This is a genomic window from Janthinobacterium sp. B9-8, from assembly GCF_000969645.2.
Classification (GTDB): Bacteria; Pseudomonadota; Gammaproteobacteria; order Burkholderiales; family Chitinibacteraceae; genus Iodobacter.
Map to the genome: position 1 here is coordinate 2015934 of NZ_CP014222.1, position 50987 is coordinate 2066920.

Here is a 50987-nt window from a genome sequence, read left to right on the forward strand (position 1 = left end):
AATTCGAAGGGAAAACCGTTAAAAGCGGAATTGCTGTTGACTGCGAGAAGCAAGTTATTAGCGATGACTACGCATCAAGTCGTCCACTGCAATTCAACAAGCCACGGCTCGCGCTTGAAGTTGAATCAATCAAAGCACTTTGCAATTAAACTTACATAACAACCCGCACATCGGACAGAAAATAATAAACTCAACGTAAGATTTTATGCTGCCTATATTGGTGAAGCGCTGCGTGCAGTCGTCGTAAAATCACCATTTATAGTCAAAGGAACTTACAATGAGTCACTTCCTATTTATTGTTGATATGCCGCCTGAGAGGCCGGGCTCAGCAAATAATCCGCCAATGAATACTGCTGCTAGTTGGCCGTCATTCGAAATTCGAGCTAATGAAATTGCCCTGCCAAATCAAGACTCAACAAGACTATGTCGAAACGTTTGGCTGCTTGATGCAGAAAAAACATTGCCAATTCTATTGAATCTATCTTCTTTAGCTAAGAAGCATGAACTTAGCTATTCGGCACATTTAATTGATGGCGATATAACTCAGTTGGTCGACGAACAAAACATATGCGATGTTTTATAATGAAGCCCGTTTTGTTAGAGGAGTAGAGGCTACTGCCCGCCCACCTTTGGAATCGGATCGGTTAGAAAATTGCGAGGCTTTGACGAGGGCTGTTGCGCAGTAGTCAAGCTTTCCCTCAGGGCGTTGATCTCTTTTTTAACGCCTTGCACTTCTTGAAGCTTCTTAACGTACGCAGGGTTTTTATCGCTTTTATTCATGATATTTTCCAGCTCTCGCATCACGATTTTTAAATCCTCCTGCCGCGTCGTAATTGCTCGGAAGATTTCATCCCTACGATAATCACGTTTACTACCGACACCATCAGGACTTTGATCAAACTTGGCCTGCCCATCCTTTGTTTCGGCCTCTTTCGCATTTGTATTGGCATTTTGCTGCTTCACACCCAGCTCTGATTTGCCAAGTTCACCCGCTTTACCTGTCAGTACATTCTCGCCACCCGCATAGAATCCATCGCCTTTTTGTGCGCGATTCCAAGCTGCAAGCGATTCGATAGCGCGTGGGTCTTTACTTTGAATGGCGGCCTGTAAAATGCCATTGGTCATGCGTTGCTCATCGCCCTTCTGCACGCCACCATACTGATCGGGATTAAGCGTGCGCAACACCGCATCGCCATAGATTTCTTTAGCCTTTCCAATTCGTTGCGCAGCAGCCTCATCAGGCACTTGCGACTCAATGTAGCTATTTTCCGCATCAGCAGGCACGCCCCCTTCCGTAGGTGGCCCCCTAAAGTCACGCCCACCACTTAGCGTCTGCAGCGTCCGTGTCGGCATTTTTCCTGTCGTCACGCTATCTAAATACTCTTTTACCTGTGGTACGGTCATGCCGCTACTCGCCGCAATCTGCAAGTAGTCTTCGTCACTTGTTGGCAATACAGCGCCTTTGCCCCCACGCCCACCACCGCCTTGCTTCGCCTCTAGACGTTGCTCCAGCATTTTGAGGTTATTATCGTTTTTAGCCTCTGACATTTGGCGCTGAAAATCGAGTTTCGCCTGCAAATACTCGTCCTTCTCTTTCCAGCTCTGCTCCGCCTTGGCCGACGCCGCTAGATAACCCGCGCCACCCGTTGCCGCCCCTACAATCGTTTCAAGGATTCCAGCCATTACATCACCTCTTCTTGAGTTTCAGGCGCGCTTTGCTTATCAATCACACGGGTTTTAAACAGTGCCACGGCGCATGGCAAAACAGCCTTGGCGTAGGCGGCAAGCTGCTCTTGCGGCAAGGCTTCAATCTTTACGCAAAACTCGGCCACCAATTGTGAAACCATAGGTAGCGCTAGGCTAATGCTCTTGGGGTCGCTAGCCTCGCCTGTTTTCTGGATTTGATCCAAAGCACCCATCACCAGATTAACCACCAGCTCGCCGCCCTCATCCTCATCTAACTTGCCATCGGCCATCAACTTTTGCGCCACGGCCTCCTGCATCTGAGGATTAAAAATAATCTTGCCCGCGTCTTGAGCAATCCGCACATGCTGTGGTTGCTGTGCTTGCTGTGCCTGTGTTGGTGCTGTTTGCATTGGCGCGGCTGTTGGCGCTTGCGCTTGTTGTGCGTCGGTTAAAATGCCCATTATTTAAAGCCTCCGGCCGTACCCAATTTAATACCCTCGGGAATGCGACGTGCTTCTTGCACGCGATCCCACGACTCCTTATCCATTGCTCGTTTTGCATCAATTAATTGCTCTTGCTGCTTTCCCTGCAAATAAGCCTGCCCACCACCCGCAACAATTGAAGCAAGCAAGCCTTTGGTCGATGAATCCATGCCAGAATAAGCAGTCCCCACTGCTTTTGCGCCATCCCAAAGCGAGCCAAACACCTTACCAGCCACATCAGTCACTCCGCCAAATGTTGAAGCCAACGAATCAGCGCCTTGAAACTGCGTATAGTCATAATCAGTAGAGCCCGAATCAACCGTAAACTCACTTGGCAAAATATCGCTAGAGCCAGAATCGCTCCAATTAATATCTGAAAAATCAAAATCATCCATGACCTACCCTTTATGAGAATTGGCTGTAATTAGCCATGGCCGTTTGAATTGGCGATATAACTTGTTTCGGCGCAACTGCATTGTTTAAGCCGGTTCGCCCTGTGTTTCCCGTATTGCCTGTATTTCCAAGCAATGCTTTTGATAGCGAGCCATCAGCATAATCTGTATTGCCACCCTGACCGCCTGTTGAATAACCTCCGCCGTCGGCATTACTTGGCGCTGCGCTGGCGGCACTTCTAGCCAGTACCCCGCCAACCTTTGAGCCTACGACGCTGCCTAGTTTGCTACTGATTGGACTGCCGCCCAAATAACCGCCCACAAGAGAGCCAAGCACGCCCCCACCAGTGCGTGCAGCGCCAGATTCATCGCCCATTGCAAGGCTGGTGCCCGCACTAGCAGCCGCTCCAGCCCAGGGTCCGGCCACCGCATTTACGGCCATTCCCGCTAGACTCGGTGCACTGCCTTTGATGCTATCAAAGCCACGGCTGTAGGCTTTTTGACCAATATCGCCAAGTTGCAAGGCAAGCCCAATCGCAGGATTGGAAAAACTAACCGCCGTTTCGCCTGCGCTTAAAATGGCCGAGCTAAGTGGCCCTGTTGCAAGTGCATCAAGAGAGCCGACGACACTTGCTCGATCCGAGTAATTGTATCCAAGTTGCGACAAAGACTTCGACGCGTCATGATCAGACATACTAAACATGGACGACATTGTCTGAGCGGTGTCATGCGCATTTGCAACGGCTGTATCGCCCCCTTTATTGCCTTGATCTACCCCCAGCGCAGCAGCAAGGGATTGCCCCGGCGATGAATTACTTCCCGCCGTATTCCCACCACCATTACTGCTCGAGTTATTGCCTTGATTGCCCGGACCATTACCATAACCATGCGCACTATCACCCGCACCGCGACCCCCTCCGCCCGTAGGTCCGCTTGATTGTGCGCCACCACCGCCACCCGTTCCATCGCCACCTTGCGCGCCATTCCCATAATTACCCGCCATAATTAACCCCCGGCAACAGGTGTAAGACTATTCGGCGCAAGCTTTAACTTAAACTCGCCCGTACCGTCTTCATTACCGAAGTACAGCTTGTTAATCATTTTCACGGAGTTGGCCTTATCCGGCCCCGTCCCTTCTAGGATTTGAGTCATCATCGCGGCGTAGTTGCTAAAGCTAGCGTTATTCAGTACCGCGCTGGCGTTCTGCATCGTCCATGACAGCTGATCCCGATTGAGATTATTCTGCGCAAAGAACTGATCGTTCTGTTTGGTTAACGTTTGAGTGAACTCATTGGCCCGCGCCGCCCTGTCCTTATCTGCCTGCCCGCCCGAAAAGAGCTGCTGCTTCTCAAGCTGCGCAGCCGATGCATCAATATTTTTCTGCAATAGGCCCGTGGCCTGATTGCGGTCAAGCTGGCTCTCACCACGTGCAAACTGCTGCTGGTTGTCCTGCAAAAAGCGCTGATTTTCAATATTCTTCTGTAGCAAGCCCGTGGCTTGATCTCGATCTAGCGCACCTTGGTGTTTCTGAAACTCGAATTGATTGCCCTGTAAACCAAACTGATTCTGATACCCCTGATTAGCTGCTGCCGTGCTGCTGTAGGTATTGGCATCAGCCTGTGCCACCGGCAACATCACAGACAAAGCACCCTGTTCACCGGATTGCGCGGCCATGCCGCTATTGCCCAGCCCGCGCTCGGCGGCTGTTTCCATGGCATTGGTTCTTGCCTGGGTAACCAAAGGCGAGCCACGCGCCGACAAAGTCGCCAAATTCTTTGACGTCAGCTCATTGTCTTGCACTGCACGAGTAATAGGCCCCGTGTAAACCGGCGCAGGGGGTGGCGCTGGCGCAGAAAATGCAGAGGAAGACGGCGCTGCAGTTATCCCTCTCGTCTGATATTCGGGGTCATAGGCCGCAGCTTGTTCATGGGTATATGTTCCCGCTGCTACCGCATTTCGCAGGTCTTGTACGCTCATAGCAACACCCCACGCTTAACCGCTTCGGCACGCTCGGTACTCAAGCAACGAATGCCCACTAGATAGTCAATGATCTGCTGGGTACTCGCCAAACCCAGATCAACTTCAGTTAAGCGAGGATCATCCAGAATCTTGTACGCGTCTTGCAGTATCCGATCCTCCACTCGCGCGTCCTCAATCGCCAGTCGCTCCTGCACGGTAAAACAAAGCTTGAATTGGATCGGGGTGAGTTTTGGAGGGGTGGCAGGTGTAGGTGTTACTGTTACACGCGAAAAAGCACGGCCATCATACCGATCACCCTCCGTCACGGCGTGCTTGAGTGGCAAGGCAACGACAGACTGCAAGCCGGTCATTTCCTCTTTGTCACTCATCGCAATATGCGCAACCACACCATCGCGGATATAAGCGTATTGGGTCATGGCAAGCTCCTAGATAAATTCAAATGCGATATGGCCGCACGATGGATCAGAGAATAAATTGGAGGCTTGATTTGCCATGGGCATACCCGCGCCAAACAGCAGTACATCGCCTTCCACTACGTCCACCATAAAGCGCACTACGCCTTCGCCACCGCCACCGGCGTTTGTCGTACCGTTACCACCTGCGCCAGCGCCAAAACCAATCGCACGCCCCTGTACATTGGGCCGCGCCATGATTGAGCCGCCACCTGCGGGGGTACTGGTCGCACCTGCACCACCACTACCACCGGCAAACTTAACTCCGTAACTTTGCGGTGTAATTTCCCACGCCATCGGCACAGCACCGCCGCCAAAAACAGCCGCACCTGTGATACCAACAGCCGCATTGCCACTACCTAAGCTCACTCCGGTCAGGTAGCCCATGCCGCCAATACCTACCCCGTTATTAATGGAGCTATCACCACAACTTGCGCTAGTAGTGCAGCCACCAAAGCGCGTATTTAGCCCGCCCCCTAGCGTAAGCAATTCCATATAATCACTTTGCCGGATCACGCGAAGATTGCCACCATCGCCTGATGTGGAGGGACTCAGAAAAAACTGGACAGTAATATCGGGGAAAATATTGTAAGTTGCCGAGCCCTCGACGGCGGCAATCACTCCAGATGGATGGTCGGACACAAGATTAAAGCTCGAACTAGCAGCGTTTAATGTCCACACCAAGCCATCGACACTCCAAAACAGCCCTCCTGTAGCCAAAGCGACAAAATGCCCTGTGCGCGAGGCAAAGCAAATTCTTTGTATTGCGGTAGTTAGCCCTGTTAGCGTTACCGCCGTCCAAGTAATGCCGTCAGTCGTCGTAGAAGTTTTGTTGCCGAAGGCAATAACACGGGCATTACCAAACAACAGCGTGCTACCGCTCGTTAGGCCTGATGTACGTTGCGTGTACGTGCCATTGATGGTACTCGATGTGTAGATGGTTCCATCGGTGCAGAGAATAATGTACAGACCAAACGCATAAATAACGGAGCCAACCTGATGCACGTTAACGGCATCTACCGTTACCTTGGGCCAGCCCGCAGGATTGACTGAGTCGGCCGCCGTTTGGTAAAAGAATGCCGTTTTATCGCCCGCACTGGATGAGGCGGCTAAAAAGTAACCGTTGGCATAGTGCATACTCGCAAGCGTGCTGGCATAAGCTGCGGAATTGGTAAATGCCGAACCATTCCATGATGAAATAACGCTTGCAGTGCCAGATAGCGAAGCAATACGCATGCTGGTAGGAGACGCTGTTTCGCACGCGGCTGGGGCCATTGCCATCAATCTAGCGTTAGCAGATCCAGACGTGACAGGTACGTTGCTTTGCGCCCAATTAAGGCCGCCGTCTAGGGTTATATATGGTGAATAACTGGCATTGTATCCCCACGCCACCGCTACCCCGTTATCAGCGACCAGTAGCCCGATGCCAACTGCTGTCGCATTAAAGACAGTACCGCCAGTCACTAATGATTGACCTACTTTCCGTCCAACAGGATCGATCATTGCTGCTGGAGTAGTAGAGCCGGATGAGTTCATAGAAAATACATAGTTGCCTAGGGGGCTGGCTGCAATGATAGAGGTATTGGGCAGCCCGTTTGCTAGCGGAATCCCAGCAGCAGGCCGACCGCCTGCAGCTACACCGGTAATCAGGCACTTGGTCGCACCTTTTGGCACAATCACACGGCCCGTCAAAGACTTAGGCACAACCTTGGCCAGCACTTGCCCCGAACTGGATACACCGACATTAGCTGCGGCTTGCTTATCAATTGCGCGCATAATTAAGCCACCTCTTCAAAGCAAGAAACTCGCGCCGCAACGTTCGCAACACTTGAAAATAAAACCACTCGTTCACCTGCGCTCATGGGTTCCCCTGTTAGCTTGTAAATCGCCCCCGCTTTGAGTAACAAATCAGGCTCTACACGATCCGCATCCGCTGGGCTGGCGCTGGTACTGATGTACACGCGCAAAGTCGTATCCACTACGCCGTAATTCACCACATTAATATTTGCCGTGCGCACATTACCGCCTGCGACTACACCGGTATCCTGAAAAGACGCTGCGGGTAAATTTCCCGACCAAACCAAGCCTGATGCCATGATGGACCTCTATAAACTTGCAAAATAAAAACGACTGGCACGGCCAGAAAACGTGCTCGCAAATAACACGCCGTCGGCAGTCGGATTAACCAGTAGCGCTTTATTGGCATTGCCCGCAAAAGCCGGAAAGCCAGCCGCTGCGCCAATAGAAGCCGCAGTCACAAGAGCACTTGCCGCCGCACCCTGAGCAATCCCCGCGCTTGTTGCCGCATTAGTCGCCTGTGTCGTAGCAATCACCGCCTGTGCGGTCGCCCCTGTTTCGGCTGCTTGTGCCGCCACCTTGGCAGCGGTCGCCGCAGCAACAGAAGCCGCAATCCCGCTCGCCCCCGAAAAATCCTCCTCAACCGCTTCGAAACCGGTCTTGATCGCGCTCAACAGCGCGGTCGCATCAGTCGTGGTAATCAAGGCGTCCGGCAGATAGGTTGTCGTCCAATTGAAATATGTACTCATCGCACAGGCCCTTTTTCTGAGAGATAGAATGTGGCAGCAGAGAGCGTAAATGCTTCATCCACGGCGCTTTCATGCACGATAAACAGGTTTAAATTTTCCCCAATGCCGCGCATGGGAATGGAAGCCGTGGGGTATAGCCCAGCGGAATAGCGGGATTGGTCATACTGGGCGGTGTCATACGTTCCACCTCCGCCGCCATGGGAGTTCATTTCGTGATCAGCGCTGACCGCTGCGCCATAATCAAACTCAACGCGCGTATGAAAATTCAAAGGAGCGCTAGCCTGCATTTCCAGCTCTAGGCGATGGGCACGCATCCGCCGCCCTCTTTTGCCCAGCACGTAAGCCAGCCGAATCACAGACTGAATCGCCGCGCCCGCAAAACTCGTTCCACTGTCCAGTATGGCTACACGCCCATTATCAAAGCCGCCTAAGATCAGCTCGCTACCCAGTACGTCTCGCCATGATCCAGCCGTTGCCAATTGATCGGGGTAAATGTGCCGCATGGCGACCACCGAGCCATTGCTCTGCACGGTAAAAATCAGCGTGGTTTTATCGTTCATCACTAAACGAAGCTGGCCCTTGCTCCGCGCCGGATAGGAGAACAGCACGTTCTGGCTATTAATCAGCTTTTTGACCTTGCGTGACATTGCAGAGCTGGCAAAGTCGCCGTATTGCTGAACCGCTCCGATGCTTTGTAGGCCTTCCGCGCAGGCGTACAGCAATCCGCCTTTTACTTCGCAGGCGGTATCAAATAAAGCACCGTTGGATTGCGTAAGGGTTTTGAGTTGAAACGTCAATGACGTTGCGCCATACAGCAACAAGACACGATCATCACAGCCAATCGCCATGACTTCGCCCTTGAATGAATTCAAAGAAGTAATTTCTGCACCGGTCGATAGCTGATCTGCCCCGAGCGCCACCACGAATGAAAGAGGATTGCCAATAGCACTGTGTTGGAGCGAGCCACCATTGAACGCAAGCCATAGATAGTTGCTATGCGCTTCAATTTGCTTGGGCGTATTCACTGGCATTAACGAAGGGATTTGCGCGAACACAGTGCCGTCAAACTCAAACGCAGGGTTCTTGCCATCACAGCCATAAATCCGCTGCGTGCCCGCTGCCCCACCAAAGTTGTTAGCTAAGAGCTGATACTTGCCGTCCGGCTGTAGTACCGGCACGACCGCCAAACTTGCCGCCTTAGCGCAAACGGTCGCCCCAACTTTGATGTTTTCCGCGTTTTGCCATGTGCCGGTGATATTAGATACCACTAGCGCCCCGACCATCGGCGCAGGTACGCCTGACCAATCGCCGTCTGTGGTGCAAACCCGCTTAACCAAAGCAGTTGCACCAGAAATTGCACCAGTAATGGTGTCGCCTTCTTTGATCTTGAACGTGCCGGTATTGAATTGAATCGCCGCATTCAACGTAACCAATGCCCAACTTGAAACGCCGGATTGATACAGCTTGCAGCTCAGTCCATCCGTAGCATTGCGGAACGCGTACACCAACCCGTTAAGATAAAAAACACCTCGAATCGGGCCAGAGCCAGGTACAACCGCAGGGGTTAGCGAGCCATCAAACCACGCGTAACCGTCAGCCCGTCGATAACCACCATCTACCGCCTCGTAGTTACGGCAGTGGATCGCTTCGCCCGCTTTGACCAAAATGGCGGAATCGGCAAGATTCAAGCCCTCGCGCATGGGAAACGTTACCGGCGTCCAACTCATGCCATGCTCCAGCCGCTGGCCCGTTCAATGGCATCTAGCTCGGTGCGCATCATTCGACGAATCAAATCATCGTATTGCCGCTGCGCTTTTTGCTCCAGAATGCCCGCCTCTTCGCGCCCCGCATAAAGGATCACCGCCCGCCAAACAATCGCCATGTGATAGCTGTCTGGAATGGTCGGCACATGCAAATTACTGGACAAGAGTTGCGGTGGTTTCCAGCCTAGTAAACGCACCGGCAAGTCAGCCGTCGCTAAGGCATTAAAACGTACCGTGCGCCCGTCACCGGACAAAGTGGCAATACCGGGTGAGCCCAAAACAGGCAGCGGATAAGCGCTTAGAAAATCACCGTAATTAGCCCAGTCAATTGCTCCGCCATTCACCCAGCCATGCGACTGATCAATTTCGAGCATGTCCGACGCGGCAACTGCTACTTCATTTTGTCCAGACAGCAAAGTCAGTGCCAAATCAGCCCGCAAGAAATTCCAGCGCTCGGCATTCTGAATATCCAGCCATGCCTGCTGCACCCACGTCACGACGTCCAAAATAATGCCGGTCTGGCTATCAACCGCAGTCATGCCATCGCCCTGCATGCCAATTTCCCGCCATGTGCGCTGGCAAAGCTGAAGGTAAGTCATTAAGCAGGCCGTGCGCTATGGCTGTACTGCGGCGCTTCAAACGACTCGATACCGTCTTTTTTCTGTATGTACTTCATCTGTACGGCGTTTTTAAGCGCTTCATAAATCGGATAGGCAACATGCACGTCCATGCCGCGAGGGATTTGATACATCACAAAATTCACCCCAACTGGCACAGCTCGGTCGTCGGTCTCCGTAGATGGGCAGTTCACAATCATCACCTTTTCATCGGGGAATTCGAGGCTACCCACCACTACAACCGATGATTTCAATTCACTTTTTGTCGCCATTTTGTCGTACTCCAGACGTAAAAAAGCCCCACCGAACGATGGGGCTTAGGTCAAGCCGTTAAACTCACAGCAGGGTAATGGCGTGCTCGAGACGGGTCATCCAAGTGTTATTGGCGATCCAAGAAGCAAAATACTGCTTCCAGCCCACGGTACCTTTCTGCCCCAATGGATTGGCTACAGAGATATTGGCCGCATCGCTAATCAACAGCTTTTCTGCGCTATAACCGCCCAATGTGGTACGGCCAAAGCAGTCTTGCGCCAGTACGATCATCGGATACACGTCAGCAGAAGTGCCGGAGGTGGATTTCATCGCACCCTTAGCGCCGCCTGCATCGGCCCAAATCGGTACAAGTGGAGAGGCGCAAAAGCGAAACTCGCCGATAGAACCAATCTCGCAGGGCAGCAGCTCGGTCGTGCCGACATACTGCTCAGGCGATTTCCAGCCGGAGATCTGCTCAAGATCAGCCTGTGCATCCGTATGACAAATCACCACCCAGCAAGGCTTAATTGCCACCGTGGTTTGATTGGCTGTGGATTTCACAAACTCGGTAATGGTCTTGGCACGCTGACGACGCAAGAATTGATTAATCCCGCGAAGCTTGCCAATGGTGGGAACGGTATTCACTGCATTGCGAGCGGAGCCATTGGCATACACCACGCTAGTGCCGCCGCGAATCACGCCCATCACGATCAGCTCTACGGTTTCTGCGCGTTGCTCGCCGCATAACTTGGTCGCATCCTTCAGGACAGGACATTCAATCAGGTCCAGTACCTTGTCGGTGATTTCGACGAAAGCGCCGTACTGCGCTGTAGTGACGTTGACGTCTTCATACGTCATCGCCTGACCTGTTGGCGCGACACCCTCAGTTAAAGGGGTGGTCGCGGCAGGCAGCGGCACAGGGCGCAAATACTTGACTTGATCGCCACGATTTTTGGGGAGCGTGCGCTCCATGCCCATTTTCGCTACGCATAAAATGGGTTCTGCATATTTCAATTGCTGGGCATCGAAGTGCGCTCGCACTGCATTGCTCAGACCGGACATGCTGGTAGTTGCCATTGCTAGATCCTTTTAAGTTCTTTCTGATATGCAGTGTCGTAATCGTCGGGGTCGGACTTTTGCCCAGACGTGCCGCGACTAATGCCGACTGCATTGGTGAGTTGGGTTTTCTTGCTGGCTGCGAGGGCGGCACGAGTGGCGGCGGCAGCTTCTTGCTTGGCGGCTTGCGCGGCCTTGAATTCGGTGATGAAGCGGCCTTGAGCGGCGGCATCAAATGGGTTAGCTTGTGCGTAAAACAGTTTTTCGGGATGGGTCTGCATATACGCGCCAAACTCGGGCGAGTTATCGACCTGTTCCCAGTCAGGGTGAACCGCTGACAAATCCCGCTGCCAGGCTTGCTTAGTGGCGTCAAACTGTGCAACCTCGCGCTCTTGCTGGCTTTGCTGGTTTGTTGCGGTGACTTGACTTAACTGCTCATCAAAATGCTGTAGCGTTTGCCTGATCGCCTTGGCGGCGTCCGGGGCAAAATCGTTAAGCTGATCCACGGCGGCCAAGGCGGCGGTAGCATCATGCTTAGGCACTGCTTCTTGCTTGGGTTGCGCCAACTGACGCTGCAGGGCGGCAACGCGGCCCGCGTCGGATCTGGCTTGGTGAAGAATCTTGTCGCGCTCTGCCGCTAGTACAGCTAAACGCGCTTTCAATTGCTCAACCGTTTCTGGCTCAGCCCCCTGCGGCTCGGTGGCGGCAGGTGCGGCTTCAACTTCTTCGGTTTTAGCGGGTACATCGTCTACTTCGGGGCTTGCTTCTGCCTTCTCCGGCGCAGCAGGCGGCTGGTCATCTTTCAATGCAGCGGCAAATGCGGCGTTGTATTCCGCCTCAGCAGCGTCTACGTCGTTTTGCGGCTCTTGATTGATTGTTTCTTCAGACATGCTTGCAACTCCTTCGGGCATAAAAAAAGCCACCGGCGAGGGTGGCTTTGATGTGACGGGCTTGCGCCGGTCGGTTTAGGAACTAGGTTTGATACGGGTTTGGCGGGTCTTTGATCGTGAGTACTGGATTCATTACGAATTCAATCACGCCACGCAGTGCTGCAATTCCGCCACGCAGCTCAGCAGCCAGCAGTGCATCACGCTGATGGGTCAGCGCTTCCTTTGCTGCATCAATCTGCGCTTCAAGTAGCGCTTGTGTATTTCGCCATTCAAGGGACTCGGCATTAATCATTAAATGCCGCTCCCTTGGGTGATTTTGGTTTGAATCTCAGCATTAAAGCGGCGGTTTTCGGCGTCGATCTTGATTGCGTTCATGCGCTCCATGCTCTGTATTTTCTGGAAAACACCCTGCTGGTCTGTATTCATCTTGGCTACCTGCAGGGCTTCATGAGAAACGATGCGCTCATGCTCGCGTTGGGCATTGATTTGATCGGATTGCAGTCCCGAACTGGCATCCATCGCTCTGACTTGCAGTTCATTTCTCTTGAGTTGGATCTGGCTCTGAGCAAGGATTTGCTCAAATGTTTGCTTCTGCTTGGCAAGCTCTAGCCTCTGTTCCTCGATTTGCACCTTGGCTTGTTCGAGCTGTAGCTTCATCTGCTCAGTACTCGGTGCTTGCTGGCCTTGTTGCTTGGTTTCTTCCGCCAGCTCGTCCTCAGTTTTGATCACGCCATCGGCATTAATCTGCATAGAGGCAACAAGCTTGCGATAAAGCTCAGGGAATTTAGTTAGCGGTGCTAATACCGGCGAGCCTTGAGCTAGCTGTAGTACCTCAATCAGCCCGCTAGTTTGCTGTTCACGCACCAGTAGCGAGCTAGATCCCAGCGCCACGATGTCGTAATCGCCTTTCACGCTGTCATCGTTATGGAATTGCATGTTGTATTGGTAAATCGACTTGATCACGGGGCGGGTAATGCAGTCATCAATCTGACGGACTAAGCGTCTAAGCGGCGTAGAGGCTGAATTCATCAGCATCGCCGTACCGGTCGCGGTCTGCGTAACTTGCGGCTCTTGCCCTGTTTGCATCAGCATCGGCAGACCCGTTTCGTCTTCCATCATCTGCTGCGCGAGCTTGAAAATCTCAATCAGATCGCCAATACGCGTCGGAATTTCAACAGAAGAAAACGCAGTCCGAACATCCACTACTGATTTCTTGAGCAGCCATTCTTTACCGGGGCGAATCTCGTAGCGCCCGTCCTGCGGTGTAATCGCACTTTGATCGATAATGATTTGAGGTAATACGCTAAAAGCCGCGTTATCCCAGAGCATGCGTAATGCGCTATTGGCGGCTCGTTGCGAGTTTTCGCAGTCATCAGGCAGGCCAAAGCCCCATATAGAATCAGGGTCAACAGACCAGTTAAAGCAGTTGTATGGCAAGGCCTCGTCGTCGTGCGGGTATTCAACGGCTTTTAAAACGATTTCGTCGCAAAACCACACAATGACCCGCTTCTCTTGTAACGGATCGGCCTCGACCGGATCATTCCCGCATAACGCCGCAGCCGCATCTAATGGTAATGAGCCGTGGAATTCCCATACGTTGTATAGAGTCTTATCAATATCAGCCTGATCGTCGGACACTGCGCGATTTTGCTGATACTGATCAGATCTAAAGCCCGGCTCGCGCTTCAATAGCTCACGAACCGCATTAGGATCAAATCCCGGCGTTTTTGCCAGCTCGCGCAAATCCTTGCGCGTCATCGGATGGCGTTCAAACGTGGAGTCGCAATCCTCGATGCGCTTTGCGCCTGTCGTCGGGTAGAAATTCCATGGATCTACCCAGTTAACCGATGGCGAAAAATCCTGCGATACATCGATCACGAATTCCATCACGCCATGAGCAACCTCTCGCTGCACATACCGGCGTTTTTCACGGTTCACAACCACAGGGCTTTTCATGATCCCTATGCCCAGCCGTACCGCACTGGCAATCGCCTGACGCATAACCGAGTTGTAGTTGGCCTGCGTTAACTGATCGTCCATCAGCGTCTGCATTTTCAGCGCACTAGCCATGGCCGTGGCTAGAAGTTGCGGTGCTTTCGCTTGAAACTCAGGGGGTAGGTCTGGCAGAGGCGTCGGCTTTATTGACCAATTGCGGTCATCCGTCGGCAGGACCATTTCAGCCAGCCGCGACTCAGCAAAATTACAAAGCTTCTTCGTTCCCTTGTAAAACGCCTTGCTCTTATTAGGGGCTAACTGGTTTTCTGTAACAGAGTCGTACTTGCCCTTATACGCTAGCGTCGCTGCATGCCAGCGCTTTTCTACCGCCGCTCTTTTACTGCAACGCTCATCAACATCTTTTTGCAGCGTCATCGCCAGCAATGCAATATCAGGGCGTGCCGATACCTCCCCGATGATGGGATCTTGCACAGCTTGATCGTTCATGCGTTTAGTAGCCTATTTGAGTGTCGCCGTAGCGCTGGTGTTGGTACTGCATAGGTACGGGCTTAGTAATGGCAATTTCTCGGCCTGTCGTCACAAAGTAGCGAGTGGTATCCATCAAGTGATCGTTTTTCTTAACGATTTTTCCTTTTTCATCGCGTCGGTACATACGATATTCGGCAAGCCAGTTCTGCATTGATTTGAAGACTTTGAGCTGCCCTGCAGAAAACATAGTCCAAGTCGCATAAAGCCCCGTCTCAATACCGTTGTCTGCATTTTCCAAATTCAAGCCCAAGTCGGTATACATCTGCATCAACTGCTCGCCGTCTTTCTGTCCCCGGCCTCTTGCAGCCGGGTCAATCGTGCCCGGTATCCAATCGCCACGGTCCTGAATAGATCTGGCATGAACAACCGGCTCGGCCTCACCACGGTAATGCTCGCTATATAGATATACAGTGCGAGAAGATGGATCAATCGCCCCCCACACCACCGCCGTCCTTTTCCAGCCCACATCCATGGCGTAGGCGCGGGGCCAATGATCAGGAATCTGAAAATCATCAACCGTGATATCTTCTTCTGGGATAGGGTAAATTGCCCCTGCCCCCAGCGATGGAACGCCCTTCGACCGCGCAGCTCGCTGATGTGGCATATAAGAAGCAAACAACATCGCCTTGGTCTGCTCGTCCAAGTGCGGCACATCATCCCAAGTCGCCATCACTACAAAGCGGCTAGCCACCTCGTCGGTCTGTTCTTTAATGTCCCCGCCTGGCAAGAACATCAACACAACGTCTGACAGCCCAGATAGCGGCGTAAACGTGAGCATTAACAAGCCCCGCGTTGTCGCTACGCGAGTTAAACACTCGTCGTAAACCTCTTGCGGCGGCTCTTCATCCAGCCAAATAAAGTCTTGCTCGGTCCCTTGGAACGACTTACGCCCCTGATCGAATGACTTAAAACCTAGCTTAGAGACGCCACCCGATACATGCCTTACTTCTACAATTTCAACGCCATCCGGCACGCCGGGCTGCGGCACAATGCGCACAATATGATTTAACGGGATCATGCCCGTACCGCGTGCTGATTTTGGCCCTAAAAGCTTCTCAGCCAGAATGTCGCGGACTGTTTGCCGCGTATCTCCTGCTGCCCAGCCTTTTGTGGCCCGATCAAACCGCTTTCCTTCCCACCAGTCAGGATAAAGTCCCGTGAGGTGGAGCATGACCTCATAAGCCCCGACCCCCTCGGTTTTGCCTACCCGATTAGCAGCCATCATCAAGCGCTGCTGGTAATTCAACCCAGCCGCAAAGAAGCCCATGTGCTTCTTATACGCAAAACGGCTACACAGCCCCTCGTCGGGGTAATACGTTTTCCATTTATTCGTTGCTACGCGTCGTGCTTTTTCTGCTAGTAGTGCGAGCAGCTTAGTTTTTTGGGAGGTATTGAGCGAGTTTTGCATCAAGCTCATCCTCTGTTAAATCCTCAAGTGGGTCTTTAGGCGCTTCTGGCTTATCTAGGCTGAATGCCTCACGCCCCAGCGATACAATGGTCTTCCATGAATCCGTAAGCTTTTTCAGCGTATCAACGCGAGCAGGCAAGGCCACAGCGGCTTCCATTCTCAATCTGCGCCGGTCGCCTTCATCCTCAGCAGTGACAATGACAATCTCGTCGATCATCATCTGCTCGTTCTCGGTCGCGTCTGTGAGTTGATTTGCCATGGTCTTAGCGAGCAATTGCAGCCTGGCAATCTCAGTGCGATGCCCAAGAACCAGTGCCACCGCCGTGCTCGCCGCTTCTTCGACAATTTCCCGCTCTGTCGCGTGGCTTTTCGTGAGCATGGGCGCTCTGGCCAGCTTAGCTTTCACCGCTACATCAACGCGTGCGCTTAAATCTTTTTCCCAGCCATCGCGCTTAGCTCGCTTGCGAATTGCACCTTCCGTGACATCGCACTGCGCCGCAAGCGCGTGATTACTGAGCTTGCCCGCGCGATAGAGACGTTCAATCCGCTCCCAATCCGTTACTTTCTTAGGTTCAGTCACAGTACTTTCACGCCAGAAATAGGCATTGCATACAGCGTGGCGCGGATATCGTCGGCCAGATCAGTAATAGAAATGGCTTTCGTGTAGATACCCACAAAGCGCTTCACGCACACCCGCAGCCCGAAATGCTCTTCCGATAACTCCGGCGCGACAGTAATCTCGCCATTCTCAACAAACACCGCAAAATTGTTACAAATTGGGCGCAACTTTTTAGATGCTTTCTTGATCGGCTTTCTATTTAGAAAACCATTAATTAACGCTAGCGCCTCTTTAGCGCACTCAGTGCAGTCGAGCACAGTAAATTCATACATTTCAGTAGCAGCATTTACAGGCATAGATCACCTCCTTTGAGGTGGCGCTTTCGCGCAATACAAAAAGCCCGTCTCGGTGAAGAGTACGGGCTGAATCTGGCTAAATTGGGCGCTAGAAATGCAAAACGCCCCAATCAGATTGATCAGGGCGCATTGGTTACAAGCATAGCGAAATCATACAAAGTGAACGACATGGCGTCAATAGCGATTTTTACAGGGGTTTAAGTCCTTCCGCCAGTGCGGCGCAGGCTAATGCTGTTCTTTTATCTATCTCAAGAGGGCGATTATCTTTAAAAGTCGCCCCTCGCTCTAAGCTTTGAAGCGTAGGCAGGCTAACACCCAGCGCATCTGCTGCTTGCTGCTGGGTGTAGCTCATGGTGGCTGTACGCCACAGTTTGAATTGTTCGTGCGTCATGCTTGCCTCAAAAGCCCCGAAGGGCTTTGGGTTATTCTTCTTCGATTTCACGCGCTACGAGCTTAAAGCCATTTCCGCTCGCTGGAACAAGCAGGTACTTTTCATCCCAACTAAAAATCCCCAATGTGCTTTCTGGCTCGTCACCACCAAAAGTAGGTAGCGATGTTGTATCAATACCGGCCTCTTGAAAATCGCCATCAAAGTTATTGAGGAAGCTCAGCAGTTCTTGCAGTGTTTTTACATTTGCGAGTGACATTTTAAATCCCCTACGTTGTTTGGCTGCCGTTGCATCCATGACGTAACTATAGCGATACTAAATAATTTAGTAAATAGGCTTTAACTAAATAATTTAGTATTTCGATGAACGGTAAGCCTGTCCCAAACTGAGGGTCAGGCGAATTTGGTACGCGGTACGCATTAATTTTCTAGTGCGTACCAAGTGTGCGTACCAGCCGCAACATATAAGAATGCACAGTAAGAACTTAGTAAGATAGTTATAGGTAAACTTTTCTCCAGCAATGCCAGTCGTCCCCTATTTCAAGCTCCTTCCCGACTCCGTCATGCATCGTAAATATCTTCCTTACCCCGTTGCGCTCGATAAGAAGACCAAAATCCCCGAAAAGGTGCTGTACTGGATAAAGAACTTTTTCATAGGGGATCTTTTCAAAGGCCACTCTTTCCAATTCGTTTGAAATATGAATTGGCTTCACATCAATAATAGTGATATCGCCCATATCAATGCTCCACCACACCCACCCACTGCTTTTTCCTAAACATCATTTCGCACATATCCAGCGCCACGGCCTCGAGCTTGTCTAGTGCTCGCTCTACCCCTTCCACCCACTTGCGAAACTCGCGGCACGGAATGCCGTAATCCAGCCCAATCTGATCGCAGTTAATGCCCCCTTTCCCATCTATGCGCTGCTGCCTACGCGCGTAATCCCGATCCTGCGCTCGTAGCATCCAACGATACGCGACCTCTATCGCGGGAGCCTGTCCTACGTCATCCGCATCGGGCAATTGATCCCAAATCGCCTTGGCTGTGGCCACACGTACCGCCTCATGTGGGGTCCGACGCCCTGTAATGAGCAGTAGCGCCAGCGGCTGATCGTGCAGCGCCTCTTGTGCCGTCCGTAAAATCATACTGGCCTGCGCCCTCACGTCTAAATGATGCCCCGTTGGCACTCCACCACGCGCGGTCATAATTCGCCCAATCTGGCTGCGTGTTGTCGGGTCAACCGCCGCCGCATCCGCAGTAAGCGCCCACTTCATCGCGTGGCCCGCGTCAGTCCAGTGATCTCGTAGCATTTAATCCCCTCCACCACGTATGGCATCAGCAAATCTAGCTAGTAGATGTATCCTCTGGATCGCATCTTCGTTAGCAATTTCATCACCCAAATACAGCAAATGCGCTGCTAATTGCGGGCTTCCTTGTACTACCGCTTGGGCGATGGCCTGCATTTCGGAATCGAGCATTTAAACCTCTCTAATCTGGATGCCGTGGACTTTCAGCATGAGCTTGCGCTTGATGATGTAATCAGCAGTTTTAAAGCCCTTTACATCGATCACCTCTTTGCGTCCGTCCGCATACTCCACACGGAAATCAGCGATATAGTGACAGGCCCGCTCTGCACATTTGCCGTCAATTCTTTGTGACGGCACTAGCTCAAACTTAACTTGTTTCTCGATCACGACGACTCGCTCGGCTGGATTGTTCGCATTACGAAACAATTCCAGTTTTGCCGCAAAGGCGGCTTCTTTCTTCGAGTCGTAGCCACCCGTTTTTTGGTTTTTATACTTGCTTGGCTTAGGGTGCAAAAGTTAACCTCACACAATTGGCCCAGCGAGCCAGTGCCTCGCCAGTCGTTGCCCCGTATTCGCGCACGGTCAGCCCATTGATCTGTCCATAGCAAAGATATTGACCGGAAAAAGAGCTAAATTTGATTCTTGGTTTCATATGCGCCCCATTGCGGAGCGGACATACGGCAATAGATGCACATAGTTCATGTATGCATCCTTTGGCGTCATGCCGTAAGCACAGGCTTCGCTACTGCGACACTCCCACATGGGCGAGAGGTGTTTAATTCTCTTAATGCGCGGCCTTGCCAACTTCTCTTTGATGGCTTTGCCAGATCCATTGATCCGTTCTTCCCATTTTTTGACGTAACCTATCGCTTTTCCCATGATCGGCCAGCCAATTGTCTGAATAGTCATTTCACCGTCCTCACTAAATCTCGCTGAAACAGCTCACGCAAAGTAAGCACAATCGCCCTGTCCGCCATCGCTCGGCGCTCCTCTTTGCTCAGATGCACCCCATTGTCAATTTCATGGTGGCATTTCAAGCACAGCGCAGCGGTCAGGGCGTCGTCCACTTTTTGGCTCTTGCCTTTACCCTCGTTCCTGTGAGCCGCTTGCACGCCGTGCGTACCGCAAAGTACGCAAAATTCGAGACTGCGTACCGCATCAAGCCAAGTAGCGCTTTTCTTGGGTGCGGCCTTGGGGATGGCTTGGCGTGTTGCTCCGGCTAAAACGATAGAAGCGTCACCGCTTGCACTGTTTTCTTGCCAAGACTGAGGGCGCGCGCATACTTTGCTCATGACTCGGCCTCGCTTTTTTCTGCCCAATATTTTTCATACACATCTTGCGTCAGCATCTGCGAAAAAAACTCAGGTCTGCTTCTCAATGACGAAACGCCGTAATGGTTGTCTCCTGTCCTCACATGGCTTGATGCGCTATCGCGGTAATCAATCCAAAGTTTTAAAAACACTGCAGCCGCTTCGTTAAAGCCTTCTTCTTTAAAGGCTTGATCGGCCCCTTCTTTCTGTCCGTACGCTGCCGCTCTTTGCGTTACATGCCAAATGATCCGGTATTTGATAGTCTCGGCGCTTTGAGCCGCTTTTTGAGCCTCTTCGCTCAACTCACGAAGCTGATCAATAGTTAATCCATCTAGTAGCGCTTTCGTTGATTTGCTCATTGCATGTCTTCCGGTAAAAGAAGCATTCCGCTCATCCATGGGATGACTCGGACGTTCAAGCCCAATACCTGCGCATCGTATGTATACCCGCCACTGGATGGCATACCGAACTTGGCGGAGGCAGTGAATTGCATGCCAAACGAAGCTGCAGCCACCCCCATTAGCTCCTCAAAATCACTTGGCCCCATAAGCAACGTTCGCGAACGAGTATTCCAATTCTCAAAAATATTGCGCTTAGCCTTATAAAGCCTCTCCATGAAACTACTGGCTAAGAAAGTAACGTGCTCAACCTCAATCGTTTTCAAGAATGCGGGCTTAATCCTCCCCTTCGCCTTCATCGCAGCTAAAAAACGCTTTGTTTTGCGGCTTGGATTTACAACCGTAAATTCCTCTTCGAGGTTTTTGGGCGTGAAAACATCAGAGCGCCGGTGAAAAACCATATTGATCACGTCTCTACTCATGACTTAGTCCCGTCAGCAGAAGACCAAAACCGAAGATAATCGGGTTCAGGTAAGCGATACGGGGTGAGCAATGGCATCTCACTGGAAAAACGATGACTGAGCATTGGATTTGCAGTGAAATCTGAAGCAACAGTCTTAAAATTTTCCTCAAAAGAAGACAAAAAAACGGCCAGCGCATCTAGATAGCATTCCTCCCTAAAATACATATCTTTATCTTTCGCATTGCGGACTACCCAAATCGTCCGAGCCGGCGCACTTTTTACCTCAGATATTTTTGACTCAAGCACTTCCCGCATCGCGACTAGCTGTCTCAACTCTAAATCGCTAATTCGCTCTTCAAAGCTCAAGGAACCTAGGTTTTCGATTAACTCTTTCTGATTCATTGCACCAACCCCCTACTCGCCGGAAAACAAACCCCATACTCAGTAGCCGCATCCGCTTCTACTTGAGTCGTGTACTCGCTAAACTCTTTCACCCCCATGTCACTTGTGGATTTTCGGCGGATGATCACGTCCCCATTGGGTAGCGTTACGTCCTCGCAAACGCCGAATTTGCGTGCAAAATGCTCATGCCAAACATCAGGGCCAAATTTCTTGCCGGCCACCCACACCTGCTCGCTGATGCTTTTGAGCACTACGGCCCAGTAGTAGGCGTTTTGCTCGCTGTTTCGCTTGCGCTCTGATGTGGTCACAATCACCCGCAGCGGCGTGCCGTTCTCGATCAGGGCTTTGGCGTTGTCTCGCACCAATGCGCCAATGGCAGCCCAGACACTTGGCCCATTTAGGATGAATTCGCGGTATAGGGCGCTCATTCCGTCCATTCCTTCGCCACGGCCCTAGCATCCATTTCCTGTGCAGCAATCCACTTTTCACACGCCGCACTGGTTTTAAACTTCGCCGCAGACGATAGAATGCTGGCTAGGCCAGAATGGTTTTTGCACGCGAACCAGTTAGGGGCTTTGTTGTGCTCGGCCACGTAGATGATGCTCATGCTGTGGCCGTCCATAGTTCGTATACCTTCTTGGGTAGGCTGTGCTGACAGGCAAGATGCTTAAGCGGAGGAAGCGAGACAATGTGAAATCCATCAATAACCACCAAGGGGCGCTTGTCGCTTAACATTTGATCAACTTGTGCGGCAACGTACGCAAAATAAAAAAGTCGCTGCTTCTCTTTCTTAGAGAAATCATTCCACCAAGAAAACGGGACTTGAATCCGCGCTTTACACTTCACTTTACGTCCGTAGTCAAAGCGGTCGAATTTCACTTCAACCATGCCGCACATGTTGTAAAACTCGGCCATTTTGAATGAAATGGTTTTGGAGTTATCTGTTCTCATGCCGCTATCCGCCTCTGATCCGCCCAATCAAACAAAACTACCGTACCGTTTTCAGAAAGTCGGCTCGCAATTCGAGCGCCGACGGCCTTGCCGAAGCTCTCAAAGCTCAAATTGCTAATCGTCAAAACCGGCTTTTTAGCGTTGTAGCGGCGATTTACAACCTCTTGCAGCAACAACCTGTCGGTGTCTGAGCCACGAATCTGGTCGATTTCGTCAATGATCAGCAGATCAAAATCGGCAAAACGCTGGATTTCACCGTTTTCAGTCTTGCCCTCGGTGCCGTAGCTCTCCTTGATTTCGGAGAGAATCCCCATTGATGTGGCATAGCGGCATGACATACCAGCTCCAACAATCAAACGCTGCATCACTTCGCACGCCAGTAGCGTTTTTCCCGTCCCCGTCTCACCTACCAGATTGAGCGAGGCCCACACCTTTTTTTGCGTCACTTGGTCGTAAAACAGCTTCGCCGCTTGCCGTGCCCGTCTCTGCTCGTCACTTGTAGCCACGAACTTTTGCCCGACATATTTTTCCGGCAAATGGGATACGGTCATCAGCGCTTTCGCACGCTCTTCTAGCCACTCGACCGGCAACGTTTTTGCCGCTTTCTGGCTAACGCAAACAGGACAAACCCAGCTTTTCACGCTTGGCGGCACAGAAATCACCTGCTCACCATGCTTTTCGCATGTACCCCGCCATTGGCGAAAGCCTGAAAACATCGGCAACACAGACAAATCGAGGCTTTTGCTGGCACGTTCAATCACGGTTGTCATGCGGCCACCTCTGGCATAACGCCAAAATCATCTAGGTCAGCGTCGCTGTAAATCGCGCTACCTTTCCCTTTCGCAATCATTCGAGCCAGCGAGGTCGCGGCCAATTCACGGTCAGAGGTGCGATCAAAACTCGTTTGAAATTTATCGTTCGACGCCACGAATTTCGGCGAATCCCTTGCAGGTTTTCCATAGTCCTCAACCATGGGCCGCAAATACGCCACGCTGATCTGTTCGCCTGGCTTGCGGCTTTGCGCTAGTTCGGCAGCAGCAAGCCAGTCAGCATCAGGCTGTAGCAGTGCTGCGGCGAAATCACTGCGCCGCAAGATGGCTGGCGTAGCTTGAATTCCTTTTTCTCGCAGGAGCTTGGCAACTTCAACCGCTCGATCAATTTTTGGCTCGTCAGAAGTGAGCGCGGTGCTTTTTTCGTTTTCGCGCAATTCTGGTTGAGTTACTACGCTCTCTACTACGGAGGGGTTTAGTGGTGTCTGGGGACTGGGGACTGGGGACTGGGGATACGTTGCAGGCGTTTCAGCTGCCGTTGCAGGTGCGACCTGAAACGGCGTTTCAGGTGCGTTCAAGGTCGCTACTTTTTCACGCAATAGCGTTACAGGTGCATTCCATGCAACGGCTACACCCGCAACCCGCAGCGCTTCAAACAATTGCGCCCGCTCTTCACGGTGGCGTTGCAGGCGCTCTTTTCCCTTGGCTGTCTTTGCTTCTCTTGCTGGTAAGCCATCCAGATATGATATTAAATCTTCATCGCAGCGCTTGTTATGCCAGCAACCATCCGCTTCTAAGATAAAAAACTCATTGAGCACGACTTCTACAGCCTCGCGCTCTTCATCTGTGCGTGCGCCAACCAAGCGAGCCACCGCCTTTACATCATTCAAAAATGGCTTTTCTGAGGCGTAATACTTCCGAATCAACCGGCTATAAACACCGTCCTCCAATAAAGAGAGGTGGGCCGTCGCTTGGGCATAATCGCCGATGTGATGTTCGTAATAGTTCATTACGCAGCCCTCTCGCCAAATTGGGCCTTGATGTACGCATCGCCCGCATTGGTAATAAATGGCTGATCACGGTCTTTGTCATTAGCGGCAACCTGCTTGATGACGCCATAGCCTTTATCAACAAACCATTGCATCCACACCATCTTATCGGTGCGCTTAAAAGCCATGCCGTGCTCACGTAGCAGGCGTCCAAGCTTGACGGCAGATAGCCCCATACTCTTAGCCACATCGGTCAGGCTACGGAGATTGTCGCGGGCTACATATTTGTCGAAGTGCTCTACTTTTGGCGCGGCCAAAAGTAATGCCGTTTGCTGTTCTTCGATTTGCTCGGCCTGTCTAGATGCCAGCATCAAAGCCTCAGAAAAAGTAACAGGGATAGCAAAGACGGGCGTTCGGGCTTCTTTTAAAATAGCAAGCACATCACGGCGCACAGCCTTTGACTCGCGCATTGAAACCAGCATGCATTGATCAAGCGTTAGGGAGGCAACCCAAGACACTGTGCCGTTAGGATTTTTCACTACGAAACTTTCGTAGTGCTCGCCTTCCAGCTCATCAAACACACGTTCAGCAAAATCATTGCGACGAATGGGTTGCTCGCCATTGCTCACGCGCTTTTCATTGATTAAATCAAGCAAGGTGAGGCTACTTAGCAATTCACTCGCATCGACCTTGCTATTGAGAATCAAATTACTCATAATTAACTCCAAGGATTAATCAACTTCACTTGAAAAATCTTCACCCCGCACATGGCCCACCCATTGCGGGGTTTTCCTCTTTTGAACTACCGGCATAGCCGTCTCAAAAACTGATCGCGCTGCGCATGCAATACCAATATCTGCGCATAGATAATGGATACGTCGATTCCCATGTCGCAATACCAGCTCATGACCCGCTCAGCGTCCGCAATTTCCACTTCCAGCTTGAATAGCTGCCAGTACAAATTGAGCCTGCGCCAAATGCTTTTCATGATTTGACCTTCGCTTGAAAACCGACGGTGTCTTGTAAAGCTTGCCCGCTCATCAATGAAGCCAGCGCCCATGAGTCGTTACTGGCGCAGCCACTGCACGCTTCCTTAGTTAGCCATTCCGCCACCAACAGCGTGGCTGCTTGCCGGACTTCCTGTGTCACCGCATCGGGCGACAAATCAACAGCAATACCCACGTAAGCACGTGCCAGGCATTTCATGGCTCGGTACTTTTCTTCGCTCACCACCACTTGGCCTTCAGGAATTAAGCGCAGGCGCAGCACACTCAAAAAAGCGTCTAGCTGGCTGATTTTTACGCCCTGCTGGTTGTGAACCATCTTGGTTACAGCCCCTTCATCAACGCCCATCGTCAGCGCAACTTCTTTTTGCGAGACAAACGTCAATGCATCCCGAATAAGTAGACTTGCTTGTTTCATGTTTCTGCCCTCAATTGATGGCAATTCAATTGGTTATCGTTATTGCTTTGCGTCTGTAAAACTGATGGCATAGAACAACTGGAGCTACCAACATGAGCACAAACCTCGGCATACAGCGCCACAGCAGCATGAAAGGCATGAGCATCAATGCGCTTTGTTTGAGTGCGAGTAATCGCCCGACTCACCCCCGATTGAGTGAGTCCAATACGCTCAGCGATATCTTTTTGCGTCATCCGTGTGGCATTGATATCACGGAGCATCTGGGAGAAATCAATAGTAATATTTTCCATGAGTATAATCATAATTCTACAAATGACTTAACTCAAGATAAATATGAGCAAGCTCATTTGCTGACAGCCTCAGTTACATCCAAAATTATGAGTATGGACATACTCATAAAAACCGTGCGTAACCTCATGGAACAAAACAAGGTTTCGCAAGAAGAATTTACGGCCGCCATCAAGATGAGTCAGTCATGGTGCAGCCGTTTTCTGTCCGGTGAGATTAAAGACCCAAGACGGAAGACCGTAGAAAAAATTGCTGATTTTTTTAAAGTGACTTACGAATATTTAACGACTGGCGAAATGGCAGACAGCCAGGGAGGACAAGTCACGTCAGTAAATGCGCTAATTCTTATTAACCGCATCATTGCGCTTGATAGCAAAGGCTTGCTTAATCAGTCTCTCTACAATGCATTAAGCACCACTTTGGATTTGGTATCCGCCAGCCAAGCCGAAGAGCAGGTTGTTTCAGAAGAGTGCAAAGGCCCGCGCTCTGCTGGCCCAGCTTTCACTCCAGACGGCAAACCCATCATGGGCAATTCGGATGAAACCGAAGATAAGTTCGACACCCTGATTGCCACACAAGCAGCGCGTACCAACAAAAAAACCGGCTGATTGGCCGGTTTTTTCTTGCCCTTTTTGGGCAATTCCTTTGTCTAGTCATCAGCGATACGCTGGCAAGCCATGGATACGCGCATCATCCGCCGCGAAAATATCAAGTTTCTCGCTGCTCAATACTCTACGCAAACCGCAGCCGCACACGCGATGGGGCTGGATGACATTCGCCTATCGCAATTCATTAGCGGGAGTAAAAACATCGGCCATGCCCTCGCAAGCCGAATAGAGGACAAAATCGGCCTGACGAAAGGTAGTTTATCTCTCCCGCTCATTGCCCATTTAAGGCAAGATGACGCCCCATACAATACCCAGTTTCAATTACTCGCTATTCTCTCCGTTACAACCCTGCCCGAATCAGATGCAGCGGCACTGCTACACCTATTAAAGAGATTAATTTGACCGTATTTGCTTTAAGCCATCAAAACTTCGCAGCACCTATTCGCAGAATCAACGGTTTCACAGCAAGGGCGATGCAAGCTCACTTGTATGACGAGCTAGGCATCAAAAGAAAAGGTTGTGTCTTTGTATTTCCCAAGGGAAGCCGTGGTGCAGCCAATATGCTGATCTATTGGCTACTTCAGCTCTATGTTTCTGCGCCAACTGCCACGGCAGGCTGGTTTATCCAAGTGCCCACTGACGTACTTCGCAAAGTATGGCCAGAAGATCACTGGCCAGACACCCATCACATCACCTGCTTTGCACTGCAATCCATGGGCAACGCCGTCCCCACTCCACTGACTATTAATATTACTCATCAACAGCGCACGGAGCTGTTGGCGTGGAGTCCATTACCCTTACTTATCGGTATTAATGAAATTACATGTCTTAACGCACGAGCGCCCGTCATGCGAATAAATGACCATGAATTCATTGCGCCCGATGGAGCACAAATTCTCGGAGGGGAATACTGGACCATTCACAGTTTAAAACGACTCAGCAACACCTATAATCACTTGGCTTACATGGTGGATTGGGTTGATGCATTGGGCATTCCACGCGAGCATGCAAAAGTACGTGTACTTGCCGCCTGTATCCATACTCACGATCAAATCGACGCGATGGACGAACTAATCCACTGGCTCCCTTATCTCTTGCCCGACGAAGATGCACAGGCAGTGGCAAACAAGCTAAGTAAGCGTTCAAATCTAGAAGGAACACGATGGAAACCAGCGGACTCCGCCCAGATGCAGAGCAGCGGATTGCGTCACTAATCCACCCCGATTCAATCATGCCGGACGGGGTGACGGGCGAATATTGGACGGTCACTTTAGCGGGGCCAGTCAGTATGACTGTAGGGGTGGTGATTCAGATCAATAGTCCTTATCACGCCCTTGCTTGTCGCTTAGTACCGACAGCGTTACTCGCTAAATTCGCCAGTCCGACCATCTTAAAGCAGTGGCAACATCAGCTCATCGTTTTAGAAGAAGCATTGAACGCCAAAGAAACGGCGAGTCCCTATCCGAACAATATTATTTATAGCGACCCACTGCCTTTCAGGTATCCAGAAGCACAAGTCGCATTAACAGAGCTATTTCAAGAGTTTTGCGGCGAACTACTCACGGAAACGCCCAACCCCAGCCCATCATCAGAGCACAAAGGCCCGCCGCCCAAGCGTAGGACGAAGATTTAGACCAATGAAACCCGCCAAGTGCGGGTTTTTTAACGTTCGTTTAAAAAAATCACTTAAAACATACGGCTAGTTAATCTGTCCGAACCGATTAACATGAATGGTTACGTCCTGCTTGCCGTTTAGTAGGTATTTCCTAGATTTCCCGTCATAGCTAACCCGAAGACTAAATGTATCAACTCCCCGAATAACGTCCATTGCAATGCAATTCTCTAGCATGCTATTAGGAATAATTAAAAAATCATTTTTGTTTGACCCATGCATCACAAACACATAAAAAGTTTGGCTAGTGTTATTTGCTTCAAAGGCTTTTCGCTTTACGCCAAAAGCATATACCCCATCCTTAATATTCGCCGTTTTCACTTGAATATGAAAATATTTCCCTAGCTCATTAGCGGCAACTAAATCAATCCCTTTATCTACCGTCATTAACGAGACATTGAAATTTCTAAATAATAATTCAGACATCACCGCGTACTCCCCTGCTTTCCCAATAAAACCAGTATCACCGGTTAGTACGGGGTCGGGAGTTGGGGATACAAAAAGAGGCGCTGTTGCTCTCTTTAAGCGGTAAATCCCCCGTTTTAATCCGCCCGTTTTATTTTGCACCTTGGCAAAGCGTGACGTTTTTGCTTTTACATTAGCGGCAAGTGCAGAAGATAGTTTCTTTGATAACGCCTCGACAGTAACCTCAATCGAAGGGTTGGCCGCTAGGTATCGCTGAGCAATAATATTTACATGCAGCTCAGTCCTCTCCTTCTCTAGTACGCAAGCGGCAATCGCAAGTAGATCCATACTACTCCTCCTTATAAATAGACTAAGAAATTTTCAAGCAAGCACTAAGTAACAATAGAGCAAGCGCTTAGAAAAATCACCGCCCTCTGACACCTACGATCAAAAAAACAAAATAATCATTAAAAATCATAAACTTATCAACTTTTATGAGTAAATTCATAACTAAAACTTGATTATGATTATGCTCATAATCATAATGACTTCATCAAACGCAAACCACCGCACTGATCTGATCTTTACCTCTGCCAAAGCAACAAACCACACCGCCCGCAGCGCGTTGATGCAGCCTACGAATGGCGAGCCTCTTCGATATCCATTTGGATTTAAACGCAGGAGCAACACGGGGATGACGCAGGAGTTAACAAGCCTAACGTCGCGGTGTACCGCCGATTCGAGAGAGTCGGCACACATAAGCTGTGACAGGCTGCTTATGTGTTTAACGGGAGGATGTATGAATACAAATGAAGCAACACAGACATCAACAGGGGCAGAACAGCCGAACTACTGCTACAGCCTCGACCAAGAAGGATACAGCTCAGAACCGCTGATTGATGTGCTTCAGCGCGGTGAGTCAGATGAGCTGATAGGCCAAAACTACTGGAGAGGAATTGCAGTTCATCCAAACCCCTCTTCGTTCTTCGATATTGATCGTCTTTTTGAAGATATTGGCGAGCGTGCTTGTGATGATCATGGCGAATGGGCGGAAGACTTCCCTGATGTAAGTGATGAAAAGAAAGCCGAGCTAAACGCAATCATCACGGAATGGCTCGATAAAAATATCGACGTTACTTTTTACGCAGTCACTAACGTTGAAGAATTAGTGGTAACGGAAAGCGATTTGGAATAACCCAAGCATTAAAAGCCGATTCCATGAGTCGGCATCCATTAGCTAAGTCGCGCTCTTTACAGTAATCAATTAATACGAAAATTCTTTTCCCTTACTAGCTGATCGGTAAGCGGGTTTTAATATAACAGCAGAGCAGAACACCGCCCCTATCTGCAGCCGGTGAAGGTGTAGCCGTGCACGACTTAGCTAATGGATGTACGAAATAACTGCAGCAGCCAAGCGCCCAGCCCAAGGTGGCGCACTCATACGCCAAAACACGGTGCAAATAACATGAGCAGTTCGAGGGAGCCTGTTCGGCGCAGGTTTATTGGTTTCCTGCGACCAGTACCAACTCCTGATCGAACGTAAGCAGCAACACCAAGCGAATTGTTAGCGCAGTTTGCTTTAGTGTTTTTGTTTAACCAACCCTAGGAAAGTCACATGGCTATCACACTCGTACCAGAATCATCGGCCATTGACATGATTGGCCCTTATTTGGCTGCAAAGGCAATTTGTCCAGGCTGCAAGCATGAAAACATACTTGTGCATATCGAAGGCCCTACCAGTCCTGTTAAGGCTATTTCGGTTTGCCCGCAAATCACCGCGCATATTGTTGATGATGATGGCGTGAGTAATTTTGAATTTGTCCACTAAAACAAAGGAACGTAAATGTCAGAAACAGCAATTGAGCAAGAAATTCAAGAAAAGGGTTTGACCGCGCCGCGGATTACGCCAAGTCATATCGATAGCTTGATTGTTGGCGAGCGCTACTTCACTGCGGCGGATGGATGTCTCGGCGAGTGGCAGTACCGGCACGACACTGGCGATAACGCACCGATGGAACAAGTGAATGAAGCACATCACCTGCTTACCTTCTGCGTGCTGGTGTTGAAAAACGGCTTCACCGTCACCGGCGAAAGCGCTTGCGCCAGCCCTGAAAACTTTAACGCTGAAATCGGTCGCAAAATTGCCCTTGAAAACGCTAGATCAAAGATTTGGGCGCTTGAAGGCTATGTATTACGCAATAAGCTGGCCGGTATTTAAGTTTTAGCGGTGACTGCGACCGTATCACAACGGCAGAGACGCCCACCGGAGCGTATCCGGCACCAACATTGAAGCGGCGGCGCTGGAGAGAAGCGCAAACGCAAGCTGGAGATGCCAGCAAGGGACTTACCCTCCGAGAGATTCGGGAAAAAAATCATTGCTGGATTAACGCCCAGCCCACTTCAATGCCACCTACCCACCGGAGAGAACGGGCATTTCGCCCTAGTAGTGGTCCGAAAATTTGGAGCGGAGAATTTGTCCGCCGTAGAGCCTGCAACGAAAGAATAGGCACCAAGATTGCATCGTCATCACGGAAGGACGTGACATACCCTGAAGCTGTACTGGTTACAGCAGCGTGCAAAAGCCCAAGCAACGCCTCTGTCATGATGGGATGGTTTGGCAATAGCTGGAATCAAGCCCAGCACGATGCAATGTTGGTGAATTGCCAAGGCTGATTGGCGTATTGCGGCGCTACGACCCACTAGGCCCGCTGAAATAGCACGAGAGAGTCAAAGCCGGAGATCAGCTCCAGCCACCAACTTCATCAACTCCTCCCTTTGCCCGCTAACCATGCGGGCTTTTTTTCGGAGTCATCCATCATGATCGACGTTACCCAGCCCTACTCTACTGAGTACGGTTTCAAAGTTTCCGCTCAGGCCACTATGGATGAGTCCAAAGAAAAAGTGATCGCTGCCGTGTCCAAAGCCATCGGCGACATTAGAGCCCGCTTTGTAGCAGATAAAGCGCTGCCCGAAGAGGGTGTATGCCATTGGCTGATCAAGGTGTTCGTATGAGCGACAGCCAGGTGCTCACTATCGAAGATATCGAAGTTGAGGTTATTTTCGAGCACGGCCCTCGGCATTCAGTCGAGATTGAAGCCGTCCGCGCAACACAGCCTAATTCTGATATCGCCCCGCTGATTATGCAGGGCATGGACTACATCGAAAGCCGCCTCGTTGCGTTTTTAACCATAGAGCGCGATCAGCACGAAACAGATATAGCCCACGCTCGTTTACCGGAGCTAACCACATGCTACTAATCCGCATTCTTCGTGCTCAGCAAGTTTCAGAAGACTTGAAAGAGCTGCACGATCTAAAAAAAGATGGCTGGGATTTACGCGATGTCAGCACCCGCCAAGAGCTAATCACCGTTGCTACCAAAAAGGTTTCAATATGCGAATTCTTCTTGCCCTCCAACAAAAAGCCCGCGCTATTAGCCGCGTCACTGTAACCGCCCTGATCGCCATCGCATTGATGATGATCATTTGGCAAGTCATGGCCATGTGCCTGTTCTTCCTGCCGGTGCCGTGGGGCATCGTGGCCGCGTTTGTCGTTCTGATGCTGACCTGCTGGCTAATGATCCGCATCGCAGATAAGCGCCATCCTGTTTTAATGGCCACAAGAGGGGCGCATCAATGACTGCGAAAATTATGTACGCCTCTCCAGAGGCCGCAAGCATTCAAACCGTAACTGGCTGGGTATCGAGCAGAGGTAGATTCTTTGCTCATGACGAACACATGGCTCGTTATGATGGCAGCACCCATAAACTGTGCGAATGCGGCGCAGAAGTGGATCAAAAAAGCTATTGCTCCCCATGCGCATTAAAAAAGCTACAAGCACGCTTTGATGCTATGCCCTATCAAGCATGGAATGGCAAAGACTGGCTTTATAGTCACTCAGCTGATCGTTATTTTGATAATCCAAGTCAAATTATTGAGTATTGCGAAGAGGAGGAGGTTTCTGTATTTGACCTGCAACTAGTTTTTTGTATTAGCAATTTACCAGAGCAGATCAATCTAACGGAGATCTGGCGTGATGATATGCCAGAAGATGGCGATGAAAGCCATATTCCCGCCCCAATCCTCAACGCATTGGCAGTATTAAATAAGGCTATCAAAGAAAATGCGGAGCCTCTTTCGTACTCCCCAACAGACTTTTCCGTATCGGAAAAGTCACTGATTGAACACTTTGGAGCGCCACAATGAGCGTCCTCAAAGTCAGCGGTCGCTTTAAAGAGGAAACCGCGAAAAAAGTAGCGGATTTTCTGTCCTTTGCCGGTTTCACCGTCATGGATGCGATCGACTACATGCCCAAAAAAGGCACGAGCGAGTTTCAAGTTTTAATTGATACGCCCAACACCAAGTCCGCCCTGAAGCGCATTGCTGCAGAGTGCGGCTATCCGGTAACGGTCAAGTAGTTATCAAATACCCATCAAGTAAACCAATACCGCACTGATGCGGTTTTTTTACGCCTGAATTTGGAGAAATGGCATGAATAAGCAGCAATTCAAACAGCTGTGGGGAGAGACGCGGCAAAAGGCCCGCGCTAGCAAACTCATTGCTTGGGATTTGCCTCGATACCCAACGTTCACCTTTGCCAATCACTACTTTTGGCTTCGGTGCCGCCCATTTATCCATCAACACCTCAGCCCCACCGAAAAACGGGCGCTCCCTTTTTAAGGATCAATATCATGCAATTTCAAAAGGCACAGCGCAAGAAAGCTAAGCTACGGCTGGCACTGACTGGCCCAAGTGGATCAGGTAAGACCTACGGCGCACTACTGGTAGCCAAAGGCCTTGGCGGAAAAATAGCCCTGATCGATACGGAAAAAGGCAGTGCAAGCCTGTATTCGCACATCGCTGATTTTGATGTGTTGGAGCTTTTAGCTCCCTACTCTCCAGAGCGATTTATTGATGCGATTAATGCCGCTGAGTCGGGCGGCTACGATGTTTTAATCATCGATTCCACCACCCACGAATGGTCTGGCGTTGGCGGGTGTCTTGAGCTGGTTGATGCAGTAGCCAAGGCAAAGTTTAAGGGCAATTCTTGGTCGGCATGGAATGAAGTAACGCCGCGCCACCGGAAATTTATCGACACCATCCTGCAATCCCCCTTGCACATCATTGCAACCATGCGAAGCAAGACAGAAACAGCGCAGGTAGAGGTTAATGGACGCAAGACGGTACAGAAGCTGGGAATGAAGGCCGAACAGCGAGACGGCTCAGAGTACGAATTCACCACAGTCCTTGATATTACCCATGACGGCAACTTGGCGATGGTAAGCAAGGACAGAACGGGGTTATTTAAAGATCCTATTCAGCTATCAGAGCGCACAGGGCAAATGCTGATTGAGTGGCTAGAAAGCGGCAAAGACCCCGCCGCAATGGACGCCGAAGAGGTAGCGCTTGCGGTTGAAGCGCTAAATGCTTGCGAGTCACTTGGGCAGGCGCAAGGTATATTTGGCGGGGCATGGAAGCGTTGCCCTGATGGGCTAAAGACCTCGCTAAAAGCAACGTATGACAAAGTAAAAGCTGACCTAGCCGCGCAACAGGAGCCCGCATAGCATGAATAAAATCACAATTACTGGCCGACTTGGCCGAGATTCTGAATTAAGAGCACTACCGAATGGCGACCCTGTTCTGTCTTTTGCCGTAGCTGATGATGTTGGTTTTGGCGAAAAGAAGCACACGCAGTGGTTTAGTTGCGCCCTCTTCGGCAAACGAGCACAGGCATTGGCGGCTTACTTAAAAAAGGGACAGCAAATCGTTGTGTTTGGTTCGCTTGATCTACGCGAATGGAATGACAAAGAAGGGCAAAAGCGAACCACTCCAGAGGTGCGCGTAGACGAGGTGGTACTTGGAAGTAGACCAGAGTCAACCAAGCCTGCCGCTGCGCCAAGCCCTACGCCAGCCCCTAGCGAGCAAAATTCATTCAGCGATTTTGAAGACGACATTCCTTTCTGAGGTCAGCCATGAACCTATATCAAATGAATCGAGAATTTCTCGATGCAGTGCAAGACCTGTCTGCGCAGCTTGAAGCGGGCGATATCACACAACAAATATTTGATGACACCATTGAGGGGCTGGCTTTTGAGCCCGAGCAAAAGGCCCTGAACGTAGCGAAGTACATCCGCAGCTTAGAAATTGAAGCGGAGGCCATTAAGGTGGTAGAAGATGCACGCAAATCGGCCCGTGAGTCGCTGCAAAAGAAAGCCGCAAGCTTACGTGAGTATCTGGCCCGTGAATTGGACGCTAGCGGGCTAAGCCCCAAAGATAGCGAAATCAGCGTATCTACTAAGCGCAATCCGCCAAGCGTTTTGGTCGATGATTTTGACAAGCTAGACGCCGAGTTTGTTCGTGTTGTGCCCGAGAAATATGAGGCGGACAAAAATAAACTAAAGGACGCGCTAAAAGCGGGCCGAGAAATAGACGGCGCACGGCTGGAACGGAAATTAGCACTCACGATTAAGTAACCCCTAAGCCCGCTGATGCGGGCTTTTACTTGGATGATGATTATGAGAAAAGTAACGATTCACCCTGAAGAGCACCCAATGCATGCGACTGGGCTTTTTCATTGCTGGGGACAGTGCTTTGTTGAAGAAAGAGATTTCAATGGTTCGTACAGCGTTGCAATTATTGAGCTGGAAGATGGCCGTATTGCTGAGGTTTTACCTGAGCAAGTCAAATTCCTCACCCCGCCAGATCAAGAGGTAGCAACCCTACGCGATCAGTTTGCATTGCAAGCAATTAGCACGGCCCTATCGTCATCAGACCGGCGTTTCTTTTGTCAGAATCAAGACAAAGAAGCTGTTTGGGCTTACGAAATTGCAGATGCGATGCTTAAGGCGCGAACTGAAAAGAAATTCAACCGTGCTGAGCGTATTGCTGAGCTGGAAAAAGAAGTTGAAGCGCTGAAATGCAACGCCGAATAATCCATTTTATTGAGGCAAGCCGATGAGTAAAACAATTCAATCAATAGAGCTTTACCAACCAAGCAATGGCACGGAAGGCGAGTTATTTATCAGTGATTGGTGTGCTAATTGTGAGCAAGATAAAGAACACAATTGCCCAATACTTGGCAAAACCATGCAATACAACATTGATGACCCAGAATATCCAAAGGAATGGGTAAAAACTCAAAGCGGGCCAAAATGCACTGTATTTATAGAAGTGGGCGGCTCAATTCCAATTATTGATACTAAAACATTGAGTCTATTTTAAAAATGCAACGCCGAATAATCCGCACCATATCTTGCCAGCGCCGCCGAATCCGCGCATGGCAGCAGATCAAGCAAGCCCGCAAGTAAGCGGGCTTTATTTTTGTGGAATCAAAATGCAGCTACACACAATCAGAAAGACAGAAATTTCACTGTCTGGCGATGAGCTGGACACAATGCGCGAAATTCTAAAACTGGCCCACGAACGGCTACGCAACGCGCCCTTGATTCAAATGAGTGGGTCACCACTTGAACGCCAAGCTGGCTTAGTTGGCCCTGATCTGTTTCGGGTTAAGACAATGCTTCAGCAGATGGGTGCGCATCTTGGCGCTCACCTCCCCTACGATTCTGAGCCAGACAACGAGCCGGAAGAATCTAGCTTCTTGATAACCCTCGTTAAAGCCTAAGGACAAATCCATGGGACTAAAAATGGCGAAAGCCACCGCGAAAGATTTGGATATAGCCCAAGAGCTGATCCTATTTTTAAATCGAGCCGACGAAGGTTTGCTTCCTCCTAAATCTGAAGGGGAAGAGTCGGAGGAATTTGATACGGAAAGCTACGACGATTTAGAGCGGTTCCATAAATTAACCATGGAATTTTTACGCATCCCATCCGCGCTTGAGCGTGTTGTATGGGGCATGCAGTGCATTCTTGATAGTGGCCTGCTCGATCCCGATTCAAATGTGCTTGATGTTCACCCTGAAATTATGGCCAACCAAACCGCAGCAGAAGAGCGAGGCGAGCTGCTGGCAGCATTGAAAGACATTCACTACGCGCTTAATTTCTCCCCTTCATGTCAGAAAGGTGCGACTCATATTCAGCGGTGCTGCTGCGCTAAATGTGCAAATGAAACAGCAGAAGCAGCAATTGCCAAAGCTCAAAAATCCAATCAAGCACCAGAAGCTGCCAAGGATAAATCATGATCTGGTTCAAAAACATCCAGCCATACCGCATCGCCGCCGATCACGCCCTGACTGCTGAATCAATCGCCGAAGCGCTGGCCAAGAAGCCCTTCTTCCCATGCGGCAGCCATGATTTGCACTCTCAAGGCTTCATCGCCCCTGCCCCACATCAGCCTGACCTAATCACCTACGTCTATCAAGACGCCGTGCTGGTTTGCCTACAGGTAGAAGAAAAGATCCTGCCCGCCGTGGTGGTCAAGCAAGAAGCCGAAGCGCGTATCAAGCAGATCGAAGCCGATGAAGGCCGCAAAGTTGGCCGGAAGGAAGCAAGGGATATTCGTGAGCTCGTCGCCGAAGAGCTGCGCCCGCGAGCATTTACCCGCATCACCACTCACCGCGTCCTGATCGATCTAAAGCTGGGCCTGATTCTGGTTGATAGCGCAGCGGCATCCAAGGCGGAAAGCCTATTGGTTCAACTACGTGAAGCCATGGGTAGCCTGCCAACGCGCCTGATCCAAACGCACACCACCCCGCAAACGGCCATGACTAGCTGGCTAGAAAGTGGATTGCCGGATGGCTTCGAGCTGGATAAAGACGGCGAACTGAAATTCCCTGGGGATGATGGCGCGGTGGCTCGCTTCCTACGTCAGGACTTGCACAGCGACGAAGTGAAGCAGCACTTAGCCACTGGCAAGCTAGCCACCAAGCTGGGCATGGCATGGAACGAGCGCATCGCATTTCAGCTCACTGAAAAGCTGGAAATCAAGCGCCTAAATATGCTGGATATTTTGCAGGACGAGCTGCGTGATCTGGACGTGGAAACGCAAGACGCGATGTTTGAATCCAGTGCAGCGCTGTTTATTGGCGAAATGCGCGAGTTTGTGCCGGCGGTGATTGAGGTGCTGGGTGGGGAGCTTTCAAGCTAACGGGGAAAATTGCGATGGAATGGACACCAACTGTAGGCCAGAAAGTTAGAGCGAAGATCTATATGGATAACGATCTAACGGACGAAGGAATGGGAATCCAGCGTTATGCCAATAAAGGCGACGAATTGATAATTCGACGCATTAATAGCGGCTACAAAACCTGTATCTCGGTATCGCACGAAAACATTACGGATCGGACTTTTGGCGTGTCCGTCGATGAAATTGAACCTGTATAGGAAAACTGAATTATGTCTTTGGCGATTCATATCACTATGCAGCCTGAGTTTAAAGCTGGCGATCAAGCCCCTGCTGGATTCCTTGCTTGGCACGAATGGGCCGAGGTACAGCACAAAGCAGGATTGCGACAGAAAGAATGCCCCGAGTGCGGTCGCTGGAAGTATCCGCAAGAACTGAGCAGCAAAGTTGTCTCTTGCTCGTTGAACAGTCGCAGTGGGGTGGTTAAATCAACAGCACTGTTATGCAATGACTGTGCGTCGAAAACGCCGTAAGTCAACCTGGAGGTAGATCATGAACCGAGCCCAGCGCCGTCAATCAGCCAAACCAGCGTCTCGCTTTGATAAAAACGCTGGGCTAATGGCATTCCATACCCGACTTAATCTCCACAATCGCACTCAAACAACCCAGGAAGATTTAGAAATCCTCATGATTGAGTATTACATGCGGCTAGAAGAGCTAACCAAAGGCAGGCTAAGCGGGGATGGTTTTATCCAGCTCGTCGAAGCCAACTTTTTCGGCTTCTGCCTCGCCGCTCGCTTGCACAAATTCAGTGCCAACGAAGAAACCGCCCAAGCATTCGAGCCCTCGCAAAAGGACTTTGAGGACGCGGCGGAAGGGCTGCAGCGTGTTGGCGAGCGATACCAAAAGCTAGCCAAATTCGGGGCTGATGCTGAGGGCATTAAAGCTATGCGTGAATCACTAAAGTGGGTTAAAGAACTAATCCAAGTCAGCACCCGCGACCATGTACAGCACGCGCTTATGCAAGCGGAAGTCATGACCAAGGACAAACTAAGGAGTTTATATGCGTCATCCGGCCGCCGTATTGCGTGACAACGTAGAGAATTCCAATGGCTCAATGATCGCGGGCCAAGGACTCAGCAATCCAAGGCGCAAATCGCCCACGACACGGCGCTAAGTAAACGGCGGATTGATCTACAGATGCGGCGAGAGATTGCCGCAGCCGAGCAAGATAGTTACAGCCCTCAGATGAGGGCTTTTTAATGGGGATCGAAATGAAGGCGTGCCGTAAGTGCAAGGAGACTAAGGCGCTGGCGGAGTTTAGCAAAGCCAAGGGAGGTAAGGGCGGGCTTCGCAGTCAATGCAGGGCTTGTGAAGCGGCTCGCGCAGCCAACTACTACGCCGATAACAAGGAGCGGGCGGCGGTTCGTTCGGCCAAGTGGCAGGCCAACAACAAGGAGTGGGTGGCGACTTACAACGCCAAGTGGCAGGCCAACAACAAGGAGTGGGTGGCGGTTCGCAAAGCTAAGTACCGCGCCGATAACGAAGAACAGATAGCGGCTTACCAAGCCAAGTGGCAGGCCAACGCAAGAAACACACTAACCGATAACTACATAAAGTCTCTTATCCGTCTTAGAGAAATCCCCCAAGAATTAATCGAATTAAAACGAATTCAAATTTTAATTAAACGGGAATTAAGAAAATGAATATCACCGAAATTCGTGACGACATGATTCAAGTTTATCAAGCACTTAGAAATGGCTCGATGAAGAAAACAGAAGCTGACGCTTTGGCTAACGTAGCAGGCAAGATGATTGCCAGTGCAAAACTACAGCTTGAGTATTCAGCCATGCGTGGCGAAAAGCCGCTCATTCCATTTATCGGGGATAGTTCACGGCCTGTAATTAATAATCCTGATCCAGCAAGTGGCTTAGAACTAAAGCCTGAGCCGAAGTAAACCACGGGGCTTTCTACATACCAGCTAGCCGATCAAACGGCAATGCGACAGACAAACAAATCCCGCTTAGTCGGGATTTTTTAATGGACAGCACAATGAAAGAGCGCCCTATTCTTTTCAACGCTGCAATGGTTAATGCCATTTTGGCGGGCAATAAAACACAGACGCGGCGGGTTGTGAAGCGCCAGCCGCCATCAGGCCATCAATGGCAAGGCTGGGTTCTGGATAGCACTTGCTCAGCGGATGTTGGCAGCGCAACTTGGGCCCGTGGTGATGGGCCATTAATGCAGGATGTAATTCGGGCGCACTGCCCGCTTGGCAAAGTTGGCGACCGGCTGTGGTTACGTGAAGCCTTTGGCGAGGTTTACGACTGGTGCGACCACCCTGAAATGCCGGGCTGCCCTACTGAACGCTGGCACCTTGACTGGAAGTATCGCGCTGATGGCGAGGTAAACCGCCAAGAGCTAGATGGCGCATTTACGGGTTGGAAACCAAGCATTCACATGCCGCGAGCAGCCAGCCGCATCACGCTAGAAATCACAGCAATTCGAGTTGAGCGCCTAAAGGATATTAGCGAGCAGGATGCTAGAGCGGAGGGATGCGAGGCAAGCGGATGGATGCCAAGTTATAGCAATCCAGATAATGCCGGATGCGATGAATCATTATCGGCTGCTGATAATTTTTGCGATTTATGGCAATCAATCTACGGCCCCGAAAGCTGGGGCACCAATCCTTGGGTATGGGTTATCGAATTTAAAAGGATCACGCCATGATCGGTCAAAAAGTAAAAGTGGTTTCCGACCACCCGCACCGCGCTGGCTTCATCGGCACGGTAACAAGCCGATGCCTTGGCAATCGCTGGCATGTTGAAGTCATGAAAGTGGATTTTAAGCGGCCCAAGACTGGCAATCTGGCAGTGGGCATTATTTTGAATGCGGATGAGTTTGAGGTATTGGCATGATTCGCGACCAATTCATCATGGATCTCCACGGCGAGCTCATCGTCGATAATTTTGCGGGCGGTGGCGGTGCATCCACTGGCATTGAAATGGCGCTCGGACGCTGCGTAGATATTGCGATCAATCACGATCCAGAAGCGCTTGCAATGCATTCGATCAATCACCCACAGACCGAGCACTTTTGCGAAAGCGTGTGGGATGTAAAGCCCGTTGAAATCACGAAGGGCCGCCCCGTTGGTTTGGCGTGGTTTAGCCCAGACTGCAAGCACTTCTCCAAAGCCAAAGGCAGCGCACCGCGTGAGAAGAAAATCAGGGGGCTTGCTTGGGCAGTATTGCGCTGGGCAGCTCAAGTTCGCCCCCGCGTCATCATGCTGGAAAACGTCGAAGAGTTTAAAACGTGGGGCCCGCTGCGCCCTGATGGCACGCCATGCCCTAAGAATAAGGGCCGCACGTTCAACAGCTTTATCAATGCGCTGAAATCACACGGCTACCAGGTAGAGCACCGCGAACTACGCGCCTGCGATTATGGCGCCCCAACAATCCGCAAGCGGCTATTTCTAATCGCTCGCCGTGACGGCCAGCCCATTGTCTGGCCAGCGCCTACGCACGGAGAACCAGAAAGTGCGGCAGTTAAAGCAAAGCTGTTGAAGCCATGGAAGACGGCTGCAGACTGCATTAATTGGTCTATTCCTTGCCCATCTATTTTTGAACGCCGGAAACCGTTGGCCGAAGCCACGCTGCGCCGAATTGCACGGGGTATTAAGCGTTATGTGATTGAGTCGGGCAAGCCATTCATTGTGAAATTCCAGCAAAACAGCATCGGCCAAGAATTGACCAGACCACTGGATACGGTCATGGCTGGGGCAACTAGATTTGGCCTTGTGTCGCCAATTATCACGGAATGTGCCAACAGCAGTAGCCCTAGGGCATGGTCAGCAGCCGAGCCTTTGCGTACCCAATGTGCCGAAGTAAAGGGCGGGCATTTTGCTGTCGCAGTCGCAAACCTAATCAAACACTACGGTGGCAACTACACCGGCGACGGGATTGATTTAGCTGACCCGCTACACACCGTAACCACCACCGATCACCACGCATTAGTAGCGTGTAATATGGTGCGGCAATTCGGCAATAGCGATGCAGCTGCAGCGGATGCACCGGTAGGCACAATCACAGCAGGCGGTGGCGGCAAAACGCAGCTGGTTACAAGCAGCCTTGTCAAATTGCGCGGCACAAACGTCGGGAGCGCCACAGACGAGCCACTGCACACAATCAGTGCCCAAGGCACGCACCATGCCGAAGTGCGGGCATTTCTAGTCAAGTATTACGGCAACGAAAAAGACGGTGTGAGCCTGCATGAACCGATGCACACCATCCCCTGCGTAGATCGCATGGGTCTAGTGACCGTCCATGGCGAAACCTATGCCATTTCAGACATCGGCATGCGCATGCTATCGCCAGCAGAGCTGTACCGCGCCCAAGGCTTCCCAGAGACATACAACTTTGCGCCCGTCATTAACGGCAAGCCTCTCACAAAGAAAGCCCAAGTACGCATGGCCGGCAACTCAGTCTGCCCACCACTGGCCGCTGCGCTGGTTAAAGCCAATCTGCCAGAGCTAGCCGTGTGGCAACCGAAAGAAAAGCGGCAGTTGTTGGCCGCATAACTCAAGGAACAATCATGCTAAAAAATGAAGAAATTAAGCGCATTTTTTTAGAAAATGGCTTTTCAGTCAAAGAGGGTGAGTCTGATTTAAAGCCTTACGTCTATCAAGCTGCGCGGGCATTGTTGGCTGGTGTTGAAGCTGAGCTGGCGGCACTACAGCAGGATGTAGCAAGGTATCGCTGGCTGCGTGATACGCCTGACGATGCATCGGATTTCTTAAATATTCGTGGTGACGATTTTGACCACGCAATTGACGCAGCCATGCAGGCAGAGCCACTTGCACAGCAACCATCCGGCAATTCCGAACAGTTGCCAGACTGGCCCGAGGATCGCGGCGAGCATCCGCAGCGTGGACTAGGGGCGAACCCATGACCCAGCCCGAATACATCCTAATCGACGGCAAGCTAATCAGGCTTGCCGATTTTATTCCGTATCAGGGGAATGATAGAAAATGATTAAATTAAGCGACACCCAAATAAAAATTTTAGGGCGCCAAAACTTTGCCTGCATGCGAATCGCACAGCTTTTAATTGCAGCAGGGATTTACGAAGATAAGGCAAAAAAGGCTGAATATGAGCAAGCCGTTTTCATTCATTGGGCCAGTGCATTATTTGATGAGTGCGGCGAAAAGTGGCTGGAAGTCGCAGAAACAAAACTGGACGAATTAAATGAAAAAATCAAAGCCAAGGCGGTGGAAAATGAGTAAAGCACTTGAGCTAGCAAAAATTCATTTAAAAACCGGCTGGCGCTCCTTTCAAATGGATTTAGCCGCACAAGAATTGCAACGGCTGGCCGCCATTGAGCAAGCAGAGGCAGTGAACATTGGCGCACTAGCCTTTGCTTTCCGCTTTGTATGCAAGAACCACATACCAAAAGACTTCCCGCAGCCGCTGGAACAGAGTGTCTTGGCAGCAACATTGCTGGAAGCTCTATGGCCCCATCTTTCTGATGATGGGCGCAAATCGCACCGCGCGGTCGTTGACGCAATGGTGGCAGGCAAATCCAATCCAATACCACAAAGTGGGGTAGCTAAATGATTAAGACGGAGAAATTTGAACTTGAACAGCGCTATGTAGTTCTTAAAATTACTGACGTTATCAAATACCTTCCCGCTGAAATGGTAAATAACTTAGATAGCATTTCCCGTCGCATAAGCAATGCCCGTAGAAAACATGACGGGAAGGCAGATTTATTGTCGATTGTGATTGAACATGACTGGCCTGAATATCCTTGGGTATTGGCAATGCTAAAGTCAAGATGCGAGGATAATAACGCTAGTCAATACGCGGTAACTCAAGTTGCCGAGTTAAGCCGCCTATCTGCCATCGAGCAAGCAGCAACGGCGCTGATTCAATGCAAAGGTCGCTATCACGCTGAGCTAAACACCAAGGCGCTGGCTGAGGCGCTGGGGATTGAGTTGCCTCAAGTCGACGACATCAATGTCGTCGACTTAAACCGCCCTTCCGCCATCGAGCTGCAGGACGCAGAAATCGGCATTCCTGAGCTGGTTACTGAGCTGATTAATCCAGCGCCTACAGAGCCGCTTACTCGCGATCAAGCGCTGGCGTGGCTGGTGGAGAATGTGAAGGTGTGGCCCACTATGCTTTGCACGTTAAATACCCCGTCTGGTTGGGAATGGGTAAAACATTTTGGAAGCGCCATTTCCATGTGGTCAGCCAATGACGCTGGAATATGTAAAGACGACTGGCTAGATGAAAGAATCAAAGACTTCCCGACAGATACCGCCCCCGCATCAAACAAGCCTAGCTTGGATGTTGGGTTGGAACTGATTAATCCATCATTAGCGAGTAACTCACAATGACGATATACGATCACACATGGCTTAAGGCTGAATGGGAGCGGATGGGAAAGCCAGAGCGGCAATACTTAGATCCAGACAGCCCATTATTAGGCTGGGAAGATGTGGTCACTCATGAAAATACATGGTTTGAAGATCTTGAATATCGCATCAAATCCAAGCCTTATATCAATTGGGATCATGTGAGCGATAAGTTTAATTGGATAGCCGAAGACGATGACGGTGAGGCTTGCCTATATCGCGGCGAGCCATCACGTGACAATTATTCATGGTTCTACCAGCTGTTTGAATTTCAAGACGTTGGTGTACACAAATCATTCACCCAAGGCACATGCGACTGGAAAGACTCGCTAGTGATGCGGCCAGTCGTAAGGCGCGAATAGCATGCCTTGCTACGTTGAGTACACCAAGCCACCTAGCCGCTCAGAATACGAGCAGTGGCAAAAGATAGGCTTTCTTGGTTCGTGGGATCGCTATTGCGAAATGAAGAGCCGTAGTTTCATCGAAAATTACACGATCTGCGGCGAACTTGGCCCTCACTGCAATCATTGTGCTAGGGTCGGTGATTATCTTTGCGACTTCCCTGTTGGCGAAAATAAAACCTGTGATGCCCCATTGTGTGAAACCCACGCCAAGGAAATCGGAGAGAACCTGCACTACTGCCCTGCCCATGCGCGTGAATGGCAGAAGTTCGTCGAGGCTGGCGGAGTAAAGCAAGCCCTAAGCAATGTCATTCCATTTAAGCGATGAATAAATCCAATCCACCACCAAGCCCTGCCATGCAGGGCTTTTTAGAGTCGATTAATCAAGCAAGGAACTTAGAATGGCAGCCGATCAGCTTGAAGTAGCAGCATTTACATTGTTCATATTCATTGTCGGTATGTTTGCCGGGCATCTTTTTAGTGAATACAGGAGCAACCACAAAATTTAACCCTTAGCCCTGCGATGCGGGGCTTTTTAATGCCAGCAGGAGCAAGACATGAGTAATATAGTGGTTCAGGCCGAATGGATGCTGATTCCTGCCTTTAGCGCCATAACCGGCTATACAGAAAAAGCAATTAGGCGAAAGATCGAAGATGGGGTTTGGCGGCAAGGGCAGCATTACTGCAAAGCCCCTGATGGTCGCTTAACAATGAATCTACAGGAATACTACAAATGGGTGCAGCAAACGGAGTAGAGCTCCGCGAGCGAAGTATACGAATACTGTTCTCGTACATGGGCAAACAGCGCAAAGAAACACTTTATTTTGATAATGCACCTCTCTCCCCTACGCCAGCAAACATCAAATACGCCCGAAGATTGGCAGCCGAGATTAGATTAAAAATCACGGCGGGCGTGTTTGATTACGCGACTTACTTTCCGCACTCTCCTCATGCAACATCGGGCAGTACAGCTCCTTTGCTATTTGACGTCATGGATAAGTGGCTGCAACTGCACGACGTTAAATCTTCAACAAAAAGCCAATACACAACACGCATAAATAGCTTCTGGAAGACGGGGCTAAAAAACATCCCAATTGACCTCATTCGCTATTCGGATATTTTAGAAGTGCTCAACAGCGGGTCATGGTCGAGCGGGAAAAGCCGGAATAATGAGCTATCGATGATCAAAGGCGTATTCACCTTTGCCGTGCGCGACAAAATAATCAAAGAAAACCCATGTGACGAAATTGAAAGGGCGGCTTATCAATCCCCGAGACCAGACCCTTTTGATTTAAGCGAAGTAAATAGCATCCTTCAATACATAGGCGAGCATCGCCCGGAACAAATATTAAACATCGTTCAATTTACTTTTTTTACCGGGTTGCGAACATCAGAAACTTTGGCTTTGCGCTGGGAAAGTATTGATTTTCAAAAACGGGAAGTACTCATTGAGGGCGGTAATGTTTATGACGAAGAAAGCGACTCAACAAAAACATTTGAATCGCGCATTGTCAAATTAACCAGCAAAGCATTAGAAGCGCTCAATAGACAAAAAGCTTTCACGTTTCTACAGGGGGCGCACATATTCCACGACCCAAAAACAAACCAGCCATGGGCCTATGCAAAGATTACGGACGTGCGCAACTTCTGGCAGATCACATTAAAAGCTTTAGGGATTCGTTACCGGCGACCATATAACATGCGCCATACATACGCCACTATCGGGCTAATGAGCGGTGCTAAGCCGGGCTTCTTGGCCAAGCAGCTAGGGCACAGCCAGCGCATGTTTTTTACTGTATACGCAAAGTGGATTAGCAGCGATGATGATGATCGCGAAATGGCAAAGCTGGAAGAGGAAATTAAGCGCTCTATGGCAGCCTAAAAAATACAGCTTATTGCTTCAGGGATAATCTCGGGGATAATTTAGGGGCTTTAAGGGGTTTATAGGGACGTAAAATAAGGCTTTGAAGCCCGTACATACCCCTACAAACCCCGTGCAATAGGTTAATAGCCTATCGGGGGTTCGAATCCCCCTCTCTCCGCCAAGAAGCCCAATGAAACCCTGACTTGTCAGGGTTTTTTTACGTCTATCGCCCCCCCAGATAAAACAAAACCCACACAAGGTGGGTTTTGTTAGCGCTCACTGCATCTGTCTTAACCCACGACTGGGATTTTGCCGATTTTGGCTTGCCAAATTTTGGGTGCGGTGGCGTGTACGGAGATGCCTTGCGAATCGACCGCTACGGTCACCGGCATATCCACCACGTCGAACTCGTAAATGGCCTCCATACCCAGATCAGCAAAGCCGACCACGCGACTAGCTTTGATGGCTTTGGAAACCAGATAGGCTGCGCCGCCTACGGCCATTAAATAAACGGACTTGTGCTTCTTAATCGCTTCCAGCCCCGCCGGGCCGCGCTCTGCCTTGCCAATCATGCCTAAGAGGCCCGTTTCGGCCAGCACTTGTTCGGTAAACTTATCCATACGCGTGGCGGTGGTCGGGCCTGCCGGGCCAACGATTTCATCCCGCACTGGATCTACCGGGCCAACGTAGTAGATAAAACGGCCAGTGAAATCAACCGGCAGTTTTTCGCCTTTATTCAGCATATCCACCATGCGCTTGTGCGCGGCATCGCGGCCGGTGAGCATTTTGCCGTTTAAGAGCAGCGTTTGGCCGGGCTTCCAGCTAGCAACGTCCTCACGGGTTACGGTGTTCAGATCAATGCGGATCGATTCTGCCGATGGTGTCCACGTTACATCGGGCCAGTCTTCCAGCTTCGGCGTTTCCAGTACGGCCGGGCCGCTACCATCCAAAGTGAAATGCACATGGCGGGTGGCGGCGCAGTTTGGAATCATAGCGATCGGCAAGCTGGCGGCGTGGGTTGGGTAGTCTTTGATTTTTACATCCAGCACGGTGGAGAGGCCACCCAAGCCCTGCGCGCCAATACCCAGCGCGTTTACTTTTTCGTATAGCTCAATACGCAGCTCTTCAGCTCGGGTTTGTGCACCGCGCTCGATTAGCTCATGGATGTCAATTTCTTCCATCAGCGCTTCTTTGGCCATCACCATGGCTTTTTCTGCCGTGCCACCAATCCCAATTCCCAGCATACCCGGCGGACACCAGCCTGCGCCCATCTGGGGCACCGTTTTGAGCACCCAATCCACAATCGAATCCGATGGATTGAGCATGGCGAATTTAGATTTATTTTCCGAGCCGCCGCCTTTGGCTGCGATATCGATTTCTACCGTATTGCCTTCCACGATCTCGTAATGGATCACAGCTGGCGTATTGTCTTTGGTATTTTGGCGCTTGCCCGCCGGGTCTTGCAAGATAGATGCACGCAGCTTGTTATCCGGGTGCAGATAAGCGCGGCGCACACCTTCGTTAATCATATCGGTAAGGCTCATCGTCGCATCGCGCCATTGCACATTCATGCCGACGCGCACAAAACAGGTGACGATGCCAGTATCTTGGCAAATGGGGCGGTGGCCTTCGGCACACATGCGGCTATTAGTCAGAATTTGCGCAATAGCGTCTTTTGCAGCGGGGGATTCTTCTTTTTCATAGGCCACGCCTAAAGCCTGGATGTAATCCTTAGGGTGGTAATAGCTGATGTATTGCAAACTATCACTAATGCTATCGATTAAGTCTTGCTGGCGTATTGTTGTCATCTTCTGGCTCCCAGTGGTTTTATAGGATGCCCCAATTGTAGCGCATGAGCGAGCTAGACAATATTGGCGCAAACAGCCAGCTCAACGTTTAGATCAATATCATCTAGTTGCAACAGAGTTCAATTACAATAGCTTTTATTACTCTTACACTACAGACCATACTATGCTTGATCGTCACTCTGGCGTTGCCCTCTGGCGACAAATTGAAGATTCACTGGCACGCGATATTAGCAATAAAATCCTGCGCGATCGCATGCCCAATGAAACCGAGCTGGCAACGCAGTTTGCCGTCAACCGCCATACTATCCGGCGCGCATTGCAAGCGCTTGAATCACGCGGCTTAGTCAGAATTGAGCAAGGCCGTGGCACCTTTGTGCAAGAAGAAATGATTGATTACCAGCTTGGCCGCCGCACACGTTTTTCGCATAGCTTACAAAAGCAACAATTAGCGGGGCAAAGCCGGGTGCTGCAAACGAAGACCGAGCCCGCCAATCAAGATATTTGTCTTCAACTTGGCATTGCCGCAGACAGCCATGTTTTGCATATCGAGGCGCTGGATATTGTGGATGATCGAGTGGTGGGCGTTTGCCACCAGTATTTCCCCCTGCCGCGCTTTCAGGGCTTTGAAGCTTTCTACTGTAGCCAACCCAACACCAATTTAGCGCTTAAAGCATTTGGAATTGACCTTTGCCAGCGCAAATCATCGCGAATCAGCGCTCGCCTGCCAGAAAGCGGCCAGGCACAACTATTATCGCAAACCAAATTTCAGCCGCTTCTTTGCGTAGAAAGCGTTTACAGTGATGCAGACAGCCAGATTATTGAATATGGCATTACCCATTTCACCGGCGATGCGGTGCAAATTTATTTAGAAGCAGAAACATTTTAAAGATATCCATGACACCCAAGCCCTTACGCCGATTTATTGCCCTTGGCCACACCTTAGGCTGGATGGAAGACGCCAGCCTACCGTTTTTGCAGGCCGCACTGGGGCCAGCTGCAATAGAGATTAGCGACAAAGCAATCTGTATCAACGCAAACCTCGATGCAAAAAAACTTGAAGCGCTGCTGGAACACGCCGCAATCAAGATGCGGGATGCAGGGTGGATTAGCGGCTGGCGTAAGGAGCGCTATACGGTATTTGCAAGCGATGCAGCGGGTAATTTAGATTTGGCCCAGCCGCTATTTGAGCTGGAACGCGCCGCCTTTCGCCGCTTTGGCCTCACCAGTCGCGCCGTACATATCAATGGGTATACAACTAAGGGTGAACTCTGGATTGCCCAGCGCGCCAGCAATAAAGCCATCGATCCTAATAAGCTCGATAACCTCGCCGCAGGCGGCATCTCGGCGGGTGAAAACGTCTGGGATTGTGTGATTAGAGAGCTGGCCGAGGAAGCGGGCATCCCCGCCCAGCTTGCGAGCCAAGCCGTCTCTAGCGGCAGCCTGCGCACCACACGCCCCGAGGCCGATGGCTGGCACGACGAAATCATCTACACCTACGATTTACAGCTACCCGATGATTTTGTGCCTAAAAATACCGACGGCGAAGTAGCAGGCTTTCAGCGCCATAGTTTTGAGCAAATCGAGGCGATTTTGCCAAGAATGACGCTAGATGCGACGGTGGTCACGCAGGCGTTTTTGGAACAACAAGCACGGCGTTAATCTACGTTAAGGTCTAAATCATCCAAAAGTGCCGATGGCGGCAGGAAGGCTTTCCAGAATGCCGCATCATATTTCCACCAAGCATGCCCACCCATAGGCACAATACCGCCGTTTACTTGGTAATAATAAGCGGGCTTTAATTCCATAGAAAACAAAGAAGCGGTAATTTCATTAGGGATAATAAAATCGGCAGACAAAGCCCCCATATAAGAAAAAAACAAATCCTCACTAGATCCCGTTTTTAAAAATACAGCAATGGCATCTGGGAATTCACTTAATAAAGCAATACATTTATGTGTTCTGCGCAGGCTTAAGCCCCCGTTCCCCACATAGACCTTAATCACCTTACCAAACTCGCCCTCAAACCGGCCAAGATTCACAAATAACTCATTACCATCCGGCCAAGGCGCACCAATATAATCGAAAGGCTTTCTCATCCATATATCTAAATCATCACGTAAAACGATGGCATCTGTTTGTAAGATTAAAATAAAATCAAAGTTTGCAAAGCGCTCATAAAAAGAGCTACTAAGTAGCAATCGATTATAAGCAGCAATGCTGGCAAAGCAATCATCTGTAAAAAAAACAAAACCAAGCAAAGGGTATCGAGCGCGATAATAATCACAGACAAGAGAATTTGGGGCAATAAAAAAAGCTTGCCTGTTTGCTAAAGAGCGTAAAGAAACATCTAAAGAATATTCTTCAATAGCAGACAAGCTACTTTTATAAAGTGGGATCAAAACAATTAATGGATCGCTCATTAAATCATCCTAATGATTAATCGTGCCAGGAAAATAAATATCCAGCGTTTCGGCAGCAAAGCTCAGCATTTGCCGTACACTATAATCGCCATGAAACTGCTTAAGCGCTAATTGATGACGAGCCAAACGCCCCTCTTCTCCCCCTTTTTTAAATAAAGTATTGGCACGGGCCACAACCGCCTGAGGATCAATAATATCGGCGGGGGAATAAAACACAATATGCTCGCGTGGAATTAAAGCAACTGGCGGCAAGAATTGCAATGAGGCCGGCACAATTGGAATACCGCCAGTAATCAGCGCATCAAAAATACGGATCGGCACATCATTTAATACCGGTGCAATCCAGTGCGCGGTATGTGCTGTCCATTCTTTTAGGCGATCAAGCGGGCCGCGCTCGTGAAATGAATGGCTGCTAAAACCAATGGAAGGATAATGCTTATTTAATGTGGATATCATCTGAATTCTAAAACTAAACTGCGCATAAGGAATATGCATACCCAGCGGAGCTTCTGATCTATCTGCGCTTAGAATATAAGATAAATTTTCTTTTAAAAAAACACTAGACCATTGCACCGATGAGCAATACACAGGGCCGGCGATCAGCCAGTTATAACGGCTTAATAAATATAAATTCTCATGATGAGCTGGTGCATAAATATCGGTATGCGCAGCTAAAAAAGTGCTGACATCCAGCCAATGATGGTTATCCCAATCCCATGCAATAAAGCAACTACTTGTGCATGTTTCAAAAAAACTCGCATACGCCGCCTTAAGCGCTGGGGTACCTACATCATTATTATTAATAATGACAATACAACCCGCCA

The 50987-nt window shown here is 50.3% G+C and carries 85 protein-coding genes (2 of these 85 cut by a window edge); 41 read left to right on the forward strand and 44 right to left on the reverse strand.

Annotated features, from left to right (window positions below; genetic code table 11):
- Both VN23_RS08930 and VN23_RS08935 read left to right on the forward strand, forming a co-directional pair.
- Window positions 1-149, forward strand: the final stretch of a protein-coding gene (locus VN23_RS08930) for a hypothetical protein (RefSeq protein WP_046352742.1). Its footprint begins 202 nt before the window's first position; the window shows 149 of its 351 coding nt (coding positions 203-351); its start codon lies off the left edge, out of view; its stop codon occupies window positions 147-149.
- 128 nt (window positions 150-277) lie between these two features.
- Window positions 278-583, forward strand: coding sequence for a hypothetical protein (locus VN23_RS08935; RefSeq protein WP_046352741.1), 306 nt, complete (start codon window positions 278-280; stop codon window positions 581-583).
- 29 nt (window positions 584-612) lie between these two features.
- Here the strand turns inward: VN23_RS08935 and VN23_RS08940 are convergent, their stop codons facing one another.
- From VN23_RS08940 to VN23_RS22440, 40 genes are all read right to left on the reverse strand, one after another.
- Entirely contained in the window at window positions 613-1683 is a 1071-nt protein-coding gene (locus VN23_RS08940; protein WP_046352740.1) for a hypothetical protein, read from the reverse strand.
- A complete protein-coding gene (locus VN23_RS08945; protein WP_046352739.1) occupies window positions 1683-2147 on the reverse strand; it encodes a hypothetical protein in 465 nt (154 codons plus the stop codon). Before VN23_RS08945 ends, VN23_RS08940 begins: the two co-directional genes overlap by 1 nt.
- Complete coding sequence (locus VN23_RS08950; RefSeq protein WP_046352738.1) at window positions 2147-2563, reverse strand: hypothetical protein; 417 nt, start codon at window positions 2561-2563, stop codon at window positions 2147-2149. Before VN23_RS08950 ends, VN23_RS08945 begins: the two co-directional genes overlap by 1 nt.
- Window positions 2564-2573: 10 nt before the next feature.
- Window positions 2574-3563: a hypothetical protein gene (locus VN23_RS08955; RefSeq protein WP_046352737.1), complete on the reverse strand. Its 990-nt coding sequence runs from the start codon at window positions 3561-3563 to the stop codon at window positions 2574-2576.
- A 2-nt stretch (window positions 3564-3565) separates the two neighbouring features.
- Complete coding sequence (locus VN23_RS08960) at window positions 3566-4537, reverse strand: hypothetical protein (protein WP_046352736.1); 972 nt, start codon at window positions 4535-4537, stop codon at window positions 3566-3568.
- Window positions 4534-4956: a hypothetical protein gene (locus VN23_RS08965; RefSeq protein ID WP_046352735.1), complete on the reverse strand. Its 423-nt coding sequence runs from the start codon at window positions 4954-4956 to the stop codon at window positions 4534-4536. Before VN23_RS08965 ends, VN23_RS08960 begins: the two co-directional genes overlap by 4 nt.
- Window positions 4957-4965: 9 nt before the next feature.
- Complete coding sequence (locus tag VN23_RS08970; protein WP_052746681.1) at window positions 4966-6768, reverse strand: hypothetical protein; 1803 nt, start codon at window positions 6766-6768, stop codon at window positions 4966-4968.
- A 2-nt stretch (window positions 6769-6770) separates the two neighbouring features.
- A complete protein-coding gene (locus VN23_RS08975) occupies window positions 6771-7088 on the reverse strand; it encodes a hypothetical protein (protein WP_046352733.1) in 318 nt (105 codons plus the stop codon).
- A 9-nt stretch (window positions 7089-7097) separates the two neighbouring features.
- Window positions 7098-7538, reverse strand: coding sequence for a hypothetical protein (locus VN23_RS08980; RefSeq protein WP_046352732.1), 441 nt, complete (start codon window positions 7536-7538; stop codon window positions 7098-7100).
- On the reverse strand, window positions 7535-9265 hold the full coding sequence (locus tag VN23_RS08985) for a hypothetical protein (protein ID WP_046352731.1): 1731 nt from the start codon (window positions 9263-9265) through the stop codon (window positions 7535-7537). Before VN23_RS08985 ends, VN23_RS08980 begins: the two co-directional genes overlap by 4 nt.
- Window positions 9262-9900, reverse strand: coding sequence for a phage adaptor protein (locus tag VN23_RS08990; protein ID WP_046352730.1), 639 nt, complete (start codon window positions 9898-9900; stop codon window positions 9262-9264). Before VN23_RS08990 ends, VN23_RS08985 begins: the two co-directional genes overlap by 4 nt.
- Entirely contained in the window at window positions 9900-10190 is a 291-nt protein-coding gene (locus tag VN23_RS08995) for a hypothetical protein (protein WP_046352729.1), read from the reverse strand. The genes VN23_RS08990 and VN23_RS08995 overlap by 1 nt, the downstream gene beginning before the upstream one ends.
- 64 nt (window positions 10191-10254) lie before the next feature.
- Complete coding sequence (locus VN23_RS09000) at window positions 10255-11247, reverse strand: N4-gp56 family major capsid protein (protein WP_046352728.1); 993 nt, start codon at window positions 11245-11247, stop codon at window positions 10255-10257.
- Window positions 11248-11249: 2 nt separating this feature from the next.
- Window positions 11250-12116 (reverse strand): hypothetical protein, encoded by an 867-nt coding sequence (locus tag VN23_RS09005; RefSeq protein WP_046352727.1) that lies wholly within the window; start codon window positions 12114-12116, stop codon window positions 11250-11252.
- Between the two features lie 82 nt (window positions 12117-12198).
- On the reverse strand, window positions 12199-12408 hold the full coding sequence (locus VN23_RS09010; RefSeq protein ID WP_046352726.1) for a hypothetical protein: 210 nt from the start codon (window positions 12406-12408) through the stop codon (window positions 12199-12201).
- Window positions 12408-14558, reverse strand: coding sequence for a portal protein (locus VN23_RS09015; RefSeq protein WP_046352725.1), 2151 nt, complete (start codon window positions 14556-14558; stop codon window positions 12408-12410). The genes VN23_RS09010 and VN23_RS09015 overlap by 1 nt, the downstream gene beginning before the upstream one ends.
- A gap of 4 nt (window positions 14559-14562) precedes the next feature.
- A complete protein-coding gene (locus tag VN23_RS21475) occupies window positions 14563-16008 on the reverse strand; it encodes a terminase large subunit domain-containing protein (RefSeq protein ID WP_197433069.1) in 1446 nt (481 codons plus the stop codon).
- On the reverse strand, window positions 15974-16588 hold the full coding sequence (locus VN23_RS09025; protein ID WP_046352724.1) for a hypothetical protein: 615 nt from the start codon (window positions 16586-16588) through the stop codon (window positions 15974-15976). Before VN23_RS09025 ends, VN23_RS21475 begins: the two co-directional genes overlap by 35 nt.
- Window positions 16585-16923, reverse strand: coding sequence for a hypothetical protein (locus tag VN23_RS09030; protein ID WP_046352723.1), 339 nt, complete (start codon window positions 16921-16923; stop codon window positions 16585-16587). Before VN23_RS09030 ends, VN23_RS09025 begins: the two co-directional genes overlap by 4 nt.
- Window positions 16924-17110: 187 nt before the next feature.
- Window positions 17111-17314 carry a hypothetical protein gene (locus VN23_RS09035; protein ID WP_046352722.1) on the reverse strand — a complete coding sequence of 68 codons (204 nt, stop codon included), beginning with the start codon at window positions 17312-17314 and terminating at the stop codon, window positions 17111-17113.
- 31 nt (window positions 17315-17345) lie between these two features.
- Window positions 17346-17609, reverse strand: coding sequence for a hypothetical protein (locus VN23_RS09040; protein WP_156455162.1), 264 nt, complete (start codon window positions 17607-17609; stop codon window positions 17346-17348).
- Between the two features lie 199 nt (window positions 17610-17808).
- A complete protein-coding gene (locus VN23_RS09045; protein WP_046352720.1) occupies window positions 17809-18048 on the reverse strand; it encodes a hypothetical protein in 240 nt (79 codons plus the stop codon).
- A 1-nt stretch (window position 18049) separates the two neighbouring features.
- On the reverse strand, window positions 18050-18622 hold the full coding sequence (locus VN23_RS09050; RefSeq protein WP_046352719.1) for a hypothetical protein: 573 nt from the start codon (window positions 18620-18622) through the stop codon (window positions 18050-18052).
- Window positions 18623-18790: a hypothetical protein gene (locus VN23_RS21810; protein ID WP_156455163.1), complete on the reverse strand. Its 168-nt coding sequence runs from the start codon at window positions 18788-18790 to the stop codon at window positions 18623-18625.
- Window positions 18791-19132: a DUF1064 domain-containing protein gene (locus VN23_RS09055; protein WP_046352718.1), complete on the reverse strand. Its 342-nt coding sequence runs from the start codon at window positions 19130-19132 to the stop codon at window positions 18791-18793.
- Window positions 19122-19271 carry a hypothetical protein gene (locus tag VN23_RS21965; RefSeq protein ID WP_197433070.1) on the reverse strand — a complete coding sequence of 50 codons (150 nt, stop codon included), beginning with the start codon at window positions 19269-19271 and terminating at the stop codon, window positions 19122-19124. Before VN23_RS21965 ends, VN23_RS09055 begins: the two co-directional genes overlap by 11 nt.
- Window positions 19268-19528 (reverse strand): hypothetical protein, encoded by a 261-nt coding sequence (locus tag VN23_RS09060; RefSeq protein ID WP_046352717.1) that lies wholly within the window; start codon window positions 19526-19528, stop codon window positions 19268-19270. Before VN23_RS09060 ends, VN23_RS21965 begins: the two co-directional genes overlap by 4 nt.
- Window positions 19525-19911 (reverse strand): hypothetical protein, encoded by a 387-nt coding sequence (locus VN23_RS09065; RefSeq protein ID WP_197433071.1) that lies wholly within the window; start codon window positions 19909-19911, stop codon window positions 19525-19527. Before VN23_RS09065 ends, VN23_RS09060 begins: the two co-directional genes overlap by 4 nt.
- A complete protein-coding gene (locus tag VN23_RS09070) occupies window positions 19908-20288 on the reverse strand; it encodes a hypothetical protein (protein WP_046352716.1) in 381 nt (126 codons plus the stop codon). Before VN23_RS09070 ends, VN23_RS09065 begins: the two co-directional genes overlap by 4 nt.
- The gene (locus tag VN23_RS09075) at window positions 20285-20749 is read right to left on the reverse strand and encodes a hypothetical protein (RefSeq protein ID WP_046352715.1); all 465 of its coding nucleotides are present in this window, start codon (window positions 20747-20749) and stop codon (window positions 20285-20287) included. Before VN23_RS09075 ends, VN23_RS09070 begins: the two co-directional genes overlap by 4 nt.
- Window positions 20746-21132 (reverse strand): hypothetical protein, encoded by a 387-nt coding sequence (locus VN23_RS09080; RefSeq protein WP_046352714.1) that lies wholly within the window; start codon window positions 21130-21132, stop codon window positions 20746-20748. The genes VN23_RS09075 and VN23_RS09080 overlap by 4 nt, the downstream gene beginning before the upstream one ends.
- A complete protein-coding gene (locus tag VN23_RS09085) occupies window positions 21129-21560 on the reverse strand; it encodes a recombination protein NinB (RefSeq protein WP_046352713.1) in 432 nt (143 codons plus the stop codon). The genes VN23_RS09080 and VN23_RS09085 overlap by 4 nt, the downstream gene beginning before the upstream one ends.
- Window positions 21557-21739: a hypothetical protein gene (locus VN23_RS09090; RefSeq protein WP_046352712.1), complete on the reverse strand. Its 183-nt coding sequence runs from the start codon at window positions 21737-21739 to the stop codon at window positions 21557-21559. The genes VN23_RS09085 and VN23_RS09090 overlap by 4 nt, the downstream gene beginning before the upstream one ends.
- Window positions 21736-22083 carry a hypothetical protein gene (locus VN23_RS09095; protein ID WP_046352711.1) on the reverse strand — a complete coding sequence of 116 codons (348 nt, stop codon included), beginning with the start codon at window positions 22081-22083 and terminating at the stop codon, window positions 21736-21738. Before VN23_RS09095 ends, VN23_RS09090 begins: the two co-directional genes overlap by 4 nt.
- Window positions 22080-22853: an ATP-binding protein gene (locus tag VN23_RS09100; RefSeq protein WP_046352710.1), complete on the reverse strand. Its 774-nt coding sequence runs from the start codon at window positions 22851-22853 to the stop codon at window positions 22080-22082. Before VN23_RS09100 ends, VN23_RS09095 begins: the two co-directional genes overlap by 4 nt.
- Window positions 22850-23863, reverse strand: coding sequence for a YdaU family protein (locus VN23_RS09105; protein ID WP_052746680.1), 1014 nt, complete (start codon window positions 23861-23863; stop codon window positions 22850-22852). The genes VN23_RS09100 and VN23_RS09105 overlap by 4 nt, the downstream gene beginning before the upstream one ends.
- On the reverse strand, window positions 23863-24558 hold the full coding sequence (locus tag VN23_RS09110; RefSeq protein WP_052746679.1) for a phage antirepressor KilAC domain-containing protein: 696 nt from the start codon (window positions 24556-24558) through the stop codon (window positions 23863-23865). The genes VN23_RS09105 and VN23_RS09110 overlap by 1 nt, the downstream gene beginning before the upstream one ends.
- 86 nt (window positions 24559-24644) lie before the next feature.
- Complete coding sequence (locus VN23_RS09115; protein ID WP_046352709.1) at window positions 24645-24830, reverse strand: hypothetical protein; 186 nt, start codon at window positions 24828-24830, stop codon at window positions 24645-24647.
- The gene (locus VN23_RS09120; protein WP_046352708.1) at window positions 24827-25264 is read right to left on the reverse strand and encodes a hypothetical protein; all 438 of its coding nucleotides are present in this window, start codon (window positions 25262-25264) and stop codon (window positions 24827-24829) included. The genes VN23_RS09115 and VN23_RS09120 overlap by 4 nt, the downstream gene beginning before the upstream one ends.
- Window positions 25261-25497 carry a hypothetical protein gene (locus VN23_RS22440; protein WP_442905432.1) on the reverse strand — a complete coding sequence of 79 codons (237 nt, stop codon included), beginning with the start codon at window positions 25495-25497 and terminating at the stop codon, window positions 25261-25263. Before VN23_RS22440 ends, VN23_RS09120 begins: the two co-directional genes overlap by 4 nt.
- Here VN23_RS22440 and VN23_RS21480 point away from each other — a divergent pair.
- From VN23_RS21480 to VN23_RS09145, 4 genes are all read left to right on the forward strand, one after another.
- Window positions 25402-26160: a helix-turn-helix domain-containing protein gene (locus VN23_RS21480; RefSeq protein WP_231743379.1), complete on the forward strand. Its 759-nt coding sequence runs from the start codon at window positions 25402-25404 to the stop codon at window positions 26158-26160. The two genes, VN23_RS22440 and VN23_RS21480, sit on opposite strands and share 96 nt — an antisense overlap.
- Before the next feature lie 69 nt (window positions 26161-26229).
- Complete coding sequence (locus VN23_RS09135) at window positions 26230-26562, forward strand: hypothetical protein (protein ID WP_046352705.1); 333 nt, start codon at window positions 26230-26232, stop codon at window positions 26560-26562.
- On the forward strand, window positions 26559-27374 hold the full coding sequence (locus VN23_RS09140; protein WP_046352704.1) for a hypothetical protein: 816 nt from the start codon (window positions 26559-26561) through the stop codon (window positions 27372-27374). Before VN23_RS09135 ends, VN23_RS09140 begins: the two co-directional genes overlap by 4 nt.
- Window positions 27323-27793, forward strand: a complete 471-nt coding sequence (locus tag VN23_RS09145; protein ID WP_156455165.1) for a hypothetical protein — start codon at window positions 27323-27325, stop codon at window positions 27791-27793. The genes VN23_RS09140 and VN23_RS09145 overlap by 52 nt, the downstream gene beginning before the upstream one ends.
- A gap of 66 nt (window positions 27794-27859) precedes the next feature.
- On the opposite strand, the gene VN23_RS09150 is transcribed toward VN23_RS09145, so the two are convergent.
- Window positions 27860-28585, reverse strand: a complete 726-nt coding sequence (locus VN23_RS09150) for a hypothetical protein (RefSeq protein WP_046352702.1) — start codon at window positions 28583-28585, stop codon at window positions 27860-27862.
- A 451-nt stretch (window positions 28586-29036) separates the two neighbouring features.
- On the opposite strand from VN23_RS09150, the gene VN23_RS09160 reads away from it, so the two are divergent.
- The 33 genes from VN23_RS09160 (at window position 29037) to VN23_RS09320 (ending at window position 45953) form a co-directional block, all read left to right on the forward strand.
- The gene (locus tag VN23_RS09160; protein WP_052746678.1) at window positions 29037-29432 is read left to right on the forward strand and encodes a hypothetical protein; all 396 of its coding nucleotides are present in this window, start codon (window positions 29037-29039) and stop codon (window positions 29430-29432) included.
- A 420-nt stretch (window positions 29433-29852) separates the two neighbouring features.
- On the forward strand, window positions 29853-30065 hold the full coding sequence (locus tag VN23_RS09165; protein ID WP_046352700.1) for a hypothetical protein: 213 nt from the start codon (window positions 29853-29855) through the stop codon (window positions 30063-30065).
- Between the two features lie 15 nt (window positions 30066-30080).
- The gene (locus VN23_RS09170; RefSeq protein WP_046352699.1) at window positions 30081-30455 is read left to right on the forward strand and encodes a Gp49 family protein; all 375 of its coding nucleotides are present in this window, start codon (window positions 30081-30083) and stop codon (window positions 30453-30455) included.
- 320 nt (window positions 30456-30775) lie between these two features.
- Window positions 30776-30910 carry a hypothetical protein gene (locus tag VN23_RS22280; protein WP_257722044.1) on the forward strand — a complete coding sequence of 45 codons (135 nt, stop codon included), beginning with the start codon at window positions 30776-30778 and terminating at the stop codon, window positions 30908-30910.
- Between the two features lie 144 nt (window positions 30911-31054).
- On the forward strand, window positions 31055-31249 hold the full coding sequence (locus VN23_RS09175; protein ID WP_046352698.1) for a hypothetical protein: 195 nt from the start codon (window positions 31055-31057) through the stop codon (window positions 31247-31249).
- On the forward strand, window positions 31246-31494 hold the full coding sequence (locus VN23_RS09180; protein ID WP_046352697.1) for a hypothetical protein: 249 nt from the start codon (window positions 31246-31248) through the stop codon (window positions 31492-31494). The genes VN23_RS09175 and VN23_RS09180 overlap by 4 nt, the downstream gene beginning before the upstream one ends.
- The gene (locus tag VN23_RS09185; RefSeq protein WP_046352696.1) at window positions 31485-31685 is read left to right on the forward strand and encodes a hypothetical protein; all 201 of its coding nucleotides are present in this window, start codon (window positions 31485-31487) and stop codon (window positions 31683-31685) included. Before VN23_RS09180 ends, VN23_RS09185 begins: the two co-directional genes overlap by 10 nt.
- Window positions 31628-31873, forward strand: coding sequence for a hypothetical protein (locus VN23_RS21820; protein ID WP_156455166.1), 246 nt, complete (start codon window positions 31628-31630; stop codon window positions 31871-31873). Before VN23_RS09185 ends, VN23_RS21820 begins: the two co-directional genes overlap by 58 nt.
- The gene (locus VN23_RS09190; protein ID WP_046352695.1) at window positions 31870-32439 is read left to right on the forward strand and encodes a hypothetical protein; all 570 of its coding nucleotides are present in this window, start codon (window positions 31870-31872) and stop codon (window positions 32437-32439) included. The genes VN23_RS21820 and VN23_RS09190 overlap by 4 nt, the downstream gene beginning before the upstream one ends.
- Window positions 32436-32651, forward strand: a complete 216-nt coding sequence (locus tag VN23_RS09195) for a hypothetical protein (RefSeq protein ID WP_046352694.1) — start codon at window positions 32436-32438, stop codon at window positions 32649-32651. Before VN23_RS09190 ends, VN23_RS09195 begins: the two co-directional genes overlap by 4 nt.
- 273 nt (window positions 32652-32924) lie before the next feature.
- Window positions 32925-33797: an ATP-binding protein gene (locus VN23_RS09205; protein WP_046352692.1), complete on the forward strand. Its 873-nt coding sequence runs from the start codon at window positions 32925-32927 to the stop codon at window positions 33795-33797.
- Between the two features lies 1 nt (window position 33798).
- Window positions 33799-34197, forward strand: coding sequence for a single-stranded DNA-binding protein (locus VN23_RS09210; RefSeq protein WP_046352691.1), 399 nt, complete (start codon window positions 33799-33801; stop codon window positions 34195-34197).
- A 23-nt stretch (window positions 34198-34220) separates the two neighbouring features.
- On the forward strand, window positions 34221-34706 hold the full coding sequence (locus tag VN23_RS09215) for a siphovirus Gp157 family protein (protein WP_046352690.1): 486 nt from the start codon (window positions 34221-34223) through the stop codon (window positions 34704-34706).
- A gap of 42 nt (window positions 34707-34748) precedes the next feature.
- Window positions 34749-35165, forward strand: coding sequence for a hypothetical protein (locus VN23_RS09220; RefSeq protein ID WP_156455167.1), 417 nt, complete (start codon window positions 34749-34751; stop codon window positions 35163-35165).
- 22 nt (window positions 35166-35187) lie between these two features.
- A complete protein-coding gene (locus VN23_RS09225) occupies window positions 35188-35454 on the forward strand; it encodes a hypothetical protein (protein ID WP_046352688.1) in 267 nt (88 codons plus the stop codon).
- Window positions 35455-35509: 55 nt separating this feature from the next.
- Window positions 35510-35857, forward strand: coding sequence for a hypothetical protein (locus VN23_RS09230; RefSeq protein ID WP_046352687.1), 348 nt, complete (start codon window positions 35510-35512; stop codon window positions 35855-35857).
- A gap of 22 nt (window positions 35858-35879) precedes the next feature.
- Window positions 35880-36374: a hypothetical protein gene (locus tag VN23_RS09235; protein ID WP_197433073.1), complete on the forward strand. Its 495-nt coding sequence runs from the start codon at window positions 35880-35882 to the stop codon at window positions 36372-36374.
- Window positions 36371-37279 (forward strand): recombination-associated protein RdgC, encoded by a 909-nt coding sequence (locus VN23_RS09240; RefSeq protein ID WP_052746677.1) that lies wholly within the window; start codon window positions 36371-36373, stop codon window positions 37277-37279. Before VN23_RS09235 ends, VN23_RS09240 begins: the two co-directional genes overlap by 4 nt.
- A 14-nt stretch (window positions 37280-37293) precedes the next feature.
- Window positions 37294-37515 carry a hypothetical protein gene (locus VN23_RS09245; RefSeq protein WP_046352685.1) on the forward strand — a complete coding sequence of 74 codons (222 nt, stop codon included), beginning with the start codon at window positions 37294-37296 and terminating at the stop codon, window positions 37513-37515.
- Window positions 37516-37807: 292 nt separating this feature from the next.
- Window positions 37808-38347: a hypothetical protein gene (locus VN23_RS09255; protein WP_046352684.1), complete on the forward strand. Its 540-nt coding sequence runs from the start codon at window positions 37808-37810 to the stop codon at window positions 38345-38347.
- A gap of 170 nt (window positions 38348-38517) precedes the next feature.
- Entirely contained in the window at window positions 38518-38961 is a 444-nt protein-coding gene (locus VN23_RS09260) for a hypothetical protein (RefSeq protein ID WP_156455168.1), read from the forward strand.
- Entirely contained in the window at window positions 38958-39212 is a 255-nt protein-coding gene (locus VN23_RS09265; RefSeq protein WP_046352682.1) for a hypothetical protein, read from the forward strand. Before VN23_RS09260 ends, VN23_RS09265 begins: the two co-directional genes overlap by 4 nt.
- Window positions 39213-39295: 83 nt before the next feature.
- Window positions 39296-39985 carry a hypothetical protein gene (locus tag VN23_RS09270; protein WP_231743380.1) on the forward strand — a complete coding sequence of 230 codons (690 nt, stop codon included), beginning with the start codon at window positions 39296-39298 and terminating at the stop codon, window positions 39983-39985.
- Window positions 39982-40173 (forward strand): hypothetical protein, encoded by a 192-nt coding sequence (locus VN23_RS09275; RefSeq protein ID WP_046352680.1) that lies wholly within the window; start codon window positions 39982-39984, stop codon window positions 40171-40173. Before VN23_RS09270 ends, VN23_RS09275 begins: the two co-directional genes overlap by 4 nt.
- Window positions 40170-41831 carry a DNA cytosine methyltransferase gene (locus VN23_RS09280; RefSeq protein WP_062654866.1) on the forward strand — a complete coding sequence of 554 codons (1662 nt, stop codon included), beginning with the start codon at window positions 40170-40172 and terminating at the stop codon, window positions 41829-41831. Before VN23_RS09275 ends, VN23_RS09280 begins: the two co-directional genes overlap by 4 nt.
- 14 nt (window positions 41832-41845) lie before the next feature.
- Window positions 41846-42202: a hypothetical protein gene (locus VN23_RS09285; RefSeq protein ID WP_046352679.1), complete on the forward strand. Its 357-nt coding sequence runs from the start codon at window positions 41846-41848 to the stop codon at window positions 42200-42202.
- Between the two features lie 79 nt (window positions 42203-42281).
- Entirely contained in the window at window positions 42282-42536 is a 255-nt protein-coding gene (locus VN23_RS09290; RefSeq protein ID WP_046352678.1) for a hypothetical protein, read from the forward strand.
- The gene (locus tag VN23_RS09295) at window positions 42529-42867 is read left to right on the forward strand and encodes a hypothetical protein (RefSeq protein ID WP_046352677.1); all 339 of its coding nucleotides are present in this window, start codon (window positions 42529-42531) and stop codon (window positions 42865-42867) included. Before VN23_RS09290 ends, VN23_RS09295 begins: the two co-directional genes overlap by 8 nt.
- Complete coding sequence (locus tag VN23_RS09300; protein ID WP_052746676.1) at window positions 42864-43652, forward strand: hypothetical protein; 789 nt, start codon at window positions 42864-42866, stop codon at window positions 43650-43652. The genes VN23_RS09295 and VN23_RS09300 overlap by 4 nt, the downstream gene beginning before the upstream one ends.
- Window positions 43649-44032 carry a hypothetical protein gene (locus VN23_RS09305; protein ID WP_046352676.1) on the forward strand — a complete coding sequence of 128 codons (384 nt, stop codon included), beginning with the start codon at window positions 43649-43651 and terminating at the stop codon, window positions 44030-44032. The genes VN23_RS09300 and VN23_RS09305 overlap by 4 nt, the downstream gene beginning before the upstream one ends.
- A gap of 1 nt (window position 44033) precedes the next feature.
- Window positions 44034-44399 (forward strand): hypothetical protein, encoded by a 366-nt coding sequence (locus VN23_RS21485; protein ID WP_046352675.1) that lies wholly within the window; start codon window positions 44034-44036, stop codon window positions 44397-44399.
- A 229-nt stretch (window positions 44400-44628) separates the two neighbouring features.
- Complete coding sequence (locus VN23_RS09315; RefSeq protein WP_046352674.1) at window positions 44629-44826, forward strand: excisionase; 198 nt, start codon at window positions 44629-44631, stop codon at window positions 44824-44826.
- Complete coding sequence (locus VN23_RS09320; RefSeq protein WP_046352673.1) at window positions 44805-45953, forward strand: site-specific integrase; 1149 nt, start codon at window positions 44805-44807, stop codon at window positions 45951-45953. Before VN23_RS09315 ends, VN23_RS09320 begins: the two co-directional genes overlap by 22 nt.
- 272 nt (window positions 45954-46225) lie before the next feature.
- On the opposite strand, the gene VN23_RS09325 is transcribed toward VN23_RS09320, so the two are convergent.
- Window positions 46226-47743 (reverse strand): fumarate hydratase, encoded by a 1518-nt coding sequence (locus VN23_RS09325; protein WP_046352672.1) that lies wholly within the window; start codon window positions 47741-47743, stop codon window positions 46226-46228.
- A 163-nt stretch (window positions 47744-47906) separates the two neighbouring features.
- Between VN23_RS09325 and phnF the strand changes: the two genes are divergently transcribed.
- Both phnF and VN23_RS09335 read left to right on the forward strand, forming a co-directional pair.
- Window positions 47907-48629, forward strand: coding sequence for a phosphonate metabolism transcriptional regulator PhnF (gene phnF / locus VN23_RS09330; protein ID WP_046352671.1), 723 nt, complete (start codon window positions 47907-47909; stop codon window positions 48627-48629).
- Between the two features lie 8 nt (window positions 48630-48637).
- Complete coding sequence (locus VN23_RS09335; RefSeq protein ID WP_052746673.1) at window positions 48638-49402, forward strand: NUDIX hydrolase; 765 nt, start codon at window positions 48638-48640, stop codon at window positions 49400-49402.
- Here VN23_RS09335 and VN23_RS09340 read toward each other — a convergent pair.
- Window positions 49399-50163 (reverse strand): DUF5672 family protein, encoded by a 765-nt coding sequence (locus VN23_RS09340; protein WP_046352669.1) that lies wholly within the window; start codon window positions 50161-50163, stop codon window positions 49399-49401. The two genes, VN23_RS09335 and VN23_RS09340, sit on opposite strands and share 4 nt — an antisense overlap.
- A gap of 9 nt (window positions 50164-50172) precedes the next feature.
- A protein-coding gene (locus tag VN23_RS09345; RefSeq protein WP_052746672.1) for a hypothetical protein crosses the window boundary here: on the reverse strand, window positions 50173-50987 show its 3' portion. 298 nt of this gene lie beyond the right edge of the window; only the last 815 of its 1113 coding nucleotides appear in the window; the start codon falls outside the window, past its right edge; its stop codon occupies window positions 50173-50175.

Excerpts from the sequence above, each read along its gene's own strand:
- VN23_RS08935 (WP_046352741.1), top strand. The coding sequence starts at position 278 with ATGAGTCACTTCCTATTTATTGTTGATATGCCGCCTGAGAGGCCGGGC.
- VN23_RS08940 (WP_046352740.1), bottom strand. The coding sequence starts at position 1,683 with ATGGCTGGAATCCTTGAAACGATTGTAGGGGCGGCAACGGGTGGCGCG.
- VN23_RS08945 (WP_046352739.1), bottom strand. The coding sequence starts at position 2,147 with ATGGGCATTTTAACCGACGCACAACAAGCGCAAGCGCCAACAGCCGCG.
- VN23_RS08950 (WP_046352738.1), bottom strand. The coding sequence starts at position 2,563 with ATGGATGATTTTGATTTTTCAGATATTAATTGGAGCGATTCTGGCTCT.
- VN23_RS08955 (WP_046352737.1), bottom strand. The coding sequence starts at position 3,563 with ATGGCGGGTAATTATGGGAATGGCGCGCAAGGTGGCGATGGAACGGGT.
- VN23_RS08960 (WP_046352736.1), bottom strand. The coding sequence starts at position 4,537 with ATGAGCGTACAAGACCTGCGAAATGCGGTAGCAGCGGGAACATATACC.
- VN23_RS08965 (WP_046352735.1), bottom strand. The coding sequence starts at position 4,956 with ATGACCCAATACGCTTATATCCGCGATGGTGTGGTTGCGCATATTGCG.
- VN23_RS08970 (WP_052746681.1), bottom strand. The coding sequence starts at position 6,768 with ATGCGCGCAATTGATAAGCAAGCCGCAGCTAATGTCGGTGTATCCAGT.
- VN23_RS08975 (WP_046352733.1), bottom strand. The coding sequence starts at position 7,088 with ATGGCATCAGGCTTGGTTTGGTCGGGAAATTTACCCGCAGCGTCTTTT.
- VN23_RS08980 (WP_046352732.1), bottom strand. The coding sequence starts at position 7,538 with ATGAGTACATATTTCAATTGGACGACAACCTATCTGCCGGACGCCTTG.
- VN23_RS08985 (WP_046352731.1), bottom strand. The coding sequence starts at position 9,265 with ATGAGTTGGACGCCGGTAACGTTTCCCATGCGCGAGGGCTTGAATCTT.
- VN23_RS08990 (WP_046352730.1), bottom strand. The coding sequence starts at position 9,900 with ATGACTTACCTTCAGCTTTGCCAGCGCACATGGCGGGAAATTGGCATG.
- VN23_RS08995 (WP_046352729.1), bottom strand. The coding sequence starts at position 10,190 with ATGGCGACAAAAAGTGAATTGAAATCATCGGTTGTAGTGGTGGGTAGC.
- VN23_RS09000 (WP_046352728.1), bottom strand. The coding sequence starts at position 11,247 with ATGGCAACTACCAGCATGTCCGGTCTGAGCAATGCAGTGCGAGCGCAC.
- VN23_RS09005 (WP_046352727.1), bottom strand. The coding sequence starts at position 12,116 with ATGTCTGAAGAAACAATCAATCAAGAGCCGCAAAACGACGTAGACGCT.
- VN23_RS09010 (WP_046352726.1), bottom strand. The coding sequence starts at position 12,408 with ATGATTAATGCCGAGTCCCTTGAATGGCGAAATACACAAGCGCTACTT.
- VN23_RS09015 (WP_046352725.1), bottom strand. The coding sequence starts at position 14,558 with ATGAACGATCAAGCTGTGCAAGATCCCATCATCGGGGAGGTATCGGCA.
- VN23_RS21475 (WP_197433069.1), bottom strand. The coding sequence starts at position 16,008 with ATGCAAAACTCGCTCAATACCTCCCAAAAAACTAAGCTGCTCGCACTA.
- VN23_RS09030 (WP_046352723.1), bottom strand. The coding sequence starts at position 16,923 with ATGCCTGTAAATGCTGCTACTGAAATGTATGAATTTACTGTGCTCGAC.
- VN23_RS09035 (WP_046352722.1), bottom strand. The coding sequence starts at position 17,314 with ATGACGCACGAACAATTCAAACTGTGGCGTACAGCCACCATGAGCTAC.
- VN23_RS09040 (WP_156455162.1), bottom strand. The coding sequence starts at position 17,609 with ATGGATGCAACGGCAGCCAAACAACGTAGGGGATTTAAAATGTCACTC.
- VN23_RS09045 (WP_046352720.1), bottom strand. The coding sequence starts at position 18,048 with ATGGGCGATATCACTATTATTGATGTGAAGCCAATTCATATTTCAAAC.
- VN23_RS09050 (WP_046352719.1), bottom strand. The coding sequence starts at position 18,622 with ATGCTACGAGATCACTGGACTGACGCGGGCCACGCGATGAAGTGGGCG.
- VN23_RS21810 (WP_156455163.1), bottom strand. The coding sequence starts at position 18,790 with ATGCTCGATTCCGAAATGCAGGCCATCGCCCAAGCGGTAGTACAAGGA.
- VN23_RS21965 (WP_197433070.1), bottom strand. The coding sequence starts at position 19,271 with ATGAAACCAAGAATCAAATTTAGCTCTTTTTCCGGTCAATATCTTTGC.
- VN23_RS09060 (WP_046352717.1), bottom strand. The coding sequence starts at position 19,528 with ATGACTATTCAGACAATTGGCTGGCCGATCATGGGAAAAGCGATAGGT.
- VN23_RS09065 (WP_197433071.1), bottom strand. The coding sequence starts at position 19,911 with ATGAGCAAAGTATGCGCGCGCCCTCAGTCTTGGCAAGAAAACAGTGCA.
- VN23_RS09070 (WP_046352716.1), bottom strand. The coding sequence starts at position 20,288 with ATGAGCAAATCAACGAAAGCGCTACTAGATGGATTAACTATTGATCAG.
- VN23_RS09075 (WP_046352715.1), bottom strand. The coding sequence starts at position 20,749 with ATGAGTAGAGACGTGATCAATATGGTTTTTCACCGGCGCTCTGATGTT.
- VN23_RS09080 (WP_046352714.1), bottom strand. The coding sequence starts at position 21,132 with ATGAATCAGAAAGAGTTAATCGAAAACCTAGGTTCCTTGAGCTTTGAA.
- VN23_RS09085 (WP_046352713.1), bottom strand. The coding sequence starts at position 21,560 with ATGAGCGCCCTATACCGCGAATTCATCCTAAATGGGCCAAGTGTCTGG.
- VN23_RS09090 (WP_046352712.1), bottom strand. The coding sequence starts at position 21,739 with ATGAGCATCATCTACGTGGCCGAGCACAACAAAGCCCCTAACTGGTTC.
- VN23_RS09095 (WP_046352711.1), bottom strand. The coding sequence starts at position 22,083 with ATGAGAACAGATAACTCCAAAACCATTTCATTCAAAATGGCCGAGTTT.
- VN23_RS09100 (WP_046352710.1), bottom strand. The coding sequence starts at position 22,853 with ATGACAACCGTGATTGAACGTGCCAGCAAAAGCCTCGATTTGTCTGTG.
- VN23_RS09105 (WP_052746680.1), bottom strand. The coding sequence starts at position 23,863 with ATGAACTATTACGAACATCACATCGGCGATTATGCCCAAGCGACGGCC.
- VN23_RS09110 (WP_052746679.1), bottom strand. The coding sequence starts at position 24,558 with ATGAGTAATTTGATTCTCAATAGCAAGGTCGATGCGAGTGAATTGCTA.
- VN23_RS09115 (WP_046352709.1), bottom strand. The coding sequence starts at position 24,830 with ATGAAAAGCATTTGGCGCAGGCTCAATTTGTACTGGCAGCTATTCAAG.
- VN23_RS09120 (WP_046352708.1), bottom strand. The coding sequence starts at position 25,264 with ATGAAACAAGCAAGTCTACTTATTCGGGATGCATTGACGTTTGTCTCG.
- VN23_RS21480 (WP_231743379.1), top strand. The coding sequence starts at position 25,402 with ATGAGCATCAATGCGCTTTGTTTGAGTGCGAGTAATCGCCCGACTCAC.
- VN23_RS22440 (WP_442905432.1), bottom strand. The coding sequence starts at position 25,497 with ATGACGCAAAAAGATATCGCTGAGCGTATTGGACTCACTCAATCGGGG.
- VN23_RS09135 (WP_046352705.1), top strand. The coding sequence starts at position 26,230 with ATGGATACGCGCATCATCCGCCGCGAAAATATCAAGTTTCTCGCTGCT.
- VN23_RS09145 (WP_156455165.1), top strand. The coding sequence starts at position 27,323 with ATGGAAACCAGCGGACTCCGCCCAGATGCAGAGCAGCGGATTGCGTCA.
- VN23_RS09150 (WP_046352702.1), bottom strand. The coding sequence starts at position 28,585 with ATGGATCTACTTGCGATTGCCGCTTGCGTACTAGAGAAGGAGAGGACT.
- VN23_RS09160 (WP_052746678.1), top strand. The coding sequence starts at position 29,037 with ATGAATACAAATGAAGCAACACAGACATCAACAGGGGCAGAACAGCCG.
- VN23_RS09165 (WP_046352700.1), top strand. The coding sequence starts at position 29,853 with ATGGCTATCACACTCGTACCAGAATCATCGGCCATTGACATGATTGGC.
- VN23_RS09170 (WP_046352699.1), top strand. The coding sequence starts at position 30,081 with ATGTCAGAAACAGCAATTGAGCAAGAAATTCAAGAAAAGGGTTTGACC.
- VN23_RS09175 (WP_046352698.1), top strand. The coding sequence starts at position 31,055 with ATGATCGACGTTACCCAGCCCTACTCTACTGAGTACGGTTTCAAAGTT.
- VN23_RS09180 (WP_046352697.1), top strand. The coding sequence starts at position 31,246 with ATGAGCGACAGCCAGGTGCTCACTATCGAAGATATCGAAGTTGAGGTT.
- VN23_RS09185 (WP_046352696.1), top strand. The coding sequence starts at position 31,485 with ATGCTACTAATCCGCATTCTTCGTGCTCAGCAAGTTTCAGAAGACTTG.
- VN23_RS21820 (WP_156455166.1), top strand. The coding sequence starts at position 31,628 with ATGCGAATTCTTCTTGCCCTCCAACAAAAAGCCCGCGCTATTAGCCGC.
- VN23_RS09190 (WP_046352695.1), top strand. The coding sequence starts at position 31,870 with ATGACTGCGAAAATTATGTACGCCTCTCCAGAGGCCGCAAGCATTCAA.
- VN23_RS09195 (WP_046352694.1), top strand. The coding sequence starts at position 32,436 with ATGAGCGTCCTCAAAGTCAGCGGTCGCTTTAAAGAGGAAACCGCGAAA.
- VN23_RS09205 (WP_046352692.1), top strand. The coding sequence starts at position 32,925 with ATGCAATTTCAAAAGGCACAGCGCAAGAAAGCTAAGCTACGGCTGGCA.
- VN23_RS09210 (WP_046352691.1), top strand. The coding sequence starts at position 33,799 with ATGAATAAAATCACAATTACTGGCCGACTTGGCCGAGATTCTGAATTA.
- VN23_RS09215 (WP_046352690.1), top strand. The coding sequence starts at position 34,221 with ATGAATCGAGAATTTCTCGATGCAGTGCAAGACCTGTCTGCGCAGCTT.
- VN23_RS09220 (WP_156455167.1), top strand. The coding sequence starts at position 34,749 with ATGAGAAAAGTAACGATTCACCCTGAAGAGCACCCAATGCATGCGACT.
- VN23_RS09225 (WP_046352688.1), top strand. The coding sequence starts at position 35,188 with ATGAGTAAAACAATTCAATCAATAGAGCTTTACCAACCAAGCAATGGC.
- VN23_RS09230 (WP_046352687.1), top strand. The coding sequence starts at position 35,510 with ATGGCAGCAGATCAAGCAAGCCCGCAAGTAAGCGGGCTTTATTTTTGT.
- VN23_RS09235 (WP_197433073.1), top strand. The coding sequence starts at position 35,880 with ATGGCGAAAGCCACCGCGAAAGATTTGGATATAGCCCAAGAGCTGATC.
- VN23_RS09240 (WP_052746677.1), top strand. The coding sequence starts at position 36,371 with ATGATCTGGTTCAAAAACATCCAGCCATACCGCATCGCCGCCGATCAC.
- VN23_RS09245 (WP_046352685.1), top strand. The coding sequence starts at position 37,294 with ATGGAATGGACACCAACTGTAGGCCAGAAAGTTAGAGCGAAGATCTAT.
- VN23_RS09255 (WP_046352684.1), top strand. The coding sequence starts at position 37,808 with ATGAACCGAGCCCAGCGCCGTCAATCAGCCAAACCAGCGTCTCGCTTT.
- VN23_RS09260 (WP_156455168.1), top strand. The coding sequence starts at position 38,518 with ATGGGGATCGAAATGAAGGCGTGCCGTAAGTGCAAGGAGACTAAGGCG.
- VN23_RS09265 (WP_046352682.1), top strand. The coding sequence starts at position 38,958 with ATGAATATCACCGAAATTCGTGACGACATGATTCAAGTTTATCAAGCA.
- VN23_RS09270 (WP_231743380.1), top strand. The coding sequence starts at position 39,296 with ATGGACAGCACAATGAAAGAGCGCCCTATTCTTTTCAACGCTGCAATG.
- VN23_RS09275 (WP_046352680.1), top strand. The coding sequence starts at position 39,982 with ATGATCGGTCAAAAAGTAAAAGTGGTTTCCGACCACCCGCACCGCGCT.
- VN23_RS09280 (WP_062654866.1), top strand. The coding sequence starts at position 40,170 with ATGATTCGCGACCAATTCATCATGGATCTCCACGGCGAGCTCATCGTC.
- VN23_RS09285 (WP_046352679.1), top strand. The coding sequence starts at position 41,846 with ATGCTAAAAAATGAAGAAATTAAGCGCATTTTTTTAGAAAATGGCTTT.
- VN23_RS09290 (WP_046352678.1), top strand. The coding sequence starts at position 42,282 with ATGATTAAATTAAGCGACACCCAAATAAAAATTTTAGGGCGCCAAAAC.
- VN23_RS09295 (WP_046352677.1), top strand. The coding sequence starts at position 42,529 with ATGAGTAAAGCACTTGAGCTAGCAAAAATTCATTTAAAAACCGGCTGG.
- VN23_RS09300 (WP_052746676.1), top strand. The coding sequence starts at position 42,864 with ATGATTAAGACGGAGAAATTTGAACTTGAACAGCGCTATGTAGTTCTT.
- VN23_RS09305 (WP_046352676.1), top strand. The coding sequence starts at position 43,649 with ATGACGATATACGATCACACATGGCTTAAGGCTGAATGGGAGCGGATG.
- VN23_RS21485 (WP_046352675.1), top strand. The coding sequence starts at position 44,034 with ATGCCTTGCTACGTTGAGTACACCAAGCCACCTAGCCGCTCAGAATAC.
- VN23_RS09315 (WP_046352674.1), top strand. The coding sequence starts at position 44,629 with ATGAGTAATATAGTGGTTCAGGCCGAATGGATGCTGATTCCTGCCTTT.
- VN23_RS09320 (WP_046352673.1), top strand. The coding sequence starts at position 44,805 with ATGGGTGCAGCAAACGGAGTAGAGCTCCGCGAGCGAAGTATACGAATA.
- VN23_RS09325 (WP_046352672.1), bottom strand. The coding sequence starts at position 47,743 with ATGACAACAATACGCCAGCAAGACTTAATCGATAGCATTAGTGATAGT.
- phnF (WP_046352671.1), top strand. The coding sequence starts at position 47,907 with ATGCTTGATCGTCACTCTGGCGTTGCCCTCTGGCGACAAATTGAAGAT.
- VN23_RS09335 (WP_052746673.1), top strand. The coding sequence starts at position 48,638 with ATGACACCCAAGCCCTTACGCCGATTTATTGCCCTTGGCCACACCTTA.
- VN23_RS09340 (WP_046352669.1), bottom strand. The coding sequence starts at position 50,163 with ATGAGCGATCCATTAATTGTTTTGATCCCACTTTATAAAAGTAGCTTG.